This is a genomic window from Mycobacterium asiaticum DSM 44297, assembly GCF_000613245.1.
GTDB classification, from domain to species: domain Bacteria; phylum Actinomycetota; class Actinomycetes; order Mycobacteriales; family Mycobacteriaceae; genus Mycobacterium; species Mycobacterium asiaticum.
The window spans coordinates 1,665,866-1,723,536 of the sequence record NZ_HG964937.1 but is presented as its reverse complement, the minus strand read 5'-3'; the positions used below and the strand labels follow the sequence as shown (position 1 = coordinate 1,723,536).

The following is a 57,671-nucleotide window of genomic DNA, read 5'->3' as shown; positions in this document are numbered from 1 at the left end:
CGTCGTAGGTTGCCCCCAACGGGTAGGCCTTACCGGGCCAGATCTCCGGTCGCTCCTGGTCGCCGGAGCCTGGATTCTGCTCTCCGCTGGTAACCACCGTGCCTCCTGTTTTCCTGGATTGGACCGGACTGTGAACATCGGCGGTCGGGGGACTGTATATCCGCTGATGTGCCGGGCTAAGCATGAGATTGCTCTCAGACTTTCGGCCCGTTCCGGACGACGAACGCGTTTGTCGTGGCGGCCTTTTGAGACCCGCCGAAGTCCCTGCGCGCCTGCCGATTTCAAATTGAAGTCAAATACGACCACCGGAGCGACAGGGGGGCGCCGGTCGGGATGTGATGGCTAGGGTTGCGACACGGTCACGGACCCATACCTATTGACCGATCAGTGGTCACAACCATCTCAGTGCTCACTATCGTCACATCAACCACTGCGGACGTCAATCTGGCGTTCGACCCCTGAGAGGTGTGACATGTCGGCGGTTCCCCGCTTTGTTTCGGTATCGCTGGCAGCGACGGCCGCTATCGGACTCATCCTTCCGTTCGGCCTCGCTCCGTCGGCGAACGCGCTGCCTTGCAGCGCGCCTGCGGCCAATGTCCCGCCGCCGGCGAATGCGGTGGTGACAAATCCTGGCGGCAAGGTGCTCGGCCCGTTGAACAAGCGGCCCCGCGGGGCCAATGACCGGGCGCCGCTGCCCAGGCTGGGGCCCCTGCAGCGGGTAGTGCAACCGGGTCAGCGGTACTCCGCGCCGTATCAACAACAAGCGCGTGTGCCCGGCGCGAATCCCGCCCCACCCGTTCCCAACCCACCGGCGGCGGGCGCCCAGCCACCCGCCGGGCAGCTTGCCCCCGAGGCTGCCGCGGCCCCGCCGCCGAACCCGGCGCCGGTGCCCGAAGCGGCTCCACCGGAGGGCGCGCCGGATGCGTTCGGCGCACTCGGGGGCTCGAACACGTCGCTGGTCGAGTGGGTGACCGGACCGGAGGGCCCGAACAAGACTTTGGAGCGGTTCGGCATTTCGGGAACCGACCTCGGAATCCTCTGGGACAACGGCGATCCCGCCAATCACCAGGTGTTGATGGCCTTCGGTGACACCTTCGGCTACTGCGCCGTCAAGGGCGACCAGTGGCGCTACAACGTCTTGTTCCGCAGCAACGACCACGATCTGTCGCACGGATTGCACGTCGCCGAAGGCGACCCGAGCAACCGCTATGCGGGTTCGCCGACCCAGCAGCCGGGTTTCTCCCGGCAGGTCATCAACAGCATCAAGTACGCAAAGGAAGAGACCGGCATCATCCCGACCGCCGCCATCTCTATCGGCAAGACCCAGTACATCAACTTCATGTCCATCAGGGACTGGGGTCGCGACGGCGAGTGGTGGACGAACTACTCCGGGATCGCAATGTCCACCGACAATGGCCAAACGTGGGCGGTTTATCCGGGCACCATCCGTGCGAACGGTCCCGACGCCGCCCGGGTCCCATACGTCGAGGGCAACGAGAACTTCCAGATGGGCGCCTATGTCAAGGGCAGTGACGGCTACCTGTATTCCTTCGGCACGCCGAACGGGCGCGGCGGCGCGGCGCATCTGTCCAGGGTGCAGCCGCGGTTCATCCCGGACCTGACCAAATACGAGTATTGGAACGGTGATTCGAACTCTTGGGTGCCGAACAAGCCGTCCGCGGCCACGCCGGTCATACCCGGCCCGGTGGCCGAGATGTCGGCCCAATACAACACGTACCTCAAGCAGTACCTGGTCATGTACACCAACGGCGCCAACGACGTGGTGGCCAGGACCGCACCGGCGCCCCAAGGCCCGTACAGCCCGGAGCATCTACTCGTGTCGAGCTTCTCGATGCCGGGCGGCATCTACGCGCCGATGATGCATCCCTGGACGACGGGCAAGGACGTGTACTTCAACCTGTCCCTGTGGTCGGCTTACGACGTGATGTTGATGCACACCACCCTGGGCTGACGTCTGGCGGTGCCGCTCAAGCCTGAAAAGGCCGATTCGTCCATTCCCGGCCTTCGCGCCGCGACGAACGGAACCAGCCGCCCGCAGCGCCGGTGCCGCCATCGGTGGGGATGGTGTGGCCGGTGACGAAGCCCGACAGGTCGGAGGCCAGAAACAGGATCACCCGGGCCTGGTCCTCCGGCCGGCCCATCCGGCCGACGGGAACCCAGTCGGGCCAACGTTGCTGCTCGTCGGGGGAGAGCCACTGCGCGTACGGCACCTGCAGCGATTCGGTGACGTCCGGACCGATGGCGTTGACCCGCACGCCGTCCCGACCGACCTGCACCGCGAGGCTGCGGGTGAACGCGATGACAGCCGCTTTGAACGCCGCGTAGACCGGATCTTCGGGGTATCCGCGTAACCCCTCCACCGAGGACACGTTGACGATCGCACCCGCATGTCGCTCGACCATGGCGGGCAGGAATGCGCGGGTGACCAAGAAGACGTGATGCAGGTTCACCCGGTAAAGCTCGTCCCAGAGCGGCGGGTCGGTGCCCGCGAAGGCACCGGGGTGCCGCACCCAATCACCCACATTGTTGACCAGCACGTCGACGCGCCCGTGGCGCCGAAGCACGGTGTGTGCCAACAAGCTGACCTGCTCGGCATCCCGTACGTCGGTGGGGACCGCGAGTGCCGAGTCACCGATCTCGGCGGCGACCCACTCCGCCCGACCGGCGTCGATGTCGGCGATAATCACGTGGGCGCCGTGTTCGGCGAACAACCTCGCGGTGGCCGCGCCAATACCGCCCCCACCGCCGGTTACCACCGCCACCTGCCCGGTCAACAACTCAGCCGACGTCACCACGCGTCTATCTTCGGTCACGGTCACCGATGCTGACAGGATGCTCCAGGTGAAGCGACCAAACTTTCTGGTGATAGTGGCCGACGATCTCGGCTTCTCCGACATCGGTGCATTCGGCGGCGAGATCGACACCCCCAACCTGGACCGCCTGGCATACGACGGCATCCGGCTCACCGACTTCCATTCGGCGCCGGCCTGCTCACCCACTCGCGCCATGCTGTTGACCGGCACCGATCACCACGTCGCCGGCATCGGCACCATGCTCGAGGTCGCGATTCCCGGTTTCCAGGGTGCTCCCGGCTATGAGGGCTACTTGAACGACCGCGTCGTCGCGTTGCCCGAGTTGCTTCGTGACGCCGGCTACCTGACGCTCATGTCGGGCAAGTGGCATCTGGGCGCAACGATCGAGACCTCGCCGTGGGCACGCGGTTTCGACCGCTCCTTCGCCCTGCTGCCCGCCGGCGCCAGTCACTACGGTGGTGCGGGCGGCGCCGGCTTCTCGCCCATACCTACCCAGTACACCGAGGACGATCGGTTCGTCACCGTCGGCGACGACTTCTACTCGTCGGATTCCTACACCGACACCCTGCTGCGTTACCTCCGCGAGCGGCCCGTCGGCGACGACCGACCGTTCTTCGCATACCTGCCCTTTCAGGCGCCGCATTGGCCGCTGCAGGCACCGGACGAATCGGTGGCCAAGTACCGCGGCCGCTACAACGCCGGCCCGGATGCGTTGCGCGCTGAGCGGTTGGCGGCACTGCAGCGCCTGGGCCTGTGCCCACCGGACGTCGAGGCCCACCCCGTGGTCGCCGACGGTGCCCCCGAATGGGACGACATGAGCGACGACGAACGCGCCCGATCGGCTCGCAGCATGGAGGTTTACGCAGGCATGGTCGACCGGATGGACTGGAACATCGGGCGGGTGGTCGACTACCTGACCGAAACCGGCGAACTCGACGACACCGTGGTGGTCTTCCTGTCGGATAACGGGGCCGAAGGGGCGATCGTCGAAGCGATGCCACTACGTGGGGCCCAGATCGCCGCACAGATTGAAAAGCATTGCGACAACAGCCTGGACAACCTGGGCCGCCCCACTTCCTATATCTGGTACGGACCGCGCTGGGCGCAGGCCGCGACCGCGCCCTCGCGCCTGCACAAGGCGTTTACCACCGAGGGCGGCATCCGGGTGGTGGGTTTCGTGCGGTGGGCCGGCTTCGACCGGCAGGGCGAGATCGGCACGGCATTCACCACTGTCATGGACATCGCACCCACCGTGCTGGGGCTTGCCGGCGTCGCACACCCGGGCACCCACTACGCGGGTCGCGAAGTCGTCCCGATGCGTGGTAGCTCATTGCTGCCCTACCTGTCCGGCGCCGCCGACGAGGTGCACGACGGCCAGACGGGCACCGGCTGGGAGTTGTTCGGCCGCCGCGCGATTCGGCAAGGCGACTGGAAAGCGCTCTACCTGCCCGCCCCGTACGGCCCCGGCAGGTGGGAACTCTTCGATCTGTCCAGCGACCCGGGCGAGATTCACGACCAGTCCGCGGCGCATCCCGAGAAGCTGGCCGAGTTGCTCGCGCTGTGGGAGCAATACGTCGAGGACAACGGCGTGCTGCTCGAACCGGTATCGGTGTTCGAGATGTTCGAGTGAGGCGGATAGCGGCGCGCGCTCAGTCCTTGCCGCGTGGGGGAGGCTGCACCTCCACGCCGCTCGACTCGTGTTCGGGGCCGGCGACGGGATGCTCGGCGGGCACCCGGTCCCGGAATCGGCTTGCCTCACCGGGTTCCTGAGTTTCCGACGACCGCTCGTTACCCCGGTACGGGCCGGGCTTGGGACGCGGCTTGCCGCCGGGGAAGGCCAACCGAAAGATGGTGCGGTGGACGGTAAACCACTGCTTGCCGAACCGCCCGGAGTTGTACGGCAGCTCGTAGCGCTCGCAGATCTCCTTGACTTTCGGGGCGATTTCGGAGTAGCGACTACTGGGCATGTCGGGATAGAGGTGATGCTCGACTTGATAGCCGAGATTGCCGCTGATGACGTGGAACAACGGACTGCCCTCGATGTTGGCCGCGCCGACGAGCTGACGTAGATACCATTCGCCGCGCGTCTCGTCCTCGACCTCTTCCTCGGTGAATGTGTAGGTCTGGTCGGGGAAGTGGCCGCAGAAAATGATGGCGTGGGCCCACACGTTCCGAATGACATTGGCCAGCGCATCTGCGGCCAGGGTGCGCAGGTAGGTGCTCTCCGCGCCGGATACCTTGTCGAGGAAGCTGGCGGTCTTGCCGACTCGGCCCCTGGTCGAAATGCGGCGCAGGCGCCGCCCGATGCGCGATTCGGCCGGCTGCTCGAGTCGTCCGCCCAAGGCCAGCTGCACCAGTGTGAACGCCCCGGCGCTGATCAGCGGCCACCCGATATAGTCCTTGATGATCTGCGAACGCGCCTTGACGCCAATGCCTTTGAGGTCTTTGCGTACCTCGGACCACGGCTTTTCGCGGGCCCGGATGGCTTCGATGTCCATGTCGTGTACCGCCACGCCCCACTCGAACAGTAGGGTGAGCAGCAGGTTGTAGAGCGGTTGCCCCAAGTAGTACGGGCGCCATTTCTGCTGCGGATCGATCCGCATGATCTCGTAACCGAGATCCTTATCCTTGCCCAGGATGTTGGTATAGGTGTGGTGAATGTAGTTGTGCGAATGCTTCCACGACTCGGCGGTGGACGCGGTGTCCCAATCCCACTTCGAGGAGTGAATATCGGGATCGTTCATCCAGTCCCATTGCCCGTGCATGACGTTGTGGCCGATCTCCATATTTTCCAGGATCTTGGCCATACCCAGACACGCAGTCCCGAGCAGCCAGGCACTTTTCGACCGCGAACCCAGCAGCAGCACGCGCCCGACTACCACAATCTGGCGTTGCACGGAGATGACCGTCTTGATGTAGCGACGGTCCCGCTCCCCGAGGTCGGCGAACACCTCGTCGTGGATGGCGTCGAATTCCTTGCCTATTTTCTCCCGCTCCTGTTCCCCCAGGTGGGCGAACGGGCTTTTCGGGCGTTCCAGAGTTGAAGTCACTGCTGCTCCTTTCCATCAAAGTTCGAGTTCGACGTCGCCTTCGGCGCTGTTGATGCAAATCCTGATGTCTTGTCCGGTGGGCTCACTGACGTCGCCGGAGCGCAGGTCCCGCACCTTGCCCGACTTGAGTGTCCCCACACAGGTATGGCAGATGCCGATGCGGCAACCGAAGTTGAGCTCCAGCCCGGCGTTCTCACCGGCCTCCAAGATCGAAGTGCCACCGTCGCATTCGGCGGTCTTTTCACTCTTGAGGAAGCTCACTTCGCCGCCCTCACCGTCACCGGCGCCACCGCCGATCTTCGGCTGGAACCGTTCGAGGTGCAGGCGATCCGGATCCCCGTTGTTCTCCCAATGCTCGATCAGCGCATCGAGCATTTCCTCCGGCCCCGAGCAGAACGCTTCCCGCTCCCGCCAGTCTGGACACACCTCGTCCAAGTCGCCGGGCTTGAGCCGGCCGCGATCCGACGTCAGACGCAGGTCCAGACGCATCCCGTCGTGCCGGCTCTCGAGTTCCTCGAGATCGGACAGGAACATGACCTGCTCGCGGGTGCGGGCGGAGTGAATGACCAGCACGTCGTTCATCTCGTTGCGATGGTCGAGGCTGCGCAGCATGCTCATGATCGGCGTGATACCGCTGCCCGCGCTGATGAACAGCATCTTGGCCGGCAACGTATCGGGCAACGTGAACACGCCCTCGATCTCCCCCAGGCGCACCAACTCGCCGGGCTGGATCCGTTCGACCAAATACGGCGAGACGACGCCGCTGTCCACTTTCTTGGGCGTCACGCTGATCAGGCCATCGGAGGGTTCCGGGTCAGAGGTCAGCGAATACGCCCGCCAGTGGTAGACGCCGTCGATGACCAGTCCGAGCCGGATGTACTGACCCGGTTTATGCCCCGGCCATTCGTAGCCCGGCCGGATCAGCACACTGGCGGCTTCCGAGCCCTGCGGCTCGACCCGCTCGACCTTCCCGCGCAGCTCCTTGGTGGTCCACAGCGGGTTGATCATCTCGATGTAGTCGTCGGGCTGCAGCGGCTTGAACAGATTCCGCACTGCTTTGAGAAACCACCTACGGCCACGAGGTACTTGGGGCTGGGCTCCGCGTTCCGCCATAGGTCAAGAGTACACAGTTGTTTACTGAAACAAACCCTTCGGCATGGAAACTTCAAGATAATCAGCGCATATCTGATGTTCGAACGATCGCAGCCAAGAATACACTCGTTCACCGAGCAGTAATAGCTGCATGCGTACGGGTCGGCGCTGGGCGAGACGTCAGCAGAAGGGGTTCCCTGGCATGGCGATGTTCACACCTACAAAACCAAACATTTGCGCCATCTGGGGCGCCAGGACGGCGCTCGGCTATGGCGCCCGGCATGACGTGAGTGATGGCCTGCGCGGTGACGCCATCCAGGCTCGGCGGGCGGCATCCGAGCTTGGCACCGGTTACCCGGTGCGTCGGTGAACACGCGGTCCCGAGGGGCCGCAGTAGCCAAAGTCTCAGCGAGCCAATGGCTTTGGAAAAACTGGCATCGTACTCCCGACGGCTGAAAAGGGCCTCGGAGGCGGCTGCCAATCTGTTGTGCGTGTGCGGAAAGTGCGAAATGTGTTCTAGGTAACCGTGTTTTGATGAACTAACCAACTGCCGGCCCTCGTGGCCCCACTATGACTGTTACAACGTATTCCCGATCAGCCGACCAAGCCGGCCGTCACGACCACGGCTCACCCCGGATCGCCGGCACCGCGGTTGCCTTTCCACCGCATCGGCACAATCAAGACGAAGTCGCACGCGTGCTAACCAGGGTGACGGGCCCAGATTTCATGCGCTTTGCGAGCACCGCCGGCGTCGACGAGCGCAATCTGGCCCTTCCGCTCGCGCGCTACCCGGAGCTGACCAGTTTTACCGAAGCCAACAACGCCTACATCGAGGTGGCGACGGAACTCGGTGAGCGAGCGATACTTTCGGCGCTGGACGCGGCGGGCATCGAGCCACGCGAAGTGGACGCAATCGTAGTCGTCTCCAGCACGGGGATGGCGGTGCCGACCATCGATGCACGCCTGATCTCGACGGTCGGATTCCGGCCCGACGTCAAGCGAATTCCGCTGTTCGGGCTGGGCTGCGTGGCGGGTGCTGCGGGGATGGCTCGCGTGCACGACTACCTGCGGGGCTTTCCCGGCGACGTGGCAGTGCTGTTGTCGGTGGAGCTGTGCTCGCTGACGCTGCAACGTGACGATGTCTCCATTCCCGCGCTGATCGGGGTCTGCCTGTTCGGCGACGGCGCCGCCGCGGTAGTCGCGACCGGTGCCGATCGGATCCCACAGGGACACAACGAGTTTCGTCAGCCGCAGGTCGTCGCCACGCGCAGCCGGGTCATTCCGGACACCATCGGCGTGATGGGATGGGACATCAGCTCCGACGGATTCGGGCTGGTGATGGGCCGCGAAGTCCCGCAGATGGCCGACGACTACCTGCGCGACGAGGTCGACGACTTCCTGGCCGAGAACGGATTGTCGATCGCCGACATCTCGGCATGGGTCTGCCATCCTGGCGGGCCGAAGGTCCTCGACTCCATCGAGAACGCGCTCGACCTGCCACCCGAAGCGGTGGCGCACAGCCGCAACTCCATGCGGGAGCAGGGGAACATCTCGTCGGTGTCGGTGCTCGACGTGCTGCGCCGGACGGTCGCCGATCCGCCCGCGGACGGTTCATTTGGCGTCATGATTGCGATGGGTCCCGGTTTCAGCTTCGAACTGCTGTTGCTGCGCTGGTGAGGGGACAGGACATGTTCTACTACCTGTTCGTCCTGGTCATCGGCGCCGAACGACTTGTCGAGCTCGTGGTCGCCAGGCGCAACGCGGCATGGTCGCTTGCGCAGGGCGGCCGGGAGTTCGGCCGCGGCCACTATCCGGTGATGGTCAGCATGCACACGCTGCTTCTCGTCTCGTGTGTCGGGGAGGTCTGGGCACTGCACCGCCCATTCATTCCCTGGTTTGGCTGGCCCATGGTCGCGATCGTCGCGCTGAGCACCGTAGTTCGGTGGCGCTGTGTCGCGACCCTGGGTAAGCGCTGGAATCCGCGGCTAATCGTGATTCCAGGTGCGCCGCTGGTCACCGGCGGAATCTATAAATGGATTCGGCACCCCAACTACACCGCCGTCGCGGCGGAGGTGGCGGCCCTGCCGCTGGTGCATTCGGCCTGGGTCACGGCGCTCGTGTTCAGCGCCGCCAACGCCGCGGTGCTCAACGTTCGCATCCGCGCCGAGAACGTGGCGCTGGGCTACGTCTAGGGCTTCCGATACCCGCAGTAGCGGAATACAGTGGGTGGGTGAGCAGCCCGCGAGACGGCAGGTACCTGCACACCTGCCCACTGTGTGAAGCCATGTGCGGCTTGGAGATTCGAGTACAAGACGGAAAGGTCGCCGGCATCCGCGGCAACCGTGACGACGTGTGGAGCCACGGACACATCTGCCCCAAGGGGGCCTCCCTGGCCGGGCTGCACGACGACCCGGACCGGATCCGTCAGCCGCTGATCAAGGTCGACGGGCAATTTCAGGAAGTGAGTTGGGATGCGGCGCTCCGCCGTTGCACCGAGCTGCTCACACCGGTGATCACAAAGTACGGCATCGGTGCGGTCACCACTTACACGGGCAACCCGCTGGCTCACTCGTTCTCGCTGGCCCGGTATACGGGCGTGCTGCTGGGCATGTCGGGCATGCCGGTCACCTATTCGCCGGGCACGGTCGACCAGTGGCCCAAGAATCTGTCGTCACATCTGATGTATGGCGGGTGGTGGAACTTCCCGGTACCCGACATTGAACGGACCGACCTGCTGGTGATCATGGGCGCCAACCCGGCGGCATCGCAGGGATCGCTACTTGCCGCGCCCGACGTTATGGGGCTGATCGATGCGATTGTCAAGCGCGGCAAGGTGATTGTGGTCGATCCGGTGCGCACCGTCACCGCCGCCCACGCGAGCGAGTGGCTGCCGATTGTCCCCGGTACCGACGCGGCGCTGCTGCTGGCGGTCGCGCACACCCTGTTCGCCGAGGGGCTGGTGCAGGCGGGGCCACACGTCGAGGGCCTGGACGCCATGCGCACGGTCGCCGCCGAATGGCCGCCGAGCCGGGTGAGTGCGGTAACCGGTATCGACGAGCAGCGCATCAAAGAGCTGGCCCGTGAGCTCGCCGGAACCGAAAAGTCAGTGGTGTATGGCCGGATCGGGCTGTGCAATCAGGAGTTCGGCAGCCTGGCCAGCTGGCTTGTCGACGTCGTCAACATCCTGACCGGACATTTCGACGTACCCGGCGGCGCCATGTTCCCCCGGCCTGCGGCCTGGTCCATCACCACCCAGCCGTTGCCGGGGCTGGAAGGCGGGGTGCCGGAATTCGGTCGCTGGCAAACGCGGGTGCGTGGAGCGAAGGAAGTCCTGGGCCAGGTTCCGGTGTCGTGCCTGGTCGAGGAGATAGCCACACCGGGGGAGGGGCAACTGAAGGCCCTGATCACCGTCGCGGGCAATCCGGTGCTGTCCTCGCCGGGCGGCGACAAGTTGGACGAAGCCCTGCCCATGCTCGAAGCCATGATCTCCGTTGACAATTGGGTGAACGAGACCACCCGGCACGCCGACGTGATCCTGCCCGGTCTGTCGCCGCTCGAGCAGCCGCACCATGACGACCTGGTGCTGCAGTTCGCAATTCGCAGCTTTGCCAATTACTCAGCGCCGGTGTTCGACCCCGGGGACCGCCCACATGAGTGGGAGATCTTGATCCGGCTGACCGGTCTGTGCACCGGCACCCCCGCTGAGGAGGTCGATGTCGCCGCCATCGACGACGGCTTCTTCGACTATCTGGCGTTCACCCGGGGTCTCGACGGTGCCACCATCCGGCGGCATTACGAGCATGGCGGGCCCGAGCGGATGCTGGACCTGACCCTGCGTACCGGGCCCTTCGGTGATCGCTACGGGGAAAACCCCGGCGGGTTGACCCTGGAACTTCTCAAGGCCAATCCGAACGGAATCGACTTCGGGCCGATGGTGCCGCAGCTGCCCGACATCCTCGGCACCCCCGACAAAAAAATCCGGCTCGCGCCGCAGTACCTGCTCGACGACCTGCCCCGCCTGGCCGCCCGATTGGACCGACCGGCCGATCCGCTCGTGCTGGTCAACCGTCGGCACCTGCGCTCCAACAACTCATGGCTGCACAACGTGCCGGCGCTGATGAAGGGCAGGGACCGCTGCACTCTGCTGATGCATCCGCAGGACGCGGCCCGCTGCCGCATCTCGGACGAGGACATCGTGACGGTCAAGTCCGAGTCCGGCGAGATCAAGGTGCCGGTCGAGATCACCGATGCGATCAGGCCGGGCGTGGTCTCGATGCCGCACGGGTGGGGCCATGACCGACCGGGAACCCGGTTGTCGGTGGCGAGCAGCTCACCGGGGGTCAACACCAATGTGCTGTCGCCGCCGACGTTCGTCGACGAACCATCCGGCAATGGGGTCCTGAACGGGATCCCGGTGACGGTCAGCTGAGCACCGGGCGTTCAGGCTCAGCTGGATCCCGCCTGGTCGGCGGCGGCACGCATCTGGTCTGACAGCCGGAGCAGATCATGCTCGCCCACCCCGTTGGGCAGGGTGTAGGCCACTTGGCGCAACTGGACGGCGTAGTTGCGCAACTGCTGGCGGAGTCGCGCCTCAACCTTCGGCATGACTACCTCCTCACGACGGGGACTGGCCAAGGCGCCCCCTGATCGACGGCCGATCCAAACGTATGCCGGTCGGGGCTCGGACGCGACGCGGCCATGTTCTTTTCGGGCGCTTTTTACGAGAGTTTGACGGCCCATTTACAGTCCGCCCGCCGCATGAGGTGAAGATCGCTGATTCGGTTGTCAGTCGCGCTGATCGGGCTCTTCCAGCTCGGGATCGATCGGCACCGCTTGCTGCTGTTCCTGCCAGTCCGAGACATCCGCCTCCAGCGGCACATCACCGGGCTCATCCAGCGTCGGCTCTTCTTCTGCCAGCGAATCGGCGGTGGGCCGCTGCTGCTCAGCCGCATCAGGAATGGGCACATCGTCGGGGAACTCGTTGCGGTCGTACATGGACGCGGGTTTACCCGGTGCCCCGGGGACAAAACTCCGCTGAGACGGGCCACGCCCATCCTCGGTTTCCCGGACGGCGCTGCGGGCTACTATGCCGCCATGGCGCTCGACGAAGGTTCGACGTTTGCCGGGTACACCATCATCAAGCGGCTGGGATCCGGCGGAATGGGTGAGGTTTACCTGGCTCGGCACCCGAGGCTGCCGCGGCAGGACGCCCTGAAGGTGTTGCGGACCGACGTGTCCGCAGACACGGAATACCGCGAGCGGTTCCACCGCGAAGCCGACACCGCGGCCGCCTTATGGCATCAGCACATCGTCGCTGTGCACGACCGCGGGGAGACGGACGGCCAGCTGTGGATCGACATGGATTTTGTCGACGGCATCGACGCCGGACAGTTGCTGGAAGAGCGGTACACCGCCGGCATGCCGGGCCCGGAGGTCGTCGAAATCGTTACCGCCGTGGCCGAAGCGCTCGACTACGCCCACGAACACAAGCTGCTGCACCGCGACGTCAAGCCAGCGAACATCCTCATCGCACGACCCGACTCACCGGACCGCCGAATCCTGTTGGCGGATTTCGGGATCGCCGGCCTGGTCGGCGAATCCACCGGACTGACCGCCACCAATATGACCGTCGGTACCGTGGCTTACGCCGCCCCCGAGCAGCTGATGGGCAACGACCTGGACGGTCGCGCCGACCAATACGCGTTGGCGGCTTCGGCGTTCCAGCTGCTTACCGGCGCGCCACCGTTTCAGCATTCCAACCCTGCCGTGGTGATCAGTCAGCACCTCAGCGCCTCGCCCCCGGCCATCGGCGACCGCCGGCCCGCGCTGGCCAATCTCGATCCCGTGTTCGCCAAGGCGCTGGCCAAGGACCCCAAGGACCGGTATCTGCGGTGCATCGATTTCGCGCGGGCCCTGAGCCATCATCTCGGCGACGTCGGCGACGCGGAGGCCACCAGCGCATCCATGCCCATCACGGCGGCACCGGCCAAGGGTTCGCTGCGGCCCGCCGTCCTCGTCCCTGCGGTGCTGGCAATTCTGCTGGTCATCGCCGTTGCGCTGGCGATCCGCGAGTACGAGCGGGCCGACGAGGAGGAACACGCCGCGCCGGGGGCGAGCACTTCGTCAGCGGCGACGTCAGCTCCTGCCCAGCAAATCACTCCGACCGCGACGGGTCCCGCCTCCTCCGGCCCGGTCGTTCCCCTGCCGGTCGTCGCGATCGGCGCGGTCTGTGCACCCCTGGGCAGCACCGGCACGACCAAGACCGGCGCCACCGCTTACTGCTCGAAGCTGCAGGACTCCAATACGACCATCTGGTCGTTGACCGAGAACACCGTGGCCAGCGCGACCGTCAGCTCGGCGCCTGAGCCGAGCGAGTCGCCCGTGCCGACCGAGCAGGAGGGGCCGATCCGGATCTGCATGCAACAGACCGGCCAAACCCGGCGGCAATGTCGGGAGGAGATTCTGCGCAGCAACGGACTGCCGTGACTCGGCAAAGTTGCGTCGGTAACCCATATTTCACGTTCTGCTTCTGCAGTTGGCATTCCTGCCGATAGAGTTGCCTGCGATGACCCAAACAGCCGCCCCGCCTGTGCTGACCGTGCGGTATGACGGAGCTGAACGCACCTTCGCCGCAGGCAACGACGTAGTCATTGGACGCGACCTGCGCGCCGACGTCCGTGTAGCGCATCCGCTGATATCCCGGGTACACCTACTGCTGCGCTTTGACCAGGGCCGATGGGTTGCCATCGACAATGGCAGCCTCAACGGGCTGTACGTCAACGGGCGGCGTGTTCCGGCCGTCGACATCCAGGACGGTCAGCGCATCAATATCGGTAACCCGGATGGGCCCGCGTTGGACTTCGAGGTCGGCCGCCGTGACCAGGGGTCCGTTGGCCGGCCGCCACCTACGACGGCGATGGCGATCCCGGCCAGACCGAGTGGGCCCATTCCGTCCGGCCCCCCGAGCGGTGCGAACTGGGGCGGACCGCCGCAGCACCCGTCGACCGCCCGGATGCCCGCGCCGCCGTCCACCGGCGCGCACCCCAGCCAGCCCCCGAGTCAGCCCAGGTACCCGTCCGGCCCGCAACACCCACCCAGCGGTCCGCAGCCGGCTCCGCAGATCTACCGATCCTCGGCGCAGCAACAGCCGCCTCCGGTAATCGGGCGCACGGCCGAGGCGGGCAGCAGAACTTCGATGATGAAGATTCTGCGGCCCGGCCGGAGCGCGGGTGACCTGCCGCCAGGCGCGGTGAAGATCGGTCGCGCCGACGACAACGACATCGTCATTCCCGAGGTGCTGGCCTCCCGCCACCACGCCACTCTGATCCCGGGACCGCACGGCACCGAGATCCGCGACAACCGCAGCATCAACGGCACGTTCGTGAACGGGACCCGCGTCGATTCCGCGCAGCTGCGAGACGGCGACGTGGTGACGATCGGCAACATCGACCTTGTCTTCGCCAACGGTGCGCTGTCCCGGCGCGAGGAAAGCCTCCTCGAGACGCGCACCGGCGGCCTCGATGTACGCGGCGTGACCTGGACGATCGAGGGCAACAAGACGCTGCTGGATAACATTTCGCTGACCGCTCGGCCCGGAATGCTCACCGCGGTCATCGGGCCGTCGGGGGCGGGCAAGTCGACCTTCGCCAAGTTGGTCGCCGGCTATACGCACCCGACCAGCGGGACGGTGGCTTTCGAGGGGCACAACGTCCATGCCGAATACGCCTCGCTGCGCAGCAGAATCGGGATGGTGCCCCAGGACGACGTGGTGCACGGGCAGCTGACCGTCAAGCAGGCCCTGATGTACGCCGCCGAACTGCGGCTGCCGCCGGACACCACCAAGGAAGACCGCGAACAGGTGGTGGCCCGGGTCCTCGAGGAACTCGAAATGACCAAGCACCTCGAGACCCGGGTGGACAAGCTGTCCGGCGGTCAGCGCAAGCGCGCTTCGGTGGCGCTGGAGCTCTTGACCGGCCCGTCGCTGCTGATTCTCGACGAGCCCACCTCCGGCCTGGACCCCGCGCTGGACCGGCAGGTCATGACCATGCTGCGCCAGTTGGCCGACGCCGGTCGTGTGGTGCTGGTGGTCACCCACTCGCTGACCTACCTGGATGTGTGCGATCAGGTGCTGCTGCTGGCGCCCGGCGGCAAGACAGCGTTCTGCGGGCCGCCCAGCCAGATCGGGCCGGCGATGGGGACGACCAACTGGGCGGACATCTTCAGCTCGGTGGCCGAAGACCCGGACGGAGCCAAGGCCCGCTACCTCGCGCAGACGGGCCCGCCGCCGCCGGCACCGCCGACGGAACAACCCGCCGAGCTCGGCGAGGCCGCGCACACCAGCTTGTTCCGCCAATTCTCGACGATCGCCAGGCGGCAGTTGCGGCTGATCATCTCCGACCGCGGCTACTTCATCTTCCTGGCGATATTGCCGTTCATCATGGGCGCGCTGTCCATGTCGGTGCCCGGCGACGTCGGCTTCAACGCCCCTCCCTTGACCAGCGAGGCGCCCACCGAGCCGGCCCAGATCCTGGTCCTGCTCAACGTCGGCGCGGTCTTCATGGGGACGGCGCTGACGATCCGGGACCTCATCGGGGAACGCGCTATCTTCCTGCGTGAACAGGCCGTCGGGTTGTCGACCACCGCCTATCTACTGGCCAAGGTGTGCGTGTACACCGTGCTCGCGCTCATCCAGTCGGCGATCGTCACTGTGATCGCGCTGCTCGGTAAGCCGGGACCGAAGGAGAGTGCCGTCCTGCTCGGCAGTTCGGCGATTGAGTTGTACGTCGACATCGCGGCAACCACGGTCGCCTCGGCGATGCTGGGGTTGGTGTTGTCGTCCGTGGCGAAATCCAACGAACAGATCATGCCGCTGCTGGTGGTGGCCGTCATGTCGCAGCTGGTGTTCTCCGGCGGCATGATTCCGGTCACCAACCGCCTGGGGCTCGATCAGATGTCCTGGCTCACCCCGGCGCGCTGGGGGTTTGCCACGTCGGCTTCGACCATCGACCTGACGAAGTTGTGTCCGGTGCCGCAGGTGCCCAAGGACTCGCACTGGAAACACACGGCCGGGGCCTGGACCTTCGACATGGCGATGCTGGTGGTGCTGAGCATCTTCTACCTTGGCTTCGTGCGGTGGAAGATCCGGCTGAAGGGCGGCGGCTGAGCTAGCCGCCCTCGCCGCGGGTTTCGATGACCCGGTGCGCGATGTCGACGAGTTTTTGTCGTTGCTTTCCTGGGAAAGTAGCCGCAGCATCTCGAAGGCGCGGACTTCGTCGACGCCGTAGCGCTCCATGATGATGCCCTTCGCCTGACCGATCCGGTCTCTGCTGGCCAGGGCTGCCTGCATCTGCTCGTCATGGCGGCCCGCCAGGATGGCCGCCGCGGCGTGCGCGGCGAGCACGGATCCCACCGTTTCCGCGTCGGCATCCCAGGCGTTGGGCGCGAACCCGAACAAGTTCAGTGCGCCCGCGGTGCGCTCGGCGGTGAACAGCTTGAACGACAGGCCGCTGAGCACGCCCAGTTCGACCGCGGCCGGTGCGTACCGCGGCCAGCGTGTCTCCGACCGGAAGTCGTCGGTACGCACGATGGTGTCCGACAGCGCGGCCTGTGCGCAGGGGCCCTCCTGCAGGTCGTGCTGCAGCGCGTCGAGTTTGGCCGGCAGCTCGGTGACGTCGCCGACCGACTCGAACTTGCCGTTGGCCCGGACCAGCAGCACTCCGGCGGTGTCGGCGCCGGGGATCAACTCGACGGCGGCCTCGGTGACGGTCGCCAGGATGTCGTTGACCTTGTTCGGCAGGGCCACGGTTCGTGCCAGGGTGGCCATTCTTTTTGCCAGCTCGTGATCACCGGACGTCATCTCAGAGTTTTTCCCTGCGGGAGCTGATCGCACACCGCGACGACGTTACCGCTTTGCGGTTGCGTGCCTTCTACTGCGGCCAGCCCGCGTTGTGGTTCGGCACCCACGGCGCCGGCACGGGCGCCGGCATTGGCGGTGGCAGTTGGGGCCGGAAGAACAGGGAGCCCGCCACCACGCGGTTGCGCAGCGCCGCGGCGCGCCAGGTGTTCACCGGGTGCGATGCCAGCATGTTGGCGAGCCAAACGAAAAAGCCCGTCTCGGACCCGGCGCGATCGGCCATGCCGTCGAAGTCCACCCAGCGCAGCAGGTACTTGCCGGCACTGAGGACACCGATGGCGCGACGGGCCCCATCCGGCCGGAACGCATAGCCGTAATTGTCGGCCGTGTACTCCATCGACCGGGACAGCGCCTGGCCGAGGAAAGGGATCTTCATGGCGAGCTGGCTCAGTTGGCGCCAGTAGGAAGCGTGCCCGGCCGCGATGTGGCCGACCTCGTGGCCGATGACGAACGCGAGCGCCTCCGGGTCCCGGGCGTGCCCGCCGATCTCGAACAGGTCGCTGTAGACCACCACGTAGCGGCGGAAGCCGTGTCCGCTGGCGAAGGCGTTGATCTGACCGTTTCCCAGGACGACGTAGGCGTCCGGCACCTCGGCGAGCCCGAACCGCTGGGCGGCCTCGACGACGAGCCAGTAGCCCTCGGGGAACTGGGTGGGGGACATCTTGACGCCGTTCGCCCGCTGCTGGCCGTAGTTCAGGCCGCGTCCCAGATACAGCAGGACCGGGGCCGCAAGCACCGAAAGCCACAGCACGCTCACCTTGCCGGAGAGCACCACCGCGAATGCGATTAGGTAGAGCAGGGCGCTGGAGACGATGACCAGGACGAGAAGTCCGATCTCCCACGGGTGGCGGTGTGGAGGAAGGCCGTGCGCTGCAGCCGGGTGCTGCCCCGGGAAGTGCGGGTGCTGGTGTGTCGGTTGATCGACGATCGCCATGGGGGTCCTTCGTGCTCCTGTGCGGTCTTCTCGGGCGGCGGACGGGGCCCAGATCGGCCCGGGCCAGACTCCAGGCTCGGCCTTGGAGCCTTCTTGGCGAATTCTTGGAGTCCAGGTCAGGGCAGCTCGCCGCAGCGCTTTGCGCCATTGTGCCGAGCGTGGGGCCCAGGTAGCAAAATGCCACGATCGGCTACCTGGTACCCGCGTTCGGCGTGCGCGACAGCGGTGATCTGGATCACCGGACCCTTACCTATCATTTGCCTATGACCGCCGGCGCGCCGAACATTGTGCGGTCCCCGGCGTTCACCGCCGACGACGTGGCGCGGTATCGCACCGAGGGCTGGTGGGCCGCCTCGACGCTGTCCGACGCGGTGCGCACCAACGCCGCAAGCTCGCCGGACCGCGCGGCATACATCGATGTGGGGCAACGCCACCCGGACGGTTTCGACGACGGCGTTCTGACCTGGGCCGAATTCGACGCCGCTGCAACGGCTCTGGCCGAGCAGCTGGCCGGCTGCGGCGTCGTTTGGGGTGATCGGGTGGCGGTGTGGCATGGCGACTCGGCGGCGATCCACGTGCTGTTCGTCGCCGTCGAACGCTGCGGGGCGGTGGTGGTCGGGATCGGCGCGCGCGCCGGGACCCGCGAGGTCCGTCACCTGCTGCGTACCACCGGGCCGAAAGTGCTGGTCAGCGACCAACCCCGCAGCGCGGCGGCGGCAGAGGTGGCGGCCGAGGAGTCCACACCCGTCCTGCTGCTGTGCCAGCAGGACGGCGAATTTCGCCTTGGTGTCGACGCGCCGCCCAGGGCGGCCGGGTCCCAGCTCGGTCCCGACGACGTCTTCCTGATCAATTCCACCTCGGGCACCACCGGGCTACCCAAATGCGTGGTACACACCCAGAACCGTTGGCACTATTTCCACCAGAAGGCGGTCGCCAACGGGCTGCTGACGCCCGACGACGTCTTTCTGCCGGTCATACCCATGCCGTTCGGTTTCGGGATCTGGACCAGCCACACCACCCCGATCCAGCTGGGTGCCACCGCGCTGCTCCTGCAGCGGTTCAGCGCGCGGGCGGCCTGTGCGGCCATAGCGCGCCACCGCGCCAGCGTATTGTGTTGTGTCAGTACCCAATTGACCATGATGATGGCCGATCCCGGCTGCCGGGAGTACGACCTGAGTTCGCTGCGGGTGGTGTTCACCGGGGGAGAGGCGCTGCCGTACCGGCCGGCGCTGGAATTCGAGGAAATGACCGGGGCCACGATTCTGCAGTTCTACGGCTCGAACGAGACCGGGTTGCTCAGCGGGACCACCTTGGACGACCCGCCGGACCGTCGACTGCGCACCGCCGGCCGCATTGTGCCGGAGATGTCGGTGCGTCTCTTCGACGGTGAGAAAGAAGTCACGCAGACCGGACACGGGCAGCCGGCCTGCCGTGGCCCGGCGACCAGCCTCGGTTACCTGAACGGGACCGACCACGACAAGTTGTTCACCCGCGACGGGTGGATGCGGATGGGCGACATCTGCGAGATCGACGCGGACGGATATCTGCGGGTGACCGGACGGACGTCCGACTTCATTCTGCGTGGCGGCAAGAACATCAGCGCCGGCCAGGTGGAAGATGCGGCCATGACGCATCCGGCGGTTGCCCTGGCGGCGGCGGTGGCGATGCCCGACCCGGTGTTCGGTGAAAAGGTCTGCCTGTACGCCGAACTCGTCGATTCGCACACCCTCGACCTCGACGACCTCGTCACCCATCTCCTGTCCCTCGGGGTGTCCAAGGAGTTGCTGCCCGAAGAGCTCGTCGTGGTGGACGAACTTCCCCGGTCCTCCGGCGGCAAGATCGCCAAAGGCCAACTGCGCGAAGATGTTCGATCCAGGATGGAGGCCGGCAGTGAACTCTCCTAACGCACGCCGAGGCGGTCTGGAGGTGTGGGCGCCGTCGGTCGTCCCACCGATCGGGGTGGATCTGTCCGACGAGCAGGCGCTCGCGGTGGCCTTCCGCCACCTCGCCTCAACAGGGTTCGCCGAGAACATGGCCGGCCACATCACCTGGCAACTCGACGGCCAGACCGACATGCTGGTCAACCCGTGGGGGCTGTGGTGGCAGGAACTCACCGCATCAGACATCTGCGTGGTCGACGCCGATGCCCGCGTGGTCCGCGGGCGTTGGGACGTGACCCCGGCCATTCATATTCACACCGAGTTGCACCGGGCCCGCGAGGACGCCCGGGTGGTGATCCACAATCACCCTTACTACGTGTGCGTGCTGGCCGCGCTAGGCACACTGCCCGAGTTGGCTCACCAGACCGGCTCGCTGTTCCTGGACGATATGTGCCTCGTCGAGGCGTACGACGGCGAGGTCGACAGCCCCTCTCGCGCAGCGGAACTCGCGGGTCGCATCGGTGGTGCCAACCTCACTATCCTGGCCAACCACGGCGTGATCGCCACCGGCCGCACGCTGCCCGAGGCGGTCTACCGGGCGGCGTCCATCGAGCGCGTCTGCAAACTGGCCTACGACGTCATGCTGACCGGCCGGCAACCGACGAAGATGACATGGTCGGACATGGCCGGAATGCAGGCATCGTTGATCGAACGCGCCGCCGACGTCTACTGGGCCGGCGCGGCGCGAATGACGATCAAAGCGCACCCCGATGTGCTCACCTAGCCCCGTATCCCCGCGGGCAGGCTGCCCCCGCTCGCCCACTCGAGGAGACCGCCCCGCATGAAGTCGATTGACGACCTTGCCACCGACCTGAACTTCACCACCGCCAAAACCGGCTCCGACCGCACGGTCACGCTATTACCTGACCCGCCCAGGGCCGCCCGGCGTTACACGGTGATCTCGGTGGACGATCACATCGTCGAACCGCCCGACACCTTCACCGGGCGGCTGCCGCGCAAGTTCGCCGACCGGGCGCCCCGGGTGGTGGATACCCCGGAGGGCGGGCAAACCTGGGTGTACGACGGACAGGTGCTGCCCAATGTCGGCTTCAACGCCGTGGTTGGACGACCGGTCTCCGAGTACGGGTTCGAACCCGTTCGTTTCGACGAAATGCGCAGGGGCGCTTGGGATATTCATGCACGGGTCAAGGACATGGACCTCAACGGCATCTACGCTTCGCTGAACTTCCCGTCGTTCCTGCCGGGTTTCGCCGGGCAGCGCCTGCAGCAGGTGACCAGGGACCGCGACCTCGCCCTGGCGTCGGTGCGGGCGTGGAACGACTGGCACCTGCAGGTGTGGGCCGGGTCGTATCCGGAGCGGATCATCCCGTGTCAACTGCCCTGGCTGCTGGACCCTGAGTTGGGCGCAGAGATGATCCGGGAGAACGCCGAGCGCGGTTTCCACGCGGTCACGTTCAGTGAGAACCCGGCAATGCTGGGCTTGCCCAGCATTCACTCCGGTTACTGGGAGCCGATGATGGCGGCGTGCGCCGAGACCGGCACGGTCGTCAATCTGCATATCGGCTCGTCGGGCTCGTCTCCGTCGACGACGGCGGACGCGCCACCGGATGTGCAAGGCGTGCTGTTCTTCGCCTACGCCATCTCTGCGGCGGTGGACTGGCTCTATTCGGGACTGCCCAGCAGATACCCCGACCTGAAGATCTGCCTGTCCGAGGGTGGCATCGGTTGGGTCGCGGGGCTGCTGGACCGCCTGGACCACATGCTCAGTTACCACGAGATGTACGGCACCTGGCAGGCGCTAGGTGAGACACTCACGCCCGCAGAGGTTTTCGCGCGCAACTTCTGGTTCTGCGCGGTGGAGGACAAGTCGTCGTTCGTGCAGTACGAGCGCATCGGCGTGGACAACATCATGCTGGAGGCCGACTATCCGCACTGCGACTCCACCTGGCCGCACACCCAGCACACCATCCACTCCGAGATCGGCGGACTGCCCGACGACGTGGTCCGCAAGATCACCTGGGAAAACGCGGCTCGGCTGTACCAGCACCCGGTGCCGGTCGAGGTGCAGCGCGATCCCGATGCGTACTGACGTTCAGGTGACCCACTCGGGCTGTTCGGCGGTGTCCACCGTCGAGAAGTCCTTGTGGCCCAGTCCCGCAACGCACCCGCCATCTACCACGAATTCCGAGCCGGTGGAGTAGCTGGACTCGTCGCTGGCCAGGTAGACGACCAGGTTCGAGACTTCCTGCGGTTCGGCGATGCGCCCCAGCGCTGTCTGGAAGATGTCTTCGGGCACCCACTCGGTCATCGGTGTTCTGATCAGCCCGGGATGAATCGAGTTCACCCGAATCCCGCTGGGGCCCAACTCCAGCGCCGCGGACTTGGTCAGCCCTCGAACGGCGAACTTGGTTGCCGTGTAGCCATGGCAGGCCATGGTCCCGGCGAGTCCCTCGATCGAGGAAATGTTGATGATGGAGCCCCGGCCCGCGGCCTTCATGGGCTTGACGACCGAGCGGATGCCCAGGAATACGCCGGTGAGGTTGATGTCCAGAATGCGTTGCCACTCCGATAGCGCGTATTCCTCGAGGATTCCGACGTTGATGATGCCAGCGTTGTTGACCAGGATGTCCAGCCGGCCGAACTCGCTCATGGTGGTCTCGACCGCGGCGTCCCACTGATCCGGCTCGGTGACATCGAGGTGCAGGTAGCGCGCGGCGTCGCCGACCTCGGCCGCTACGGCCTTACCTTCGTCGTCGAGGATGTCGCCGAACACCACCTTGGCGCCTTCGGCCACCAGTGCCCGGACGTGGGATGCACCCATGCCGCGGGCCCCGCCGCTGATGAGTGCGACTTTGTCGGTCAATCGGTTCGGCATTGAATCTCCTGACTGGGTCGGGCCTCGAGTGGACGAAATGTCATCGTGGCACATCGGCTGACCGCGGCCGACCTTTCCGCGCGATCACAATGCGCAGAACTTGAAAATCGCTCGTTGCGTGGCTATTGCGCACAAGCGCGCGCCGGGTGCCGCCGATGCGTAACTTGAACCGCAACGACAAGGAGTCAACCGTGCCTATAAAACCGAAAGTGACTGTTCCACAACTGAATTACGCCGAGCGGACGGTAATCGCTGGCGACGGGGTGCGCCTGGCGGTCCGCGACTACAACGTGGGATCGGGCGGCCTGCATACCGTTGTGTTGCTGCACGGTCTGTGCCTTACGCAGGACAGCTGGGCGTTGCAGGTCCGCCTGCTGACCCATCGCTGGGGTAGCTCCGTGCGAATCATCAGCTACGACCACCGCGGACATGGCCGGTCGACGGGCGCCCCGATGCACACCTACCGCGTCGAGCGGCTGGCCGAAGATCTCGCCGATGTCCTCACCGCATTGCGCGTCACCGGGCCCCTCACCCTGGCCGGTCATTCACTCGGCGGGATGACGGCACTCGCGTATGTCAGCCGGCCCCATCAGCCGGTGCAGCCCGATGGACTGGTGCTGGTCGCGTCCGCGGCCGGACGGCTCTGCGAGCGTGGGCTGGGCCGGCTGCTGGCCACCCCAGCACCCCGGGTGCTGTTCGATCTGGTCAACCGGCTGCCGCGGCGCAGCACCGAACAGACCATCAGGAGCGCCATTGGTCCCCTTCGCACCGCTCTCACCGGCCGGCCCGGCTGCGAGCGCCCGGCACAACGCGGCCTTGCCGCTCTGGCGGTGGAATCGACACGCGCGGTATCACCGGCCACCGCGGCGGGATTCCTGCTGAACCTCCGGGATTACGACGTCTACGAGTGCCTTTCCTCGATCTCCGCAACGACCGTCGTCGTCAGCGGCGGGGCGGACATGACCACTCCGGATGCGCACGCCCACGACCTGGTCGCGGCCATACCAGGCGCGCTGCACGTGCGGCAACCGGCCGCCGGGCACATGTTGCTGCTGGACGCACCGCATTGCGTCGCCACCGCGATCAACCGTGCGATGCACCTGCAGCCCGGGGCGAAGCGGACACCCACGACGGCCGCCTGCTGACCCGGCGTCCGTAGGGTAGATCCGTGACGCGGGACAAGGTCGACTTCAATTCGGTCCAGTGGGGCTCGGTGGAGTGGACCAATCTGGTCACTCTCTATCTGCGGGCTTATGAAAGCCGGGCGCAGCAGCCGATTCTGGGCGACCGCACGGCGGCCGAGGCGGTCGCGCGGATCGACTACGACTTCAAGCGGATACACCGCATGTCGTTGCCAGTGTCGAACCAGTATCTTGTCGCGCTGCGTGCCAAACAGATCGACGACTGGTGTGCGCACTTTCTGCGTCGGCATCCCGAAGCCGTTGTGCTGCACCTCGGGTGCGGTCTGGACAGCCGCGTCTTCCGGGTGCGGGTGCCGGGGTCGGTGCAGTGGTTTGACCTGGACCAGCCGGGAGTGATCGAGTTGCGCCGCCGGTTGTATACCGACACCGCGAGCTACCGCATGATCGGCTCGTCGGTGACCGACCCGGGGTGGCTTTCGGACATCCCGGTCGGGCGGCCCACCCTGGTCATCGCCGAAGGCCTGCTGATGTATCTGCCGCCGGCCGAGGTCCGGCGGCTGCTCGCCCGCCTGACAGCTCAATTCGACAGTGGCGAAATGCTTTTCGACACCGTATCCCCGCTGGGGCCGGTAACGTCGAAGGTGTTCACCAAGGGCATCGTCAAGTGGGGCATCCGCAACGCCCGCGAGCTGCAGGACTGGAACCCCAGCCTGCACCTGCTGGAGCGGCGACCCGTGCTGGCCGCGTACGACAAAATCCCTGTTACCGCCGTGCGTTTGCTCTACCGAATGTTCTCGGTAACCGTCGGGGGCTCCTACGACGTGCTCAACCGTTTCCAGTACCGGGCTCCCAGCGGGATCGGCTAGCGTCAGCGGCATGGAGCTGACCGGAAAAACTGTTCTGCTGACCGGCGCGACCGGTGGCCTTGGCCGCGCCATCGCCAAGGCGCTCGCCGAGCGCAGAGCGCATCTGATCGTGAGCTCGCGCAAGCCGCAGGAACTGGCCGAGCTAGTGGCCTCGCTGCCGGGTGGCGGCCACCGGACGATCGTCAGTGACCTTGCCGAACCGGGTGCGGGCCCGGCGTTGCTTGCCGAAGCCGGCCCGATCGACGTGTTGGTGTCCAACGCGGCGCTGCCGGCCTCGGGCAAGCTGGACAGTTACACCGCCGAGCAGGTCGACCGCGCGCTGCGGGTCAATCTCGAGGTGCCCGTACAGATGACCCGCGAGCTGATCCCGGCCTTCATCGCCCGCGGGTCGGGTCACTTCGTCTACATCTCGTCGATCTCGGGCAAGACGGCGACGGCCCGGGCCTCGCTGTACGCGGCGACCAAGTTCGGCCTGCGGGGTTTCGCCCTGTGCCTGCGTGACGATCTGCGCCCGGACGGGATCGGTGTCTCGGTGGTCAGTCCCGGGGCGATCAGTGGCGCGGGCATGTTCGCCGACTCCGGAGCGGACGCGCCGCCGCTGATCGGCACCGGGAAGCCGGATCAGGTGGGCGCCGCCGTGGTCACCGCGATCGAGCGCAATCGCGGTGAGGTCACCGTGGCACCGCTGCGCCAGCGGGCGCTTGCGCGGTTCGCCGCCAATGCTCCCGAAGTGGCCTCCCGCCTGGCCGGAAGCGTGGCCGCCAAGGCGGCTGACCAGATCGCCGCCGGGCAACTCGACAAGCGCTGAAAATCTGATGGCATCCTGGCCTCGTGGGTGTGCTGTTCCGCTTGCTCGAGTTGCTGCTGCTGGTGCTGCCGATGGTCGGTTTGATCGCGGCCGGCATCAAGGCGATCTCTTCCTTCAATAAGCGGGCGAGGCAGTCGGGTAGCGGTTCGGGGCCGGACGAGATCTCCGACGTGCCGGCGAGCACGGGTTCAGCCGGCAATCAAGCGGCGCACTGGCGTGCTATCAGGCGCGCACTCGAAGCGCACGAGGACACCGACGCGCGCTGGCTGGCCTACGAACTCGACGCATCGCGGTTGCTGGACTTTCCGGTGATGACCGATATGCGAGACCCGCTGACAACCCGCTTCCACAAGGCCAAGCTGCGGGCCGACCTGCTCAAGCCCCTGCGCGCCGAGGATCTTTCGGACGACCGGGACGCCGCGCGGCAATACCTCGATGCCGTCGAGGACTACGTGACCGCGTTCAACGCCGCCGAAGCCGAGGCGATGCGCAGACGGACCAACGACTTCTCCAAAGAGGAGAAGCAACGGGTGGCGCGCGCCCAGAACCTGCTGCGGATCGCCGCGGACTCCGGCGCCACGGTTGCCGAACGCCAGCACGCCTACGGGTTGGCGCGTACCGAACTCGACGGCCTCATCGTGCTGCCCGACGTCACCCGAAGCAGCATCGAGCGCGGCATCGCCGGCGAGATCGACCGTTAAGGGGCGTCGGACTTCAGGCGCACCATCCGCGTGGTCGTGCTCTCGTCCAGTTCCACCAGATCGGCGCGGGATCGCAGGAAATCGCTGAAAGACTTGAATCCCAGCGACTTTTCGCTGAACGACGGGTTCATCCGCTTCATTTGCGCCTTGACTTGCGAATTGTGCAGCCAGTCCGCGTCATCCTTTTCCTGGCTGATCCGCAGGGCACGTTCGAGCAAAGCGGTTGCCGCGGCTTGCGAATCAGGAGGTGCCGGCTCGTCGTCGGGTTCAGCGACACTGGCGTGGCGGCCGCGCTTTTTCGGTTGGGTCGCTGCGGCCGGCGGCGAGATGCCGGGCAGCGCGTCATAGGTGAGGAAGTCGTCGCACGCCGCGGCCAGTGACTGGCTGCTGGCTCCGGCCACCCCGATGCCGACGACATAGCGCCCCAGCCGCTTGCAGCGCTGCGCCAGTGCGATGTAGTCGGAGTCCCCACCGACGATGACCACGTGGGTCAGGTCGGGTAACCGGAACATGTCTTCGACCGCGTCGACGGCCAGCCGGATGTCGGCGCCGTTCTTGCCGTACGCGGCCGCCGGAAACAACTGCACCAGGTCGACGGCGCGGCCCACCAACTGGCCGTGGTACGCGGCGTTCACCTCGGCGGACCAGTCGGCATACGCGCGGGTGAGCACCAGCGTGCCAAACGACGACGCGAAATCCATGATGGCGCCCAGATCGACGGTGGCCACCCGCAACCGGTCCTGGTCGAGCCCCTTGGCCTTGTCACGCTGGAACGAGTTGCGGCCGTGCACCTGGTCGTAGCGGGAGATGACGATGTTGTCGAAGTCGAAATAGACCGCCACCCGAGTCCCGCCATTCTCGGTCATGACCTCACCGTCCGGTATGCAGTACCGCGTTCCGCACGCTCCCACAGGGTTTCCCCTGCGCCGACCGTGGTGCCCGCCGCGATCAGCTGACGCTTGAGCACCTTGTGGGTGGCGGTGCTGGGCAGGTCGGCGGCGATGCGGACGTAGCGCGGCCGCGCCTTGGGAGACAGGTCGGGCTGTGCGTCGAGGAATGCTTCGAAGGATTCGGGGTCGAACGCGCTTCCCTCGTGCAGCACGACCGCCGCCATCACCTGGTCCCCGACCCGGCCGTCCGGGACGGCATACACCGCAACCCGGTTGATGGCCTTGTGCCGCAGCAGGATTCGCTCGATCGGCGCCGCCGCGAGATTCTCGCCATCCACCCGCATCCAATCAGCGGTGCGGCCGGCCAGGTAGATCCAGCCCTGTGCGTCCTTATAGGCCAGGTCACCCGACCAGTACATCCCGTCCCGTAGCCGTTCGGCGTTGGCTTGCGGGTCGTTGTAGTAGCCGGTGAAGAAGCCCGATCCGGTGGTGTTGACCAGTTCGCCGACGGCCTCGTCCGCGTTGAGCAGGGCGCCGTTCTCGTCGAGCTCGGCGATGGGGCATTCGGTGTTGGTGTCGCTGTTGTAGACCGCCACCCCGTCGGCGCCTTTACCGATCGAGCCGGGCGGCGTGCCCGGCTCGCGGATCACGATGACCGCGTTTTCGGTCGATCCGAAGCCGTCTTCGACTTGTACGCCGAAGCGGCGGCCGAATTCCTCGATGTCTTTCTCGTTGGCCTCGTTCCCGAACGCGACCCGCAGCGGATTGTCGGCGTCATCGTCGCGTTCGGGTGTCGCGAGGATGTAGGCGAGGGGCTTGCCGACGTAGTTCATGTAGGTCACGTTGTACCGGCGGACATCGCTGAGGAAATTGCTCGCCGAGAATTTCGCCGGCACGATCGCGGCACCGGAGACCACGGCGGGGGCCCACCCGGCAACTACCGCGTTGGAGTGGAACAGCGGCATGGACACATAGCAAGTGTCCCGCTCGGTCAACCCGAAGCGCTCGGCCAGGCTGCGCCCGGCGAAGGCCGGCATCAGGTGCGAGACCTGGACGGCCTTCGGATTACCGCTGGTGCCGGACGTGAAGATCATCATGAACGGGTCCATCATCTCGACCTGGCGGTACGGAACGAGGGGACCGGCGGCGGCGATCAACTCTTTCCATTGCTGACCGGAGGTGTCGAGAACCCGTGTGCCGCCCAGGTCCAACCCGTCCAGCAGTGGGCGGTGCTCGGCATCGGTCACCACGATCTGACAGTCCGCGCGCCGGATGTCTGCGGCCAGCGCCTCGCCCCGGCGCGTGGTGTTCAGCCCACACAGGACGTAACCACCCAGGCCGGCCGCCGCCATTTGCGTCAGCATGTCCGGTGTGTTGCCCAGCAGGGAACCGATGTGCATTGGCCGATCCCGGTCCGCGGCGGCCAGCAGCGCTGCGGCCTGTGCCGCCGACTCGGTGAGATAGTCACGCCAGGTCCATTGCAGGTCACCGAATTTCACCGCGATGCCGGCGTCGGACACCCGCTGGCCGAGCAGTGCTTGCATCGTCTCGGTCATGAATTCGGCTCCGCCCGTTGCTGGTTCGTGTCGATATAGCAGCTGAGGATCTCAACGAGCAGCCGACGGTCCTTGGTCGTGTCGACAGGCCGATGCATGACCAATTGGTTGGCGATCATGCCGCGCAAGGTGGTCAGCAGATGCTCGCCGATGGCCGCACTCTGGTTCGGGCTGAGGTTGCGATCGATCGCACTACCCAGCGTGTTGAACGTCTTGGCCAGACGTTTGATGTGCCCGGTGGCGGCGGTGCCGCGGGTGGCGCGGGTGCCGATCAGAATTTCGGTTGCCGCACGTGCGGTGGGGCTGGACATGGCCCGCCACGCCGAGGTGACCACCGCCTCCACCCGATCACGGGTGGGTGTGTCCTCGGTCGCCACCGCCGTGGATCGCAGGGCGTCCAGCAACTCGTCGAAGCCCTGGTCCACCACCGCCATCAGGAGGCCGTCCCGGTCACCGAAGTGGTACTGGATCACTCCCCAGGTGACGCCCGCGCTGTCGGCGATGTGGCGGCCGCTGGCCGCCGCGATACCCTCGCTGAGCACGATCCGCACCGTCACGTCGATCACCATCGCACGGGTGCGCTCGGCCCGGACCTGATTGCCGTGGGCCGGTCGCGTCGGAGCGGCTCGTCGCGTCGTCACCACCACAGCACCTTTCTGTCACCCGGCGTGGCGCCGCCGGTCGTCAAAAATTGCAGTTGTCACGTTATGACAAGACGGTCGGCGCGATGGAGTCAACCTGGCACGGACTGGATTCGCTGCGGCCGAGACCTATGCTTGAGCCGTCATGGCCGAGAAGACGACTTGCGCGATCATTGGAGGCGGCCCGGCGGGCATGGTCCTCGGGCTGTTGCTGGCCCGGGCCGGCGTGGACGTCACCCTGTTGGAAAAGCACGGTGATTTCCTGCGCGACTTCCGCGGCGACACCGTGCATTGCACCACCTTGCGGCTGCTCGACGAATTGGGTCTGTGGGAACGTTTTTCGAGGCTGTCGTACACCGAAGTCCGCAACGCGGCATTCGAGTCGAATGGCCGATCGGTGACCTACGTTGACTTCGGCCGGCTGCGTCAACCGCACCCGTTCATCGCGATGGTGCCGCAGTGGGACCTGCTCAACCTGCTCGCCGAGGCCGCGACCGCCGAGCCGACGTTCACCCTGCGGATGAACACCGAGGTCACCGGGCTGCTGCGGGAGGGTGACCGGGTGACCGGGGTCCGCTATCGGGGTCGCGACGGCAACGGCGACGGCGAAGGCGAGCTGCGTGCCGAACTCACCGTCGCCTGCGACGGACGGTGGTCCATCGCCCGGCAGGAGGCCGGTCTGCCGGCCCGCGAGTTCCCAGTGAACTTCGACGTCTGGTGGTTCCGGCTGCCCCGCGACAACAACACCGAATTCTCGTTCCTGCCGCGCACCGGCCCAGGCAAGGCTCTGGCTGTGATTCCGCGCGAGGGTTACTTTCAAATCGCCTACCTGGGGCGCAAGGGCAGCGACGCGCAGCTGCGGGCGCAGGGCATCGAGGCATTCCGGCACGACATCGCCGCGCTGGTGCCGGAGGCGGCCGGATCGGTGGACGCGCTGGAGTCCATGGACGACGTCAAGCACCTCGACGTCCGGGTGAATCGCCTACGACGCTGGCATCGCGCGGGACTGCTGTGCATCGGCGACGCGGCCCACGCCATGTCCCCGATGGGGGGCGTCGGCATCAACCTGGCGGTTCAGGATGCCGTGGCTGCCGCGACCATCCTGGCCGAACCGCTGCAACAGCACCGGGTCACCGACCGTGACCTGGCCAGGATCCGTCGCCGCCGGGTAATCCCCGCCGCCATAACGCAATCCGTGCAACTCGTGCTGCATCGGCGGTTGCTTGGACCGCTGCTACGCGGCGCGGACCCCGCGCCGCCGGAATCGGTCCTGCGCTTTATCGAGCGCTTCCCGTGGGTCTCGTTTCTACCCGCGTATTTCATCGGAGTCGGCGTCCTGCCCGAGCGCGCTCCCGCGTTCGCACGCCGCTGAGTGGCGCGGTGCGGTGCTAGCGTGAACCGGTGTCCATCCGCATCGGCATTCTCGGCGCGGCGCGAATAGCGCCGCTGGCGCTGGTGAATCCGGCGAAAGGGAACGCCGAGGTGGTGGTGGTGGCCGTGGCGGCCCGTGACGTCTCGCGCGCACAGTCATTCGCCACCAAGCACGGCATCGGCCGCGTACACGACAGTTACGACACACTGATTGCCGACCCGGACATCGATGCCGTCTACAACCCGTTGCCGAACGGGATGCACGGCCGGTGGACCCGCGCCGCGCTGAGCGCCGGCAAGCATGTGCTGTGTGAGAAGCCGTTCACCGCCAACGCCGCCGAGGCCCGCCAAATCGCTGCCACGGCAGCGGAATCGGGCAAGGTGGTGATGGAGGCATTCCACTACCGCTATCACCCGCTGACACTGCGGATCGAGGAGATCATCGCCTCGGGCGAGTTGGGCACGCTGCGCCGGGTGGAGGCCACCATGTGCTTCCCGCTGCCCAAGTTCTCCGACATCCGCTACAACTACTCCCTTGCCGGTGGCGCCACGATGGACGCCGGCTGTTACGCCGTTCACATGGTCCGCACGTTCGGCCGCGCTACTCCGGAAGTCGTCTCCGCACAGGCGAAGCTGCGCGACCCGCAGGTCGACCGGGCCATGGCGGCCGAACTCCGTTTCGCCGAAGGGCATACCGGCCGGGTCCGCACCTCGATGTGGTCGAGGCGGCTACTAGACATGAGCGCCAAAGTGATCGGCGATGACGGCGAGCTGCGGGTGCTCAATCCTGTTGTCCCGCAGCTGTTTCACCGACTGACCGTGAAATCGTCGAGCGGCAGACGGGTGGAGCGCTTGTCGCGGCGTGCCTCATACGCGTATTAGCTCGACGCATTCGCGGCCGCGGTGCTGCGTGGCCAGCCGGTCAAGACCTCGCCCGAAGATGCCGTCGAGAACATGACCGTCATCGACGCGATCTATCGCGCCGCCGGGTTGCCGGTGCGCGAGCCGGCCTGACCCTGCGCGAGTTCCAGCAGCCGTCGTGCGGCATCGACGCAGGGCCGCAGCCGGTCGAATGGCCCCACGCCGGCCAGCGCCAGGGACCGTTGGGGCACCTCGACCTCGATCACGATGTCGGGCGGGAGCGCGCACAGGATGTCGAGCAGGGGGAGTTCGCCCTCGCCGGGCGCCAGGCGTTCGAACATCGCCTCCTGCAGGTAATCGCCCATGCGCGGCCGCAGCGTGGTGTCGTTGATCTGTGCATAGCCGATGCGGACGGGGTCGATCGCCGCCAGCTCGGCTGCACCGGAACCGGAGCGAACGAGGTGCATGGTGTCCACCAACAGCCGCAAGTCGGGCCGCCCGACATGCTGAATCGCAGCGAGGGCGGTGGGCAGGTCGCCGATGGGCATGGCGGGTACCGGTTCAACAACCGCCTGCAAGCCGCGCGCGGCGGCGAGCTCGGTCAGCACACCCAGCTGGTCGAACGTGTGCTCACGGTCCGGGTCGATACTGACGACGTTGATCAGCGGCGCGCCGAGGTCGGCCACCACATCCAGGTCGGCGCACAGGCTGTGGATATCCGCCCCCGGCGCGATGAGGAATCCGTCCGCCAGCGTTATCGTCACCTCCCGCTCACGCAGCGCGGCCCGCACCGCATCGCGCAGCGCAGCGTCGCGCTTCAGGGAAAACGTCGGGTAGCGCAGCTGCTTGAGAGGAAGCCCCCGCAGGAATATCGACATGCAGCGGCAGCCGAGGTCCGCGGCGAGATGGACGAACTCCACCGGCGGTAGACCGAAAACACTCAGGTAACCGACGCCCAAGTGGTCCATAACCCGAGCAGGCTACCCCGGTGCATTGACCCCCGTCGGCGTTTGGCACGACGCGGGCACGGGTAATCAAGATCCAACCGAAAAGTCGACGGTCCGCCGTTATCGCAGGTCAAGGCGGCGCAGCAGGAGGCGCCGGGCGAGCGGACCCGCCAGGAGGTCGAGAATGAACATCAAGAAATTCGCCGGGACAACGACCATGTTGGGTGCGCTGGGGGCGGCGGCGCTGGGCCTCGGTGCAGGTATGGCCGAAGCAAAGCCCGGCCCGCATATCCCAGGTCCGCCCAACCCACCGGGACCGGGAATCGACAACCCGGTCAACTGGTGGGGCCCGGGTCCGGCACCCGGCCAGATCAAGAAGTTCTGCCCGTGGCAGTCCCCGCCCGGTCAGTGGATCGGTGGTCCGCACGGGATACCGTGCACGTGATCCTCACCTGATCAATAGCGCAAACAAGGCCCCCGCTCGGCATCCCGCCGGGCGGGGGCTTTGCCTGTCGCCAGCCGGGCTTGGCTGACACTACGAATGTAGAGTACGCTCTGCAGCCAAGCCGACGAAGGTGCCGATGGATAAGCGACGCAAGCCAAACCCCGCCGAACGCCGCCGCGATCTGTGCGATGCGGCGATCCAACTGCTGGCTGACGACGGGGCCAAGGGGCTGAGCCACCTGAAGGTCGACCGTAAGTCCGGGGTGCCCGACGGAACCACCTCGTTCTACTTTCGCACCCGCTCCGCACTGTTGCTGGCCGTCGCCGAGCGACTGGCTGAGCTCGACATGGCGAATCTCCAAGCAGTCGCGGACAACTCGGCCAACCCCCGCAACGCGGGGTCGCCGTCGCTGCTGTCACAGGTGGTCATCCAGTCCGGCCAGGAACCGGAACTCTCTCGCACCAAGGCGCGCTACGAGTTGACCATGCAGGCCGCGCGCGACCCGGCTCTGGCCACGACGCTGCAGCAGGGCACCGAAGCTTTTACCAAGCTGCACCGCGAGATTCTGGTCCAACTGATGCCGCGCGGCGCCGAGCTGGAATCGGCGGTGGTCGAGGATCTGAGCAACATCACCCTGACCTTCATCAACGGCCTGTTGCTCCGGTTCGCCCATGGCGACCGAATCGTCGGCAGCGCAGCGCAACTCGACGGGATTCTGGCGGCCATCGCCTCCGGTGTGCTCAAGAGTCCAGACAAAGGAGAGCTGACCCGCGCAGAGGGCCGGCGTCCGGCACGCCGGAGCGGGCGGCGTTGAGTGGAACCTTGTCACAACACCCGCTATGTGGTTCTCTACGAGAATAGAGAAAAGCAGACGTCCTCATGCTCGACCGGACCGCCCGATTAAGCGAAGTGTAGAAATTTTCCAAAACCCCCGTCCCACCGCTGATTTGGCCGGCATCGGTGGGCACTCGGGACGCCGGCGGTAGGAGTTCTCCGTGACCACAAGCACCGACAGCCAGATCCGTTTCGATCCCTACGACGCGGAACTCATCGTCGACCCCTACCCGATGTTCGGGCGGTTGCGTGACGAGGCGCCGCTGTATTACAACGCCCAATACGATTTCTACGCGCTGAGCCGCTTCGCCGATGTGAACAAGGCTTTGATCGACCACGTCACCTTCAGCTCGGCCCGCGGCGCGATCCTGGAGCTGATCAAGGCCAACCTCGACATCCCGTCCGGAATGCTGATCTTCGAGGACCCGCCCATCCACGACGTGCACCGCAAACTGCTGTCGCGGATGTTCCACCCCCCGCAAGATCGCCGCGCTGGAACCGATGATTCGCGAGTTCTGCGCACAGTTGCTCGATCCGCTGGTCGGATCGGGCCGGTTCGACTTCGTCACCGACCTCGGCGCGCTGATGCCGATGAAGGTCATCAGCGCACTGCTCGGCATTCCCGAGGACGACCAGGTCTACATCCGTGACCGCGGCAACGCCCAGCTGCGTACCGAGGCGGGCAAGCCGATGCACGCCGCGGAACAGGGCCTGTCGGTGGGCGAGCAGTTCGCCGCCTACATCGACTGGCGCGCCGACAATCCTTCCGACGACATCATGACCGAGCTGCTAAATGTCGAGTTCGTCGACGAGACGCGCACCACGCGTCGGCTGACCCGGGACGAGATACTCGTGTACCTCAACGTGGTCGCCGGGGCCGGAAATGAGACCACCACGCGGCTGATCGGGTGGGCGGGCAAGGTGCTCGCCGAACACCCCGACCAGCGCCGCGAAATCGTCGCCGACCCCGCGCTGATCCCGCAGGCCATCGAGGAGCTGCTGCGCTACGAACCGCCGGCACCGCACGTGTCCCGATACGTCACCCGCGACGTCACCCTGCACGGCCAGACGGTGCCCGAAGGCAGCGTGCTGATGATGCTGATCGGTGCGGCATGCCGCGACCCCCGCCAATTCGGGCCCGACGCAGACGTTTTCAACATCCACCGCATCGCCCGGCCCCACCTGACGTTCAGCGTCGGGACGCATTTCTGCCTGGGCTCCGCGCTGGCCCGCCTGGAAGGACGAGTCGCTTTGGAGGAGATCGTCAAACGGTTCCCCGAGTGGGACGTCGACCTGAGCAACGCCAAGCTGAGCCCGACATCCACGGTGCGCGGCTGGGAATCGATGCCGGCTGTGGTGACACAGTGACCGAGCGAGCCGAACAGACCGAACGGGCCGGGCGGGTCGCGGGCAAGGTCGCTTTCATCAGCGGCGCCGCGCGTGGGCAGGGCCGCAGCCACGCGGTGCGCCTGGCCCAGGAAGGCGCCGACATCATCGCGGTCGACATCTGCGGACCCATCGACAATCTGGCCTACGACTCCGCGACGCCAGCCGATCTCGCCGAGACCGCCGACTTGGTCGAGGCCCTGGGGCAACGCATTGTCACCGCCGAGGTGGACGTGCGCGATTTCGACGCGCTACGGGCCGCGGTGGACGACGGTGTGCAGCAACTCGGCCGCCTGGACATCATCGTCGCCAACGCCGGCATCGGGACCTTCGGCAACAAACTGCACAAGTTACCCGAGCACATCTGGCAGGACATGATCGACGTGAACTTATCCGGCGTGTGGAAGACCGTGAAAGCCGGTGTACCACACGTGATAGCGGGCGGACGGGGCGGTTCCATCGTGCTGACCGGTTCGGTCGGTTCGCACAAGGCGCTTGCCTACACCGGTCACTACATCGCCGCCAAGCACGGCGTGATGGGGCTGATGCGCAGCTTCGCCGTCGAACTCGGCCAGCACAGCATCCGGGTGAACTCGGTGCACCCCAGCCAGGTCAACACGCCGATGACCATGAACGAGGTGACATTTCGCCTGTTCCGGCCGGACCTGGAGAACCCGGGACCGGAGGATTTCGCGCCGTTTTCGCAGATGACACACACGTTGCCGGTGCCGTGGGTGGAAGCCGTCGACATCAGCAACGCCGTGTTGTTCCTCGCCTCTGACGAATCACGTTATGTCACAGGCGTTTCCCTACCCATCGATGCGGGCGCCTTGCTCAAATAGACACCCAACCAGGCAACAGAAGTGGAGAAAGACATGCCCGAATACGACTACGAAGAAATGAAAAAGGAAGCCGAGCAGTACATAAAGTTCGAAAAGGACGTCAAGAACAGAATCGCCTACATCACCTTCGACCGCCCCGACGCACAGAATTCCACCACCCTGGGCATGCGGCAGAACTACGCCGACCTGATCCATAAGTGCAACGTGGACGACGACGTCAAGGTAGTGGTGATCCGCGGCGAAGGCGAGGACTTCGGCAGCGGAGGTGATCTGCCCGAACAGCGAGGCATGCTGGAAAATCCCGGAATGCCGCTGCTGCACGAACTGGCCATCAACGACGACGACGTCAAGTACCCCCCAGGCGGTTCCTATCGCTACCTGTCTACGGTAACCGACTTCTACGCCAAAGCCCGCGCCGGAAACCGTCCGCTGCAGGAACTTCGGAAGATCAGCATCATCGAGGCCAAGGGCTACTGCTACGGCTGGCACTTCTATCAGGCCGGCGACGCCGACCTGGTGATCTCCTCCGACGATGCCCTGTTCGGGCACCCGGCGTTCCGCTACGTCGGCTGGGGTCCGCGGCTGTGGTGGTGGGCGGAGACGATGGGCCTGCGCAAGTTCTCCGAGATGCTTTTCACCGGGCGGCCCTTCAGCGCGAAGGAGATGTACGACTGTGGCTTCGTCAACAGCGTGGTGCCCCGCGACAAGCTGGAGGAGGAGACGGCGAAGTACGCGCTGGCCTGCTCGCGGTCCCGTCCCACGGACACCGTCGCGGTGCAGAAGACCTTCCTCGAGCTCTACAAGCAACACAAGGGGGAGTACTTCGGCAGCCTTCTCACCGGCATGGTCGAGGGCATGCTGCCGATGATCGCCAACGACAAGGACAACGACGTCGACCTGACCGAAGGCACCTTCAGCAGGGGTCTCAACAACGTGGTGAAGGACAACGACCTGAACTTTCCGCCGGAGTGGCGGCTCAGCCGCTCGGGCCGTCAAAAGCCCTGACCGCGGTTCCGTGATGTCGGCGTTGACGGGGTTCCGCATTGTCGAGCTGGCCGACTCGGTCGCCGGCGAATACTGCGGAAAGCTGTTGTCGGACTTCGGCGCCGAAGTCGTCAAGATCGAGGCGCCCGGCTGCGGCAGCAGCACCCGGGCGATGGCGCCGGTGCTGGCCCGCCGACCCGGGTATGCCCCGGCGCCGGAAGGCAGCGTGCTCTTCGCATACCTCAACACCAACAAGCGCTCGGTGGAGCTGGACATCACCGATACCCATCTGCAGCAGCTGATAGCCAGCGCCGACGCGGTGATCGGGCAGGACTTTTCCGGCCTGCCCGAACGGCATCCGGAAGTGGTGTTCTGCTCGATCACCCCGTTCGGTCAGGACGCGCCCCTGGAGTATCGAAACGCCGCGAGCATCAACGTTTTCCACGCCAGTGGCTGGGGTTACCACACGCCCAGCCACGCAGATCCGGCGGAGCCGCCACTGCAGGGGCCCGGCCGATTCCTGGCCGACTACGAGGCAGGGCTCGAGGCCGCCCTCTGCGTCGCGTCGGCGCTGCTGCGCCGGTTGCGCACCGGCCAGGGCGAATCCATCGACATCTCACAGCAGGCCGTGCTGGTGTCCCGCAGCGACTGCATCGTCGGCCGATTCCTCACCGGAGAAGCTCCCGCGACCGGCGAGCGGGGTGACTACGATCAGCAGGGTCCGGCGTCGTTCTTCGCCTGCGCGGACGGGTTCGTCTACCTGTATGTGACCAACCGGGCGCACTGGCTGGGCGTCAAAGCGCTGCTGGGACAATCGGAGTGGCTGAACGCATTCGACGACGACTGGCTGGAGTTCGCCGTCACCCCGCAAAAGGTCGCCACCTTCCAGCGTGGCTTCGCGGCCTGGGTCAGGGACCTGCCCCGGGAGGCGGCCGCCGACCGCGCGCAACAATTGGGAGTCCCGCTGGTCCCGGTCAATGGCGCCGAGGACCTGCACCGCTCGCCGCAATACCGGCACCGCCGGTTCTTCCGGCAACTACGGCACCCGGTGCTGGGCAACGCTGCCTATCCGACTGTGCCCTACGCGCTCAGCGCCACACCGGCCGAATTGACCGCTGCCGCCCCTCGTCTCGGTGAGCACACGGCGTCGATACTCAATGCGCCCGTCAGGTCACGCCCCCAACACCGGGCGCGGTCGATGCGCACGACCATCAATGATCGGGGCGGCCCGCTGGCAGGCGTGCGCGTGGTGGAACTGACCAAGGTGTGGGCCGGCCCCTATGCCGGAAAACTGTTGGCGCTGTTGGGTGCCGAGGTGATCAAGGTCGAATCCGCTGCGATCCCCGAGGAGATGCGGGCCTACGGCGGCACCGACGTCAACCACGCACCGTTCTTTCTGAGCATCAACCCCGAGATCCTCAGCGTGGACCTCGACATCAAGTCGGCCGCGGGCATGGCCCGGTTGCACGAATTGATCCGGCACAGCGACATCGTCATCAACAATCTGCGACCGGGCGCGATGGAACGGCAGGGACTCGGCTACGAGCAACTGAAAGCCTTGAATCCCGGCATCATCTCGGTGTCGATCAAGATGTGGGGCAATGACGGACCGTTGGGGCACCAGACCGGTTACGCACCGTGCTTCGCCGCGCTGGCCGGGCTCGCCTCGTTGGTCGGTCACCCCGGTGGCCCGCCGCTCGGCGCCAGCATGCGGTACGGAGATTCGACCGTGGGTGCTGCCGCCGCATACGCCGCCGTCGTGGCCCTCCTACATCGCGAAGCCGGCGGAGTGGGTCAGTTCATCGACGTCTCGGCCGTCGAAACCCTGTCGTCGATGATCGGGGATTGCCTGCTGCATCAGAGCTACACCGGCGGCCCACTGCTGCCCGAGGGCAACCGACATCCGGACAGGTGCCCACACGGGTGCTACCCGTGTGCCGAGGGCGCCTGGATCAGCCTGGCCGTCGGTACGAACGAACAGTGGCAGCGGCTGTGCGCCGTGCTCGAGGCGGACGAACTGGCCCATGATCCCCGATACGCGACCGCCGACGGGCGCCACCGGCACCGCGACACGCTTGACGCCACGCTGGCGGCTCTCACCCACCCCCATGACGCAGCGAGACTGGCCTGGCGCCTCCGGCTGGCCGGGGTGCCGGCCGCCAAGAGCGCAACATCTCTCGACGTGATCAGCGACCCGTTGTTGTGGGACCGCGAGCTGTACCGCTTCGTCACCGATCACCGCGAAGGCCAACGCCCGATCGTCGGGCCGGCATGGCGAATGGCGAACTGCCCGGCCGAAATCGCGCGCGGCGCCCCCGATCTGGGTGAGCACAACGACTACGTCCTGCACGCGAGTGACTCGGGAGCCCGACCATGACAACTGCGACACCGCCGCTGACCGGTACCGCCGCGCTGGTCAGCGGTGCCAGCAGCGGTATCGGTGCCGCCACGGCCAAAGCCCTTGCCGCCCATGGCGCGGCGGTGGCGCTGCTGGCTCGGCGAACGGACCGGCTCCGCGAGCTGTGTGACGAGATAGCCGCCGCGGGCGGCACCGCGGTGGTGACGGCGGCCGATGTCACCGACGCCGAACACGTCGCCACGGCGGTGCAACACGCGGTTAGCGAGCTGGGCCGCCTCGACGTCGTGGTGAACAACGCCGGCCTGATGCGGATGGGTGCGGCCGCCGAAGCCGCCCTGCAGGATTGGGACGACCTGATCGAGGTCAACATCAAGGGGGTCCTGTACCTGACCAGGGCCGCGCTGCCGCATCTGATCGAGGCGGCCGCTGACTCGCCGCGCGGAGTGGCCGATCTGGTCACCATCAGCTCGACGGCCGGGTGGGTGGCCCGGCCCGGCACCGCGGTGTACTCGTTGACCAAGTTTGGGGTGAACGCATTCAGCGAAGGCATCCGGCAAGAGGTGCTGGGCAAGCGGGTCCGGGTCGGGGTCGTCGGCCCCGGCACCGTCGACACCGAGATCTTCAGCCATCTGGCGGCACCGGCGCGGGAGACCATGGAACGACAGACCGCGGACATGGTGAAGTTGCGCCCGTCGGACATCGCCGACGCGGTGCTGTACATGGTCACCCGCGACCGCCGGGTCGCCGTCAACCACATGCTGGTGCGCGCGGCCGAACAGACTTGGTGAATCATGCACCGTGACAACGTCGAGTGGGTCACCGGTGACGCACTAGGGCAGCCGATGCCGGTGGATCCGGATGCGCTACGTCGCAGCGGCCCCGCATTCCTGACGAGTGCCTTCCGAGCAGCGGGCACCTTGGCCGAGAACGACTCGGTAGCCGCCGTAACCGCTTGGCGTCAGGTCGCCGGTGGCAGCACCGGACGCAAGGCAGCGTTGAGCGTGCGCTACCGCCGCAGCGGAAACGGTTTACCCACGGACCTTTTCGTCAAGTTCTCCCGGGACTTGGACAACCTGGTCCGGGATCGAGCCAAGTCGCAGATGGAGCCGGAGGTGCGGTTCGCTGCGCTGTCCCGGACGCCCGGGTTCCCCATCGCGGTACCCCGCGCTCTTTTTTCCGACTATCACCGGGACACCGGAACGGGACTGCTGATTACCGAGCGAATCGCGTTCGGTTGCAACGGAATCGAGCCCCAGTACCACAAGTGCCTGGATTACCGGATGCCACAACCGGTCGAGCACTACCGGGCACTGGTGTCCGCCCTGGCCCGGTTGGCCGGTGCGCATCGATCCGGCCGATTGCCGGCCGGGCTGACCGCCGGGTTCCCGCTCGACGTGCGGGCGGCGACGGTGGGGGAGCGCCCGCCTTGGACAGCCGAGAAACTCAGCCACAGAATCGCCGAGCTGATCGAGTTCGCCGAACAGCATCCGCACCTGTTGCCCGTGCTCGCGACGGATCCGCGGTTCGCCGCGCGGTTGCAACACGACGCGCCCCGAGTGGCCGGGCAGGAGGACACCATCCTGCGCCAACTCGCCTCCGACACCGACTACATTGCGCTCTGCCATTGGAATGCCAACGTGGACAACGCCTGGTTCTGGCGAGACGACACCGCAACGCTGCAGTGCGGTCTGCTGGACTGGGGCTGTGTCAGCCAGATGAACCTGGGCATGGCGCTCTGGGGCGCGATGTCGGGGGCCGAAACCTCGCTCTGGCGCGATCATCTCGACGAACTGCTGGACGATTTTGTGGCCGAGTTTCACCGGTACGGCGGTGCAGTACTCGATCCCGACCGGTTGCGCCGCCATACGCTGCTCTACGCCGCGACAATGGGGGTCGCCTGGCTGTTGGATGTTCCGCCATTGCTGCGCAAGCGGTTCGGCTCGGATATGCCGGCCGACCGCACCGATCCCCGGATCAGCCACGACGAAAGCCTGCGCGCGCCATTGCAGATGCTGTGCAACGTGCTGTCACTGTGGGCGCATCATCGGGTGGGGGACTTGCTCGACGAGGCGCTGGACGAAGCGGGTGCGGTCGCTTAACCCGCCGGCCAGGACGGACTTGTGGTCAGCACCTCCGGGCCGTGCTCGGTGACATGGATGGTGTCGCGGCGGAGTGCCCCGCCGACTTCTTGCTGCCAGACATACCCGGTGACGGCCAGCACCATACCGGCCTCCAGGCGCTCGTCGCCGCTGATCGGAAGTGTTCCGGAGATCACCGGTGGGTCGAAACCGAGGCCCAAGCCATGCGCGATGGCCATGGGAGGCAACGGTTCGCCGGCCGCGGGGTAGGCAGCAAGCAGCCGCTCGGCCGGGGCGCCGGGGCGGCATGCATCGATGAGCTTGTCATACAACGTGTTCAGCCGGGCATAGAGCCTGCGAATGGCGCCGCCCCTGGATCCTCCGGCGGGCCAGGTGCGGCCCACTTCGGCCACATACCCGTCGGCCAATGCACCAGCTGCAACGGCGATCAGGTCGCCGTCGCGGACCACCGGGCGGCCACCACCCGACGGGTGGTCCCGCGGGGTCACCCATGCGGCGTCCTGGGTGGCCGGCGTGCTGACGCCGCCCGCCGCCATCGCCTCGAGCACCGCGCCGGTCAAAGTCTGTACCGAGGAACCGGGCCGTAGTTCGGCGACACCGGCGGCCAGGCCGCGCTCGGCCACCCGCACCGCTGTGCCCAATGCCGCGATCTCGTCCGGCGTCTTGATGCGGCGGGCCGCGCGCATGGTGTTCTCACCGTCGACGATCTCCGCCTGGGGGAATGCCTGCGGCAGTAACGCGGCGAAAGTAGGGGTCAGCGCGTCGGTCCCGACCCGCCGCGCCGTCGCGGCACCGTCGATGCCTTTCATCACCTCGATCAGGGTCAACGGGTTCCAGGCCAAACCGTAGAGGTGATCGTGGTCGATCTCGTCGGGGACGCCTTCGTCGTCGGTCGCGTTGAGATAGATCTCCCCGGTGGCGCGCACGACCACGCACATCGGGCCGAACGGCCGGGTGCCGGCGATCCACAGCTGGGGGGCGCCGGTCACATAGCGGATATTGGCCTGGCGCCCGAGCACCAGGACATCGAGATCGTCAGCCGCCATCCGGGCCAGCGCGCGCTCGCGCCGGGCGATTCGCAGCGGGCGCGGGTCGGGTGAAACGTCAGTCGTCATAGGGCGTGTACGGGTAGTCGGTGATCGGCGTGTAGCCGTCGTCGGTGATCACCACGATCTCCTCGCTGCGGTAGCCGCCGGTGCCGTCCTCCCAGACCACCGGCTCCAAGACCAGCACCATGCCGGGTGGAAACACGAAATTGTCATCGAATTCCTCCCCGAGATCCGTTCCGATCATGGGTGTTTCGGCGGGATAGGTGCCGATGCCGTGACCGAGATAGAAGTGCGGCAACCAGGGTTTGCGCCCGCCGTTGGCCGCGATCGCGGCGCGGGCCAGGTCACCGGAGGTGGCGCCGGCCCGGGTGACTGCGAGCACCTCATCGAGAATGGCCCGCCACTGGGCGAATTGGTCCTGCTGGCGCGCCGAGGGTTGTTCACCCACCAGCCAGGTGCGGCCGAAATCCGAACAGTAGCCCGCGTAACTGATGCTGATGTCGGTCCACAACACGTCCCCGGCGGATAACTCGCGATCGGTGGTCAGCAGCGGCAACGCGAGATCGCCGTGCGTGGTCCACACCCCGGTCGCCCGCGACGTCGGCATCACCTGCCAAATGGCCTCCAGCATGTTCGCGGTGGCACCCAGTTCGAATGCGCGCCGCACGAGTCTTGCGGACAGATCGATCTGGCGGACGCCGGGCGTCAACGACTGCTGGACTTCGGCCACGGATTGCTCGGTGATAAGGGACGCCCGGCGGATGCATGAGATTTCATCGCGCGTCTTGACCAGCTGTGCGGCGCCTACCACCACGGCCGCTTCCGCGGGCGGGCCCGACCGGAACAACGTCCGCTCGGCACGGCGCATGGCGCCGGTCAGCTCATCCACCGCGATCCGCGCACCGGGCGGGATCAGCTCGGCCAGCATCCGGGCGAAATCCGCAACGCCCTGGTCGAATTCGAGATAGACCGGCCCGTGCACGTGGTCTGGTGGTACCTGATGGTGCGCCGTCGCACCGGCTCGGAAGGGCATGAACAGGTGCGGGTGCTCGTCGTCGGCCAACACCACCGCTACCGGACGCTCCACGTGCGACAGACCCGCGTCCAGCAGCGACCAGCTCGCGCCGGTGGCGTATCCGACGTACCCGTTGAGCAACAGGATCAACGCGTCGACATTGTGCTGAACCATCGCCGAACGCAGCCGCACACCGATCTCGGCGTACATCCGCGCCCGGTCGGGTTCGTCGGGAATCTCGATCACCGGGCCGCGGGCGGCGAGTTGCCGGGTCACAATCTCAGCGCCTCACCAGGTCACCGGCAGCTCGTAGACGCCGTACGCCAGCGCATCGTGTTTGAACGGCAACTCCTCGACCGGCACCGCCATCCGCAGCGTCGGGATACGCCGGAAAAGGGTGGGCAGCACGATCTGCAGCTCCATCCGGGCGAGCTGCTGACCAACGCATTGATGGCGGCCATAGCCGAAACCGATGTGTGGGCCGTCGTTTCGGGTGAGGTCCAACCGCTCCGGTGCCGGGAACTGGCGGCTGTCCCAGTTCGCCGGTGCCACATCAAGAATGATGCCGTCGCCGGCCCGGATCGTCTCGCCGCCAAGCTCGATGTCGGCAATAGCGATGCGCCGCTGGCCAGTCTGGATGATGCTGAGGTAGCGCATCAATTCCTCGACGGCGGTCGCGATCACCTTCGGGTCCGCGGTGTCGCGCAGCAGAGCCAGCTGATCGGGATTTTCCAGCAGCGCCGCCACGCTCAGACTCAGCATGTTCGCGGTGGTTTCGTGACCCGCGATGAGCACGCCGGTGGACAGTTGTGCTGCCTCGCGCACGCTGAGCTCCCCGGCGTTCACCCGTTCGGCCAGATCGGAGACCAAATCCTCAGATGGGCTCTCCATCTTGATCCGAACCAGTTTGGCCAGGTATCTCGCCAAGGAGGCGGCGCCCTGGGCGGTATCTTCTTCGGTCGCATAGCGGCCCATGCCGCGCTGTGCCTGCTCCTGAAAGAAGTCGGCCTCCTCGTAGGGCACTCCCAGCAGCTGGCTGATGACCAGGGAGGGGACCGGCAGGGCCAATCCGGCCACGATGTCGCCCGGTTGGGGTCCGGCCAGCAGCGCGTCGATGTGGTCGTCGGCGATCTGCTGAACTGCCGGCCGCAGTGCCTCGACTCGCCGGAAGGTGAACGGCTTGGACAACATTCGCCGGTATCGGATGTGCTCTTCCCCGTCGGAGGTGAAGACCGAACGCGGCCGGGTGTGCACCGTTGCCAGCATTCCTTCGTTCCAGTGCGGATAGCCCGGAAGCCGGTCGTCGACGCTGACTCGCGAATCGGTGAACAACGCGCGGATCGCCTCGTAGCCGGTGATCAACCACGGGGTGCTGCCGTCCCAGATTCGCACCCGGCTCAGTTGGCGGTCGGCGTTGAGCTCCAACACCTTCGGCGGCGGCGCGAAGGGGCAGCCGGCGGCCCTGGTCATCGGAAATTCGGGGATGTCGGTCCGAACTGCGGTCACGTCACTACCTCGGTCATCCTGCTCCCTCGATCGTGGTAATCAGTAGTGGCCGCGCCGAGGTGCACTGGTGCGCGCCACAGCCCGACGATGGCGTCGATCAGGTTTTCGCCCGCGACCGGCCAGCTGGACCGCGCGAGCGGCCCATGCTCGGCCAGTGCGCCTTCGTGTTCGGCGCAGGTGTGCATCAACAGGTTGCGGGCCATGACGATTCGTTCCGAACGCACCCGCTTGGGCAAATCGGGGAGACAACGGTTGATCCCGTCGACGGTTTGCACCAGTGTCGGCGACGCGAGTGCGTCCTTGGTCACGACTTGTCGGTAGGTGGGGTCGGCCATGGCCTGTGCGGCGAAACGCGCATACCAGCTCGGGTTGCCCAGCCGCGCCAGGTGCTCGGTCAGCGGCCGCACCAGTGCGCCTACCCAGTCCCGCAGTTCGGTGGATCCACCAATGTCGGCCAGCATTTGGGCGCGCAGCTCCTCGATGGCTCCCCGGTGTTTGCCGTCGATCGCCCGCAGCAGCTCGATCCGGGTGCCGAAGTGATAGCAGGCGGCCGCGTTGTTTCCCTGTCCGGCGGCTTCACTGATCTGCCGGTTCGAGACGGCGTACATGCCGCGCTCGGCGAGCAGCCATTCAGCGGCGGAAAGGATGGCTTCCCGGGTGACCGCCGAGCGGTCGGTCCGTACCACTCGCGCCGCGGCCATCGCTTCAGTGAACTACCGTCCCCGACTTAAATCAAGCAGTTTATTTAGTGCCGGCTCAGACGGCGAATGGCCGCGGTACAACGACACGGTCAACGAGAGGCAACGAAGAGTAACGATTCATGCGGTGTGCTGGATTTCGCGGCGCGATGGATGCGACGGTGGGCGGCGTGAGTGCTGATGTCGGCGAGTTGTCGCACGTGCTGCGGGCCGAGTGGATGGACCGGCCGCCCCGGCGCTGTTCGCGTGGTCACTGGCTGCTGCCCGGGCACATGATCGTCGTCACGGTCCCGTGCTCCTGCGGTCCGCATGTGCGCTGGGAATGTGAATGCGGCTCTGCCACTTATGGGCCGGCGTTGATCGAATCGTGCACCGCGGCAAATTGATTGGGATTTAGCGGTAGAGCTGGCTCATGCCGCGCCCAAGGTGGTGAGCATGCCGGTGGCCGAGCGCTGCCAGGTGAACTTCTCCGCGCGCAGTCGCGCACAGCCGCGACGGTGCTGCTCGGGCCGGCCCACCAGCTCGCAGACCGCATCGGCGATCGCCGCCGGATCGTTGTCGGCCACCGCGCCGCTGTCCGTGGTGACGATCTCGGTCATCGCCGACGTGCGCGAGACCACAGCGGGGGTGCCGCAGGCCAGCGACTCGAGGGCCGCCAATCCGAATGTCTCGTGCGGTCCGGGCGCCAGCGCAACATCCGCCGAGGCCAACAGGCCGGCCACCGTCCGCCGATTTGCGACGAAGCCGGTGAAATTCACCGGTAGGCCAGCGGCTTGCCGCTCCAGCCTGGTGCGCAGGGGTCCCGCACCCACCACGACCAGCCGAGCATCGACGCCCGCGGCACAGAGCGCGGCCAGCGCGTCAATGCTGCGATCGGCACGCTTTTCCACCGATAGCCGCCCGCAGTGCACCAGCAACACCTGCGCCGGGGTGGCGAAGCGGCGCCGTAACGCCGCGGACCGTCGCCGGGGGTGAAAGGTCTGCAGGTCCACACCCAGCGGCACGGTCACGGTATTGGTCGCGCCGATCCGGTCGAATTCTTGGCGGGCGAATTCGGTGGTACACACCACGGTGTCATAGTCGGCAGCGGTACGCCGATTGGCGAAGTCGGCGAGCCGCTGTGCGCTTCGAGCCGGAAGCACCTGTCCGGCAAGGCGATCCAGCCTTTCATGGGAGATCATCACCGTCGTGGCGCCGTGCTCGCGGCCCCACTGCCCCAGGGACCGCAGGGTGAGCCGGTCGGACACCTCCAGCGCATCCGGCCGCAAAACAGCCAACAGCGCCCGCACCGGTCCAGGCATGATCGCCCGGTAGCCCCCGGTGTAGGGAAGCAGCCTGGCGGGCAAGGTGATTCGCACGACCCCGGTGTCCAGCCGGTCCCGTTGAGCGCGGCGCCCCGGCACCACGAGAAACACCTCGTGGCCGGCCGCGCAGTACTCGGCGCCCAGTCGGTCCACCGCGGTGCGCAGCCCGCCGGAACGAGGCCCGTAAAAGTTGGCTACCTGAACCACCCGCATACCGTGAGGAAATCCGGCATGTGTGTGCGGTCCACCAGCGCAGTCCCACGAATGCCTGAATACTGCATGAACTCCGGGTCAGCTCGGCTTCTTCAGGTGCGGGCCGAGCATCTGCTGCCACGCCCTGGACATGTTCTGGAACTCATCCTCGCAGTTGCCGGCGCGATCCTCGGGCAGGTCCCCAGACGTGACGATGCCGGCATTGGCCGTGGTGTCCGACCCGTAGATCCAGCACTCCCAGTTGTACATCCGGGTGATGTCCATCGAATGCCCGTCCCAGAAGGGCAGTTCATTGGCGTCGCCGGCCTCCTTGGCGCTCAACTTCCAGTCCGCGGCGGTGTCCATCGCGATCCGTACCCCGTTGGGATAGGGCTTACCGTCGGCGCCGGGGGCCAGCAGCTCGAACGCGGACAACTGGTCGGCCACGTCCTCCTCGCGCCCGGTGAAAGCCAGCTCGTAGATGCCCAACGTGGCGTGACCGAGTTCGTGGTAGAAGCCGGAGATCGTCGCGTTGACGGCGGCCGTCACCGCCTCCTGGTTTCCGTTGTTGGCAAAGCGTTGTTCGCTCTGCTGGATGTCTTCGTAGCAGAGCTGAATCTCGTTGACGTTGGGATCCCAGTAGTCATTGGCCTCGCCGCACTGCTTGCCCACGGCGGCCACGTCGTGCGGCAGGTTGAGCGTGTCGTTGACGTGGCCGGCCACGCTCTCCAATAGCTTTGCCTCGACCATCATCTGGCGACCGCGTTGCGCATCGGGCGTGTCGGCGGGCTCGTAGCGGAAGGTCATCTTGCCCACTGCCGCCGGTTCGTTCGACGGTTCGGATTGCGAGGACGCCGCCGACGTCTCGGCCGCCGGTGTTCGTTGCTCCGACTGATGCGTCTTGGGCTTGCTACACCCGGCCGCTAGCAGCAGCGCGGCGCATGCCACGACGACAACGACTGGCCTGCTCATTCGTCAGCTCCCTTCAGGATGGCGCGGCGCGTCGACGGTCTGCCCGGGACCTGGTGAGAACCGTACGACACATGCGCGGCCGAATCCGGCAATCCGGCCCGCCATTCGCTATGGGTTAGACAGCAACAGCAGCACCCGGCCACCGGAAGCGGGCTGCGCGAAGGCATTTTCGTCGAAGCCGTAGTACTCGCGTTGCACGCTGGTGATGTCGTCGATGACCTTCCCAGTGGCCGTCAGGGCGCCGCCATGGACGTCGGCCATCATGCCTTTGAAGTCGGGGACCGACAGCGCTTCGGCGAGCAACAGCGCTTCGCCTCCCGAGGGCAACGTCACCAGCACCCCGGCACCCGCATAGTTGTTTCCTCCGCGGCCGGTGCCGTGCGGCGCCCAGTAGACGGGTTCGGACGCCACCATCCCTTCCACCCGGCGGTAGTCACCGGGATGCTCGGCGTCAGCGACGGTGGCGATGGGCAGCGCGGCGATGGTGCGTTCCTCCTTCAGCCACATCAGCCCCAGCGGGAGACAGACGATCGTGTAAATCAGCGCGACCAGAACGAGCACCGGTTTCCAGGCGATCTCCCAGCCCAGCCGTCGCTGCGATATGGGCGAACCGCGCAGTTGCTCGTCGAGTGCGCGACGCCCGACCCGCAGGACGTACCAGGTGATGACGCGCGCGAACGCCATACACGCCAGGATGGTCAACCCGACGATGCCGGACACACGGAAGTAGAAGGTGCTGTCGCCCTGGTTGAGCGTTGCCGCGAACATCACCGCTGGGATAGGCGCCGTCAGCAGCAACAGCAGAGCGTAGGACGGGTGGCTGGTCAGGTAGGGGTAGGTCACCGTCCAGGCCTTGTTGCCGCCGTAGACCGACAGCGAGCCGAAGTCCGCATGCACGGTCGGGGTCCACGACCCCTCGACCACGCGGGGTTTCAGCAGTGACCGCACGAACAGGAACCCGAAGAACAGCGAAACCGCCAACGCTGCCCAGAACACTCCGTCGAGCCGCTCGTGCGTGCCCGCCACGCCGAACGCGCCGTGAATATCGATGACTTTCCCGATGAAGAATGTCAACGGCAGCGCGAAGAGCAATTCCAGCAGCCAGACTCCGATCAGCTGTGGGATTCGTGAGCCGATGCGGTCGAATGCCAGCACACGGCGCCACAGGAACCGCAACAGGCCCATGACGGCAGACCTTAGCGAGTCAGGAATGTGGGGACCAGCGTTTGGCGTTCACGCCAGAGGCGGTGTGCCGGCGCGGGGAAAACCACTGTCGGTCGCACGGTCGGGGTGGTTGAATTAGCCGACTTTGTTCGGGGGTTCCGACGGTGTCGATTGAGAAGGTGATACGCCACTTGGATGCGACTGGCTACCGCGTGATACCTGACCCGCGGCGCAGCTGAGGCTCATGCAGTGATTGGTGGGTTCATCTATCGGTTCGCATTGTTGATCGTTGCTGCTTGGGCAGTTGTTGCCATAGTCGGCAACAGCTTTGCGCCGCCCGTCGATCAGGTGATCTCCAACGAGGACCAGCCGTTCTTGTTGTCGGGGACCGCGACCGAGCTTGCCGTGCAGCGGTCGGCCGATGCCTTCAACCAACCGGCCACCGACAACGTCGCGTACCTGGTGCTCGAGCGTGACGGAGGTCTGAACAACCAGGATCGAGAGTTTTACGCCCAATTGGTCGCTGCCCTAAGGGCGGACTCGCGACATGTCCTCGGCTTGATGGACTGGTGGCAGGTACCTGCCGCCGGCAGCGCCGTAAGTAGTGATCACCACGTAGTTACCGCCACGATGCGACTCAACGGCATGGTCGGCACCTCCGAAGCGGCCGATTCGATCGTTGCCACCCGCAACATCGCGGCACACATGAAACCCCCGGACGGGCTACACGTCTACATCACCGGCGCCGGCGCGACCATCATGGATGAGTTCGGCGCGGTGGACCGGCAGGTGCAGATATTCACCGTATTCGCGATCGCGGTGCTGGTGCTGCTATTGCTGATCTTCTACCGCTCGCTTATCACCGCGCTGGTGCCGCTGGCCTCAGTACTGATGGCGCTGGCGGTCTGCAGGCCGGTTGTCTCAGAACTGGCCGCCCACGACCTGATGGATGTATCGCTGTTCTCGCTGTCGGTCAGCGTCGCAGTGATCGTCGGCGCTGGGACCGGTTTCGTCATCTTCCTGATCGGGCGTTACCACGAACGGCGAAGCCAAGACGTGGCCCCGTCGCTGGCGTTAGCAGACGCCTACCGAACCGTCGCGCCCGTGATCATCGGGTCCACCCTCATTCTCGTGGCACCCCTGGGTGCAGTGGGTTGGCTGAGCGTTGCTCGAATAAGCATGTTCGCCACCACCGGCGTGCTCTGTGCGATCGGTGCCCTCGCAGTCGGCTTGTCCGCGTTGACCCTGACACCGGCTTTGATGGCGCTCGCGAGCCGCGCCGGCCTGCTCGAGCCGCCCCCGGGCAGAAGCCACAGTCGACGCTGGCGGCGCATCGGCATCAACGTGGCGCGCTGGCCGGCACCGATATTGGTAGCCAGCGGCGTTTTCGTGCTCGTTCTGACGATCGGCCTGCCCGGCATCCCGATCGGGTGGGACGAAACATCGGCCACCTCGCCGGAGTCAGAAGCCAACCGTGGCTACCGCGCGGTCAATACGCATTTCGGCCCCAACCAACTCCACCCGGACGTCGTAACGATCGAAACCGGTCACGATTTGCGTAACCCAAGCGGGCTGAGAGCCATCGAGCAGGTTACGGCCGCCATCATGGGGATTTCCGGCGTCCGTATGGTGCAGTCCGCGAGCCATCCGGGCGGGATGGTCTCAAAGCAGGCTGCTCTGACTGCGACCGCCGGAAATTTCGGGGATCGGCTCGATGAGTTCGCCGATCAAATGAGTTCCAGACCCGTGCTTACCGATCTCGCCGCGGCGGTAGATGAACTGCTCTCCCAAGTGGATCTCATCCAATCGGGCATGTCAGCGGGACCGTTCGCGATTGGTGGCGTGAGTCTGGCCGTGCATCTGACCCAAGAAGCCACGGACAAAGTCCAAGCGAGGTCCGCAGATGTTTCGGGAGTTTTTGATTCGCTCCGCAGCTTCGTCAGCGCGATCCCGGACTGTCCCAGTACTCCGGTGTGCTCGGCCGCACAGGAGGCGGTGCAATGGGCCAATGCTGTTGTGGACAGCACCACGAAGTTGATTGGTGCGGCGCAGCAACTGATCGCGGCAACCGTTGACGGTGCCACGTCCGCGGGTTCCGGCCTACCCACGATGACGAAAAATGTGTGGGAGCAGCTCAACCAGACGCGCATGATCGCTGGGAATGTCAAGGACATCCTGCGCAACGCTCGTCCCGTCCCCGCGCAGGACCTCGCCGGGTATCTGCAAGGGCTCGCCGCATCCGCTGCGGGCGCTCCGGGCTCAGCCCTGTACGCATCCCGGACGATCCTGACGGATCCCAGGTTCCGACCGGCCCTCGTCGAGTTGTTTTCACCTGACGGTCATGCCACCCGGCTGTTCGTCTACGGCGATGGAAAAGAGTGGGGCAATGATGGCGCTGTCCGCGCTCGCGAAATCAGCGCTGCCGTAGCTGAAGCGGTAAAGAACAGCACCTTGCAGCCGGCTACCGTCGACATGAGCGGCGTGGGACCGGCAATTCGCGATCTACAGGACATCGTGGGTAGGGACCTGGCCCTGGTGGCGCTGATCAGTCTCGGTGTCATTCTGCTGATCGCCGCAGTGCTGTTGCGAAGTCCGATCGCCGGTTTGATCGTGTTGGGTAGCATCGTCGTTTCCTACCTCGCGGCTCTCGGTGCGAGCGCGCTCATCTGGCAGCGCTTGATGCACCACGAATTGCACTGGTCGGTTCCACCTATTGCATTGCTGTCATTGGTCGGAGTGGCGTCCGGCGGCAACCTGCTGTTTCCGTTGCGAATTCGCGAAGGACATTCCGCGGGTGTTCGCACCAGCGTCATCCGAGCTTTCGCGGCGACCGGGGTGGTGGTGACCGGAGGCGGCATTGTTGTCGGGCTGACGACATTGGCGCTCGCCGCCAGCAGCGTGCTCAGCTTGGCGCAGATCGGCGTCACGGTCGGCGTGGCCCTGTTGCTGAATGCCCTGTTAGTGCGCACATTCATGTTGCCGGCCGTGATCGTCGTGTTAGACCGCTGGTTGTGGTGGCCGCGCGAAGCGGTCAGTGATGAGCCGGAGCGCGAGCCGGTGACCGCCAGCGCATGAGCGAGCGCGCTCTGCTGGCCGACCGCAGCGCGGTGGTGGTGGGTGGTAGCCGCGGCATCGGCCGGGCTGTCGCGGAATTTCTCGGCAATCAAGGGGCCGCCGTAGTGATCAATGGCCGGGACGAGGCCGCCGTGCAGGAGACCGTGGACGTGCTGCACGCCGCGGGAGCCCAGGCGACCGGTGTGCCCGGCGCGGCGGACGATGAACGCGTGGCGGCGGCCCTGATCCAAGAGTGCACCAACGCCTTCGGACGGTTGGACGTCCTGATCAACTGTGCGGGAGTCGCTGAGCCGCCTGGTTCTTCGATCCTGCAGATCTCGCCGGCGGAGTTCGACACACTGATCGGCGCGCATCTGGGCACGGTGTTCCACACCTGCCGGGTCGCGGCTCCGGTGATGGCTGCTCAGGGCCGCGGCGCGATCATCAACACCAGTTCGGTGGCCTTCCTCGGCGATTATGGTGGCACCGGCTACCCCGCGGGCAAGGGCGCCGTCAACGGCCTGACGATGGCCGTCGCCGCAGAGTTGAAAGGGCATGGGGTGCGGGCCAATGTGGTCTGTCCCGGGGCGCGGACCCGGATCTCCAGCGGTCCGAACTACCGGCAGCAGATCGAGGACCTGCATCGCCGCGGACTGCTGGACGAGGTGACCATGCGCGCCTCACTCGACGCTCCACCACCGCATTACGTGGCGCCGGTGTACGCCTACCTCGCCAGCGATTTGGCACACGATGTCACCGGTCAAATCCTGGTTGCCGCAGGCGGTTTCGTCGGCCGGTTCGACCGGCTCGCTCCGCAGTTGCTGGGCTACCGGGATCACCGGGACAGCCCACCGTGGTCGGTTGACGAACTGCACACGATGATCGGCGCGTGACTAACCGACCAGGGAGAAGAACGCCAACAGCAGCGCATAACCGACGACGAGCACGGCTGACCCGGCCACGCTGACCCGAGCCGATGCCCCGTCGATCGGGTCCAGCCACCGCCGAAACGGGCGTGATGCGGCCGGCACGAGCACCCACTGCAGGAGCGCGACGCTGATGACGTTACCGATGAAGATCTCACCGGCCGGGTTGATGCCGAGACGGCTGAGTTCCGGAGACAGCCAGTTGGACAGCAACACCACCGTCGGATAGAGACAGAGCACCACCAGCATCGCCGACTTCCAGGCCGGCGTGATCTTCGTCTGCCCGTCGGCGACACGTACCGTCGACCCGAATGGCGCGCTGCGGGGCAATTCGGCGAAGTCCCTGGTCAATTCTTCGCGAAGGCGGGGTAGGGCCTCGCGGCGCGCACTGGATTGAATCCAGCCGGCGAGCTGCCGGGGGGTGCGGAAGCGAAGTATTGACATCCACTGCCCGGAGTCATCGGCCGGAAACAGCACCGTACCTTCGTATCCCGGGAACTCTGAACTGACCGATGTCAAATCACGCTGTGCGACAATGAATTCCGTCTCCTTTCCGGGAGTGACCTGGTGCAGGAAGACGCCCGCCTCGGCCGGTGGCAGCTCACCTTCGGCGAGGATGAGATCCACGGTGGCGGGCCAGAAACCTTGTGTCGCAGCGTCGTCCAGGACGGCTTGGCGTTCGGCACCGTCGAGCCACGAATCGAGCGATGCGGTGTCGGTGAAGCGCACCTCCACGGCCCAGTCCAGATGCCCGCCGCTGTGCACCGACCGGCGGGCATCGACGAAACCGGCGGCTCGGCCGGCAGCGGCAAGGTACCGACCGACCCAGGCATCGAATCGGTCTGGATCGGTCGGGGTATGGAAGATGGTGATTGCGCTGGCGCCGGCGGTCATGTCAGTTGCCCAGCATTGTCGCTCAACGACATGCGGATCAACTCGGCGCGCGACGACAACCCCAACTTCACGAAGATTTTGCGCAGGTGGTAATCAACGGTGCGGGGGCTGAGGAACATCAGCGTCGCGATCGAGCGGTTGGTCTCGCCCGCGCTGACGAAGCGGGCAATCTGCAGCTCCTGCGGTGTCAGCTCCTCGGTAGTGCCCGGATCGCGTTTGCGTGCGGTGGCTCCGGTTGCCAGGAGTTCGGTGCGGGCCTGTTCGGCCCACGGGGTGGCGCCGAGCCGCTCGAACGTCTCGAGTGCCGAACTCAGTACCTTGCGCGCCTCGCTGCGGCGCCGGCGCCGGCGCAAGCGCTCGCCGTACAGCAGCTGCGTTCGGGCGGTGTCGAGTGGCCGTCCACCCTGCGCATGCAAATCGAGTGCGACGCCGAAGTGGCCGTCCTGCGCGTCATCGGTTGCCAGCAGGCCATGACAGCGGGCAACGAGCGCTTGCGCCCAGTGCGCGCCGGTGTCGTGCGCCCACACCTGCAGGCGATTCAGGTGAGCGGCCGCGACCGCCGACCGGTGGGTTCGCACCGCCGCCTCGACCAGGTCCGAAGTGGCCATCAGGCTGACCATCTGGTTGCCCTCACCCGGTGCCGCGCCGGCCAGCGCCTCGAGCCGGTCGAACGCTTCCGCCGGGCGCGCGGCGCCCAGGTCCAAGGTGGCCAGCGCCCAGGACGCGATGGCCGCGTGCGGTCCAAGGCGGAAGGAGATTGCCTGCGCCAGCGCGGCGTCGGCATGATCGCGGCAGTCCTGGGCGCGCCCCTGCACCGCCGCGATCAGGGCCAACACGCCGTGCAGGTGTGCAGCCGGGTTGTGCTGTCCGGTCTCCTCGGCCAGGCGCAGTCCCTCGGTGGCGTCCGCCAAGGCGGTCGCGTACCGACTGGTCAGCATCTCGACCATGGCCAAGGGACCGAGCAACAGCGGCAACAAGGCCAGCTCCGCGGCGGCCCGCGTCTTCGCGACGGCAGTGCTGAACAGCTCGATGGCCCGGGAATCCTCGCCGAGGAACATCGCGCCAGCGGCAGCGCCCATCAACACCCGGGGTTCCCGGCTCACGGTGGCCATCTCGACGGCCGCGCGCAATCTCGCCGCGGTGGCAGTGGTGTCACCGCGCAGTAATCCCGCCAAGCCCTGAATCACATGTCCGGCAACGAAATTCGGATCTTTCGCCGTAGAAAGGGCGGCGAGCCGGCCGCCGATCTCATTGAGACGCATCAGGTCACCGCCCGCCCAGGCGAGCTGGCCCGCCTCGCCGAGCATCTGCGCTGCCCGCGCCGGGTCCAGCGCAGTGATCAGTTCCGACCCGCCGACCAGGATTGCGTATGCGGCCGACGGGGCTCCGCAGTGGGCTTCGATCTGGCCGTGCAGGTGCGCGATACGCGCCCGTAGCTGTGCCGAATCCGCGAGCGGCAGAGCTTGATCCAGAAAGTTACGGGCCCGCTCCGGTTGTCCCGCCGACCAGGCGGCCGCGGCGGCATCGGCGAGCCGGGCCGCCCGTAACGCGGGAGCAGGGCTCAGCGCCGCCGATCGCTCGAACGCGGCCGCGGCCGCGTCGTGTCCGCCCCGCACGCCGGCTCGGCAGCCCGCCGCGTACAGCGCCTCGGCCGCGTCGGCGTCCGGTCCGGCCGCTGCTTTGGCTAGATGCCAGGCCTTGCGGTCCGCATCGTCGTCGTCATCCAGACAGGCAGCCAGGACCCGCTCAACCTGGCGCCGCCGCTGCGAGCTTGCACCCCGGTAGATCGCCGACCGCATCAGCGGCTGGGCGAACGCCACGAGTCCCGATTGCACCCGCAACAGCCCGGCCGCTTCGGCTTGGTCGAGCGTGGCCGGCCCGGCACCCAGAGCTTGCGCGGCCCGTAGCACCCCGTCGAGTTGCCCGCTGTCGTGGGCGGCCGCCACCAGCAGCATGGTCTGCGTTTCCGGGGGCAGGTCCCCGGCCCGATCGAGATAGAAGCGCTCCAGATCGGTGCTGACCGGCAGCGGGTCGGGCAGGGGAGTGCGACCCGCGATGTGGTCCACGGACAGCGACCGCGCCAGTTCGGCCAGCGCCAGGGGATTGCCCAGGGTGTCGCCGACCAGGCGGTCCCGGACCGGTTCGGCTACTGGGACGCCGACGCGCTCGGCCAGCATGGCCGCGGCGGCCTCAGGCCCCAACCCTTCGAGCCGTACCTGCGGCAAATCGGCGGCGGCGAAATGGCGCGCGGGATCGTCCCGGGCGGCAAAGAGCATGACGATGCCTTCGGCGTGCACCCGTCTAGCGGCGAATGTCAGCGCCTCCGCCGACGGACCGTCCAGGTATTGGGCGTCGTCGATGAGACATAGCACCGGACCCGATTCGGCCGTCTCGGCCAGCAGGCTCAACACGGCAAGGGAGGTCAGGAACCGGCCCTCGTCGGTGGCCGGGCCCAGGCCGAACGCCCCGAGCAGCGCGGCGCGCTGCCGATCTGGAATGGCACCGCCCCGGTCCAGCACGGGCAGCAGCATGGTGTGCAGCGCGGCGAACGGCAGCTGCGCTTCTGTGGGGACGCCACCTGTGCGCAGCAGCCGCATGCCGGTGGCATTGGCGGCGGCGAACTCCAGCAGCGCCGACTTGCCGACGCCGGCCTCCCCACGCAATACCAGCGTGCCGCTGTGCCCGGCCCGTGCGGCGGCCAGCAGGCAATCTACCTGCGCGCATTCCCGCTCGCGGCCGTGCAGCACAGCACTGATCGTAGGGGTGACCGGCGACCAGGACTGGTGACTTCACTGATTCGAACGGCACCCCGCTGACGCGAAGCTGGGGGCACCAACGACGAAGGAGCCACCGATGCCCGAGAGCATGCCTAGAAACCTTGATGTCGCCGTCATCGGCGCCGGGCCCACCGGCTTGATGCTGGCCTGTGAGCTGGCGATGCGCGGAGTTCGTGTGGCCGTGCTGGAACGACGCCAGGAATCGACGAACATCACCCGGGCATTCGCCATTCACGCACGCACCCTCGAACTGCTCGACAGCCGCGGGCTCGTCGACGACGTCCTCAAGAGGGGTTTCGCGGTCGGCGCGGTGGCGCCGGTACCGGGTGCAACGGTGTCGCTGGCCGAGGAACTGCAGGTGCGCTACCCCTTCATCCTGATGGTTCCGCAGAGCGGCACCGAACACGTGCTGGCCGCCCGGGCCGAACGGCTTGGCGTCCGGGTGATCCGCGGCGCCGAAGTCGCCGGGCTCGAACAGGACGGTGACGGCGTCGAGATCACCCTCGCCAACGGCGAGGGCGTTCGGGCCGGCTACGTCGTCGGGTGCGACGGCGCGCACAGCGCGGTGCGGCGGCTGCTCGATGTCGACTTCGTCGGCAAGCAGTACGCGACGCACATCATGCTGGCTGACGTGCGACTGACCAGGCCTCCCGAGGAGCCGATGTTCGCCCGGACCAACAACGAGGGCGTGGTGCTGGTGCTGCCGTTCGGCGACGGTTGGTACCGCGCGATCGCCTGGGATCGGCTGCGGGAACAGGAACCGCTCAGCACACCGGTGACCATGGCCGA

47 protein-coding genes and 3 pseudogenes (2 of these 50 running past the window's edge) are annotated in these 57,671 nt (G+C 66.4%); 28 read left to right on the top strand and 22 right to left on the bottom strand.

Annotated features, from left to right (window positions below; all coding sequences use genetic code 11):
- On the bottom strand, positions 1 to 97 hold the 5' end (the start) of the coding sequence (glgX, locus tag BN972_RS18365) for a glycogen debranching protein GlgX (RefSeq protein ID WP_051545575.1). It extends 2,072 nt beyond the left edge of the window; only the first 97 of its 2,169 coding nucleotides appear in the window; its start codon is at positions 95 to 97; its stop codon lies beyond the left edge, outside the window.
- 375 nt (positions 98 to 472) lie between these two features.
- Here glgX and BN972_RS18360 point away from each other — a divergent pair, with 375 nt between their 5' ends.
- Entirely contained in the window at positions 473 to 1,972 is a 1,500-nt protein-coding gene (locus tag BN972_RS18360; protein WP_036360457.1) for a DUF4185 domain-containing protein, read from the top strand.
- 16 nt (positions 1,973 to 1,988) lie between these two features.
- Here the strand turns inward: BN972_RS18360 and BN972_RS18355 are convergent, their stop codons facing one another.
- Positions 1,989 to 2,813, bottom strand: a complete 825-nt coding sequence (locus tag BN972_RS18355; RefSeq protein WP_036361251.1) for an SDR family NAD(P)-dependent oxidoreductase — start codon at positions 2,811 to 2,813, stop codon at positions 1,989 to 1,991.
- Positions 2,814 to 2,862: 49 nt separating this feature from the next.
- On the opposite strand from BN972_RS18355, the gene BN972_RS18350 reads away from it, so the two are divergent.
- Complete coding sequence (locus tag BN972_RS18350; RefSeq protein ID WP_036361249.1) at positions 2,863 to 4,464, top strand: arylsulfatase; 1,602 nt, start codon at positions 2,863 to 2,865, stop codon at positions 4,462 to 4,464.
- A 19-nt stretch (positions 4,465 to 4,483) separates the two neighbouring features.
- On the opposite strand, the gene BN972_RS18345 is transcribed toward BN972_RS18350, so the two are convergent.
- Complete coding sequence (locus BN972_RS18345; protein WP_036360455.1) at positions 4,484 to 5,884, bottom strand: fatty acid desaturase family protein; 1,401 nt, start codon at positions 5,882 to 5,884, stop codon at positions 4,484 to 4,486.
- A 15-nt stretch (positions 5,885 to 5,899) separates the two neighbouring features.
- On the bottom strand, positions 5,900 to 6,997 hold the full coding sequence (locus tag BN972_RS18340) for a ferredoxin reductase (RefSeq protein WP_036360453.1): 1,098 nt from the start codon (positions 6,995 to 6,997) through the stop codon (positions 5,900 to 5,902).
- Between the two features lie 549 nt (positions 6,998 to 7,546).
- Between BN972_RS18340 and BN972_RS18335 the strand changes: the two genes are divergently transcribed.
- The 3 genes from BN972_RS18335 to BN972_RS18325 are packed head-to-tail and all read left to right on the top strand — an operon-like array spanning position 7,547 to position 11,405.
- On the top strand, positions 7,547 to 8,653 hold the full coding sequence (locus tag BN972_RS18335; protein WP_080696905.1) for a type III polyketide synthase: 1,107 nt from the start codon (positions 7,547 to 7,549) through the stop codon (positions 8,651 to 8,653).
- 11 nt (positions 8,654 to 8,664) lie between these two features.
- Entirely contained in the window at positions 8,665 to 9,168 is a 504-nt protein-coding gene (locus BN972_RS18330; protein ID WP_036360451.1) for an isoprenylcysteine carboxyl methyltransferase family protein, read from the top strand.
- A 38-nt stretch (positions 9,169 to 9,206) separates the two neighbouring features.
- Positions 9,207 to 11,405, top strand: coding sequence for a molybdopterin-dependent oxidoreductase (locus tag BN972_RS18325; protein ID WP_036360450.1), 2,199 nt, complete (start codon positions 9,207 to 9,209; stop codon positions 11,403 to 11,405).
- Between the two features lie 17 nt (positions 11,406 to 11,422).
- On the opposite strand, the gene BN972_RS29780 is transcribed toward BN972_RS18325, so the two are convergent.
- Together BN972_RS29780 and BN972_RS18320 are read right to left on the bottom strand one after the other, a co-directional pair.
- Positions 11,423 to 11,581: a hypothetical protein gene (locus tag BN972_RS29780; protein WP_167659579.1), complete on the bottom strand. Its 159-nt coding sequence runs from the start codon at positions 11,579 to 11,581 to the stop codon at positions 11,423 to 11,425.
- A gap of 180 nt (positions 11,582 to 11,761) precedes the next feature.
- The gene (locus BN972_RS18320) at positions 11,762 to 11,971 is read right to left on the bottom strand and encodes a hypothetical protein (protein WP_036360449.1); all 210 of its coding nucleotides are present in this window, start codon (positions 11,969 to 11,971) and stop codon (positions 11,762 to 11,764) included.
- 99 nt (positions 11,972 to 12,070) lie between these two features.
- On the opposite strand from BN972_RS18320, the gene BN972_RS18315 reads away from it, so the two are divergent.
- Positions 12,071 to 13,462, top strand: coding sequence for a serine/threonine-protein kinase (locus tag BN972_RS18315; protein ID WP_036360447.1), 1,392 nt, complete (start codon positions 12,071 to 12,073; stop codon positions 13,460 to 13,462).
- Positions 13,463 to 13,541: 79 nt separating this feature from the next.
- Positions 13,542 to 16,139, top strand: coding sequence for an FHA domain-containing protein (locus tag BN972_RS18310; RefSeq protein WP_390176217.1), 2,598 nt, complete (start codon positions 13,542 to 13,544; stop codon positions 16,137 to 16,139).
- 1 nt (position 16,140) lies between these two features.
- Here the strand turns inward: BN972_RS18310 and BN972_RS28390 are convergent.
- Positions 16,141 to 16,832, bottom strand: a pseudogene (locus BN972_RS28390) (GAF and ANTAR domain-containing protein).
- Positions 16,833 to 16,902: 70 nt separating this feature from the next.
- Positions 16,903 to 17,823: a M48 family metallopeptidase gene (locus BN972_RS18300; protein ID WP_051545572.1), complete on the bottom strand. Its 921-nt coding sequence runs from the start codon at positions 17,821 to 17,823 to the stop codon at positions 16,903 to 16,905.
- Positions 17,824 to 18,086: 263 nt separating this feature from the next.
- On the opposite strand from BN972_RS18300, the gene BN972_RS18295 reads away from it, so the two are divergent.
- From BN972_RS18295 to BN972_RS18285, 3 genes are read left to right on the top strand one after another with little or no spacing between them, the layout of a single operon-like run.
- On the top strand, positions 18,087 to 19,727 hold the full coding sequence (locus BN972_RS18295; RefSeq protein WP_036361240.1) for a class I adenylate-forming enzyme family protein: 1,641 nt from the start codon (positions 18,087 to 18,089) through the stop codon (positions 19,725 to 19,727).
- Positions 19,714 to 20,487 carry a class II aldolase/adducin family protein gene (locus BN972_RS18290; protein WP_036360443.1) on the top strand — a complete coding sequence of 258 codons (774 nt, stop codon included), beginning with the start codon at positions 19,714 to 19,716 and terminating at the stop codon, positions 20,485 to 20,487. The genes BN972_RS18295 and BN972_RS18290 overlap by 14 nt, the downstream gene beginning before the upstream one ends.
- A gap of 57 nt (positions 20,488 to 20,544) precedes the next feature.
- Positions 20,545 to 21,813 (top strand): amidohydrolase family protein, encoded by a 1,269-nt coding sequence (locus BN972_RS18285; RefSeq protein WP_036360442.1) that lies wholly within the window; start codon positions 20,545 to 20,547, stop codon positions 21,811 to 21,813.
- A gap of 3 nt (positions 21,814 to 21,816) precedes the next feature.
- On the opposite strand, the gene BN972_RS18280 is transcribed toward BN972_RS18285, so the two are convergent.
- Entirely contained in the window at positions 21,817 to 22,599 is a 783-nt protein-coding gene (locus BN972_RS18280) for an SDR family oxidoreductase (protein ID WP_036360440.1), read from the bottom strand.
- Positions 22,600 to 22,808: 209 nt separating this feature from the next.
- Here BN972_RS18280 and BN972_RS18275 point away from each other — a divergent pair, with 209 nt between their 5' ends.
- Genes BN972_RS18275 through BN972_RS18260 form a run of 4 tightly spaced genes read left to right on the top strand, consistent with a single transcriptional unit; the run spans position 22,809 to position 26,116 of the window.
- Entirely contained in the window at positions 22,809 to 23,744 is a 936-nt protein-coding gene (locus tag BN972_RS18275) for an alpha/beta fold hydrolase (RefSeq protein WP_235192485.1), read from the top strand.
- A gap of 23 nt (positions 23,745 to 23,767) precedes the next feature.
- Positions 23,768 to 24,607 carry a class I SAM-dependent methyltransferase gene (locus BN972_RS18270; RefSeq protein WP_036360438.1) on the top strand — a complete coding sequence of 280 codons (840 nt, stop codon included), beginning with the start codon at positions 23,768 to 23,770 and terminating at the stop codon, positions 24,605 to 24,607.
- A 10-nt stretch (positions 24,608 to 24,617) separates the two neighbouring features.
- Positions 24,618 to 25,415 (top strand): SDR family NAD(P)-dependent oxidoreductase, encoded by a 798-nt coding sequence (locus tag BN972_RS18265; protein WP_036360436.1) that lies wholly within the window; start codon positions 24,618 to 24,620, stop codon positions 25,413 to 25,415.
- A 23-nt stretch (positions 25,416 to 25,438) separates the two neighbouring features.
- A complete protein-coding gene (locus BN972_RS18260; protein WP_036360435.1) occupies positions 25,439 to 26,116 on the top strand; it encodes a hypothetical protein in 678 nt (225 codons plus the stop codon).
- Here BN972_RS18260 and BN972_RS18255 read toward each other — a convergent pair.
- Genes BN972_RS18255 through BN972_RS18245 form a run of 3 tightly spaced genes read right to left on the bottom strand, consistent with a single transcriptional unit; the run spans position 26,113 to position 29,203 of the window.
- Entirely contained in the window at positions 26,113 to 26,982 is an 870-nt protein-coding gene (locus BN972_RS18255) for an NYN domain-containing protein (protein WP_036360434.1), read from the bottom strand. The two genes, BN972_RS18260 and BN972_RS18255, sit on opposite strands and share 4 nt — an antisense overlap.
- On the bottom strand, positions 26,979 to 28,562 hold the full coding sequence (fadD1, locus tag BN972_RS18250; RefSeq protein ID WP_036360432.1) for a fatty-acid--CoA ligase FadD1: 1,584 nt from the start codon (positions 28,560 to 28,562) through the stop codon (positions 26,979 to 26,981). The genes BN972_RS18255 and fadD1 overlap by 4 nt, the downstream gene beginning before the upstream one ends.
- Positions 28,559 to 29,203, bottom strand: coding sequence for a TetR/AcrR family transcriptional regulator (locus tag BN972_RS18245; RefSeq protein ID WP_036361236.1), 645 nt, complete (start codon positions 29,201 to 29,203; stop codon positions 28,559 to 28,561). Before BN972_RS18245 ends, fadD1 begins: the two co-directional genes overlap by 4 nt.
- Positions 29,204 to 29,348: 145 nt before the next feature.
- On the opposite strand from BN972_RS18245, the gene BN972_RS18240 reads away from it, so the two are divergent.
- Entirely contained in the window at positions 29,349 to 30,575 is a 1,227-nt protein-coding gene (locus BN972_RS18240; RefSeq protein ID WP_080696901.1) for an FAD-dependent oxidoreductase, read from the top strand.
- A 35-nt stretch (positions 30,576 to 30,610) separates the two neighbouring features.
- Positions 30,611 to 31,588 (top strand): annotated as a pseudogene (locus BN972_RS18235) (Gfo/Idh/MocA family protein).
- On the opposite strand, the gene BN972_RS18230 reads toward BN972_RS18235, so the two are convergent.
- Positions 31,549 to 32,403, bottom strand: a complete 855-nt coding sequence (locus BN972_RS18230; protein WP_051545568.1) for a sugar phosphate isomerase/epimerase family protein — start codon at positions 32,401 to 32,403, stop codon at positions 31,549 to 31,551. The pseudogene BN972_RS18235 and the gene BN972_RS18230 overlap by 40 nt on opposite strands.
- 163 nt (positions 32,404 to 32,566) lie before the next feature.
- On the opposite strand from BN972_RS18230, the gene BN972_RS18225 reads away from it, so the two are divergent.
- From BN972_RS18225 to BN972_RS18190, 8 genes and pseudogenes are all read left to right on the top strand, one after another.
- Positions 32,567 to 32,827 (top strand): hypothetical protein, encoded by a 261-nt coding sequence (locus BN972_RS18225; protein WP_036360430.1) that lies wholly within the window; start codon positions 32,567 to 32,569, stop codon positions 32,825 to 32,827.
- Between the two features lie 136 nt (positions 32,828 to 32,963).
- A complete protein-coding gene (locus tag BN972_RS18220) occupies positions 32,964 to 33,641 on the top strand; it encodes a TetR/AcrR family transcriptional regulator (RefSeq protein WP_036360429.1) in 678 nt (225 codons plus the stop codon).
- 181 nt (positions 33,642 to 33,822) lie between these two features.
- Positions 33,823 to 35,029: pseudogene (locus tag BN972_RS18215) on the top strand (cytochrome P450).
- A complete protein-coding gene (locus BN972_RS18210; protein WP_036360428.1) occupies positions 35,026 to 35,889 on the top strand; it encodes a mycofactocin-coupled SDR family oxidoreductase in 864 nt (287 codons plus the stop codon). Before BN972_RS18215 ends, BN972_RS18210 begins: the two are co-directional and overlap by 4 nt.
- Positions 35,890 to 35,922: 33 nt before the next feature.
- Positions 35,923 to 36,894 carry an enoyl-CoA hydratase/isomerase family protein gene (locus BN972_RS18205; RefSeq protein ID WP_036361229.1) on the top strand — a complete coding sequence of 324 codons (972 nt, stop codon included), beginning with the start codon at positions 35,923 to 35,925 and terminating at the stop codon, positions 36,892 to 36,894.
- Between the two features lie 13 nt (positions 36,895 to 36,907).
- On the top strand, positions 36,908 to 39,250 hold the full coding sequence (locus tag BN972_RS18200; RefSeq protein ID WP_036360427.1) for a CaiB/BaiF CoA transferase family protein: 2,343 nt from the start codon (positions 36,908 to 36,910) through the stop codon (positions 39,248 to 39,250).
- On the top strand, positions 39,247 to 40,020 hold the full coding sequence (locus BN972_RS18195) for an SDR family NAD(P)-dependent oxidoreductase (protein ID WP_036360426.1): 774 nt from the start codon (positions 39,247 to 39,249) through the stop codon (positions 40,018 to 40,020). The genes BN972_RS18200 and BN972_RS18195 overlap by 4 nt, the downstream gene beginning before the upstream one ends.
- Positions 40,021 to 40,023: 3 nt before the next feature.
- Entirely contained in the window at positions 40,024 to 41,331 is a 1,308-nt protein-coding gene (locus tag BN972_RS18190; protein ID WP_036360425.1) for a hypothetical protein, read from the top strand.
- Here BN972_RS18190 and BN972_RS18185 read toward each other — a convergent pair.
- From BN972_RS18185 to BN972_RS18170, 4 genes are all read right to left on the bottom strand, one after another.
- A complete protein-coding gene (locus tag BN972_RS18185; RefSeq protein ID WP_036360424.1) occupies positions 41,328 to 42,446 on the bottom strand; it encodes a M24 family metallopeptidase in 1,119 nt (372 codons plus the stop codon). The genes BN972_RS18190 and BN972_RS18185 overlap by 4 nt on opposite strands.
- Positions 42,436 to 43,605, bottom strand: a complete 1,170-nt coding sequence (locus BN972_RS18180) for a M24 family metallopeptidase (protein ID WP_167659588.1) — start codon at positions 43,603 to 43,605, stop codon at positions 42,436 to 42,438. Before BN972_RS18180 ends, BN972_RS18185 begins: the two co-directional genes overlap by 11 nt.
- A gap of 78 nt (positions 43,606 to 43,683) precedes the next feature.
- On the bottom strand, positions 43,684 to 44,865 hold the full coding sequence (locus tag BN972_RS18175) for a cytochrome P450 (protein ID WP_051545665.1): 1,182 nt from the start codon (positions 44,863 to 44,865) through the stop codon (positions 43,684 to 43,686).
- Positions 44,866 to 44,897: 32 nt separating this feature from the next.
- On the bottom strand, positions 44,898 to 45,602 hold the full coding sequence (locus tag BN972_RS18170; protein ID WP_036360421.1) for a TetR family transcriptional regulator: 705 nt from the start codon (positions 45,600 to 45,602) through the stop codon (positions 44,898 to 44,900).
- A gap of 167 nt (positions 45,603 to 45,769) precedes the next feature.
- Here BN972_RS18170 and BN972_RS18165 point away from each other — a divergent pair, with 167 nt between their 5' ends.
- Positions 45,770 to 45,985 (top strand): hypothetical protein, encoded by a 216-nt coding sequence (locus BN972_RS18165; RefSeq protein ID WP_142277087.1) that lies wholly within the window; start codon positions 45,770 to 45,772, stop codon positions 45,983 to 45,985.
- A 24-nt stretch (positions 45,986 to 46,009) separates the two neighbouring features.
- Here BN972_RS18165 and BN972_RS18160 read toward each other — a convergent pair whose 3' ends face one another.
- From BN972_RS18160 to BN972_RS18150, 3 genes are all read right to left on the bottom strand, one after another.
- Positions 46,010 to 47,116 carry a glycosyltransferase gene (locus tag BN972_RS18160; protein WP_036360417.1) on the bottom strand — a complete coding sequence of 369 codons (1,107 nt, stop codon included), beginning with the start codon at positions 47,114 to 47,116 and terminating at the stop codon, positions 46,010 to 46,012.
- 78 nt (positions 47,117 to 47,194) lie between these two features.
- On the bottom strand, positions 47,195 to 47,902 hold the full coding sequence (locus BN972_RS18155) for a DUF4344 domain-containing metallopeptidase (RefSeq protein ID WP_390176222.1): 708 nt from the start codon (positions 47,900 to 47,902) through the stop codon (positions 47,195 to 47,197).
- Between the two features lie 273 nt (positions 47,903 to 48,175).
- Positions 48,176 to 49,252 (bottom strand): hypothetical protein, encoded by a 1,077-nt coding sequence (locus tag BN972_RS18150; RefSeq protein WP_036360413.1) that lies wholly within the window; start codon positions 49,250 to 49,252, stop codon positions 48,176 to 48,178.
- Positions 49,253 to 49,480: 228 nt separating this feature from the next.
- On the opposite strand from BN972_RS18150, the gene BN972_RS18145 reads away from it, so the two are divergent.
- Both BN972_RS18145 and BN972_RS18140 read left to right on the top strand, forming a co-directional pair.
- A complete protein-coding gene (locus BN972_RS18145) occupies positions 49,481 to 52,306 on the top strand; it encodes an MMPL/RND family transporter (protein ID WP_036360412.1) in 2,826 nt (941 codons plus the stop codon).
- Complete coding sequence (locus BN972_RS18140) at positions 52,303 to 53,178, top strand: SDR family NAD(P)-dependent oxidoreductase (protein ID WP_036360410.1); 876 nt, start codon at positions 52,303 to 52,305, stop codon at positions 53,176 to 53,178. The genes BN972_RS18145 and BN972_RS18140 overlap by 4 nt, the downstream gene beginning before the upstream one ends.
- Here BN972_RS18140 and BN972_RS18135 read toward each other — a convergent pair whose 3' ends face one another.
- Together BN972_RS18135 and BN972_RS30865 are read right to left on the bottom strand one after the other, a co-directional pair.
- Positions 53,179 to 54,105: an antibiotic biosynthesis monooxygenase gene (locus tag BN972_RS18135; protein ID WP_036360408.1), complete on the bottom strand. Its 927-nt coding sequence runs from the start codon at positions 54,103 to 54,105 to the stop codon at positions 53,179 to 53,181.
- Positions 54,102 to 56,852: a helix-turn-helix transcriptional regulator gene (locus tag BN972_RS30865; RefSeq protein ID WP_036360406.1), complete on the bottom strand. Its 2,751-nt coding sequence runs from the start codon at positions 56,850 to 56,852 to the stop codon at positions 54,102 to 54,104. The genes BN972_RS18135 and BN972_RS30865 overlap by 4 nt, the downstream gene beginning before the upstream one ends.
- A gap of 106 nt (positions 56,853 to 56,958) precedes the next feature.
- Between BN972_RS30865 and BN972_RS18125 the strand changes: the two genes are divergently transcribed.
- Positions 56,959 to 57,671: the 5' portion of an FAD-dependent oxidoreductase gene (locus BN972_RS18125; protein ID WP_080696899.1), read on the top strand. It continues 781 nt past the right edge of the window; the window shows 713 of its 1,494 coding nt (coding positions 1-713); its start codon is at positions 56,959 to 56,961; its stop codon lies beyond the right edge, outside the window.

Coding starts and splice junctions, on each gene's coding strand:
- BN972_RS18360 (WP_036360457.1), top strand. CDS start 473: ATGTCGGCGGTTCCCCGCTTTGTTTCGGTATCGCTGGCAGCGACGGCC.
- BN972_RS18340 (WP_036360453.1), bottom strand. CDS start 6,997: ATGGCGGAACGCGGAGCCCAGCCCCAAGTACCTCGTGGCCGTAGGTGG.
- BN972_RS18335 (WP_080696905.1), top strand. CDS start 7,547: ATGACTGTTACAACGTATTCCCGATCAGCCGACCAAGCCGGCCGTCAC.
- BN972_RS18330 (WP_036360451.1), top strand. CDS start 8,665: ATGTTCTACTACCTGTTCGTCCTGGTCATCGGCGCCGAACGACTTGTC.
- BN972_RS29780 (WP_167659579.1), bottom strand. CDS start 11,581: ATGCCGAAGGTTGAGGCGCGACTCCGCCAGCAGTTGCGCAACTACGCC.
- BN972_RS18320 (WP_036360449.1), bottom strand. CDS start 11,971: ATGTACGACCGCAACGAGTTCCCCGACGATGTGCCCATTCCTGATGCG.
- BN972_RS18315 (WP_036360447.1), top strand. CDS start 12,071: ATGGCGCTCGACGAAGGTTCGACGTTTGCCGGGTACACCATCATCAAG.
- BN972_RS18310 (WP_390176217.1), top strand. CDS start 13,542: ATGACCCAAACAGCCGCCCCGCCTGTGCTGACCGTGCGGTATGACGGA.
- BN972_RS18300 (WP_051545572.1), bottom strand. CDS start 17,823: ATGGCGATCGTCGATCAACCGACACACCAGCACCCGCACTTCCCGGGG.
- BN972_RS18295 (WP_036361240.1), top strand. CDS start 18,087: ATGACCGCCGGCGCGCCGAACATTGTGCGGTCCCCGGCGTTCACCGCC.
- BN972_RS18285 (WP_036360442.1), top strand. CDS start 20,545: ATGAAGTCGATTGACGACCTTGCCACCGACCTGAACTTCACCACCGCC.
- BN972_RS18280 (WP_036360440.1), bottom strand. CDS start 22,599: ATGCCGAACCGATTGACCGACAAAGTCGCACTCATCAGCGGCGGGGCC.
- BN972_RS18265 (WP_036360436.1), top strand. CDS start 24,618: ATGGAGCTGACCGGAAAAACTGTTCTGCTGACCGGCGCGACCGGTGGC.
- BN972_RS18255 (WP_036360434.1), bottom strand. CDS start 26,982: ATGACCGAGAATGGCGGGACTCGGGTGGCGGTCTATTTCGACTTCGAC.
- fadD1 (WP_036360432.1), bottom strand. CDS start 28,562: ATGACCGAGACGATGCAAGCACTGCTCGGCCAGCGGGTGTCCGACGCC.
- BN972_RS18240 (WP_080696901.1), top strand. CDS start 29,349: ATGGCCGAGAAGACGACTTGCGCGATCATTGGAGGCGGCCCGGCGGGC.
- BN972_RS18230 (WP_051545568.1), bottom strand. CDS start 32,403: ATGGACCACTTGGGCGTCGGTTACCTGAGTGTTTTCGGTCTACCGCCG.
- BN972_RS18225 (WP_036360430.1), top strand. CDS start 32,567: ATGAACATCAAGAAATTCGCCGGGACAACGACCATGTTGGGTGCGCTG.
- BN972_RS18220 (WP_036360429.1), top strand. CDS start 32,964: ATGGATAAGCGACGCAAGCCAAACCCCGCCGAACGCCGCCGCGATCTG.
- BN972_RS18205 (WP_036361229.1), top strand. CDS start 35,923: ATGCCCGAATACGACTACGAAGAAATGAAAAAGGAAGCCGAGCAGTAC.
- BN972_RS18200 (WP_036360427.1), top strand. CDS start 36,908: ATGTCGGCGTTGACGGGGTTCCGCATTGTCGAGCTGGCCGACTCGGTC.
- BN972_RS18195 (WP_036360426.1), top strand. CDS start 39,247: ATGACAACTGCGACACCGCCGCTGACCGGTACCGCCGCGCTGGTCAGC.
- BN972_RS18190 (WP_036360425.1), top strand. CDS start 40,024: ATGCACCGTGACAACGTCGAGTGGGTCACCGGTGACGCACTAGGGCAG.
- BN972_RS18185 (WP_036360424.1), bottom strand. CDS start 42,446: ATGACGACTGACGTTTCACCCGACCCGCGCCCGCTGCGAATCGCCCGG.
- BN972_RS18180 (WP_167659588.1), bottom strand. CDS start 43,605: ATGTACGCCGAGATCGGTGTGCGGCTGCGTTCGGCGATGGTTCAGCAC.
- BN972_RS18175 (WP_051545665.1), bottom strand. CDS start 44,865: ATGACCAGGGCCGCCGGCTGCCCCTTCGCGCCGCCGCCGAAGGTGTTG.
- BN972_RS18170 (WP_036360421.1), bottom strand. CDS start 45,602: ATGGCCGCGGCGCGAGTGGTACGGACCGACCGCTCGGCGGTCACCCGG.
- BN972_RS18160 (WP_036360417.1), bottom strand. CDS start 47,116: ATGCGGGTGGTTCAGGTAGCCAACTTTTACGGGCCTCGTTCCGGCGGG.
- BN972_RS18155 (WP_390176222.1), bottom strand. CDS start 47,902: ATGACCTTCCGCTACGAGCCCGCCGACACGCCCGATGCGCAACGCGGT.
- BN972_RS18150 (WP_036360413.1), bottom strand. CDS start 49,252: ATGGGCCTGTTGCGGTTCCTGTGGCGCCGTGTGCTGGCATTCGACCGC.
- BN972_RS18140 (WP_036360410.1), top strand. CDS start 52,303: ATGAGCGAGCGCGCTCTGCTGGCCGACCGCAGCGCGGTGGTGGTGGGT.
- BN972_RS18135 (WP_036360408.1), bottom strand. CDS start 54,105: ATGACCGCCGGCGCCAGCGCAATCACCATCTTCCATACCCCGACCGAT.